Consider the following 57,413-nt stretch of genomic DNA (forward strand, 5'->3'; position numbering starts at 1 on the left):
GCGGCGGCCATGCGGGCGTTGTTCTGCGCGTCGAACGGGTTGAGCATGCCGACCACGACCGTGCCGCGCGGGATCTGCGCGATCTCCGCTACCGACGGCGCCCGCACCTTGAGCACCAGTTCGGCGCCCAGGGCGTCGGCCGCGCTGCCGCTCGACGCGCCCGCGGCAACATACGCCGCGTCGGGCACGCTCGCCGCCTCGCCCGCACCATGCTCGACGGTGACGCGATGCCCTGCGCTCACCAGCTTCTTCACCGTTTCCGGTGTGGCCGCGACGCGGGTTTCGCCGGCGACCGTCTCCTTTGGAATGCCAATATGCATAGTTATTGTCTCGGGGTCTGAGCCCCTGTGGTGTTGTAAAACTCAGGCCAGCGCGGCTCGCGGCGGCTGCATCGAACGGCCTTCATTGGCGGCTTCGAAACAGCGCACCTTCGTGCAGTGAATCAGATCGCACAGGAATTCCGGCTCGTAGGCGCGCAGCAGGTGCGGCTGATGACCGTCGAGGTAAGCGCCGATCAGCGTCAGCTCGGCCATGCGCAACGCCTGCGCCGAAGCGCCTTCGAGATACGCCAGCGGCAAATCCTGATTGCCCGTGAGGTGCAGCAAACGGGTGTACGTCGAGTGATCCCAATACCAGTCGAGACCCAGTTCGACAAATGCGTTGTTGAACGCATGCAGATGGGCGTTGGCAACCGGTGCCAGGGCGGCGGGTTTGATATGCGTTTCGATGACAGACATGATGGCGCTCTCCCAAAACAGTGATCATCTCCAGAACACGTTGCCCCGCGCTCGCTGGGTTTGGCCTTCGCCACCCCTTGCTGTCACATCACGTTCTCGCGGGCTGCCATTGCAGATTACGCAGCCCGATCCATAAAAGACAGTTAAAGTTAATTATGCAAATCATCTACGATTACTTATACTTTCCCAGGCACGCACCGCTGGCGGTCCGCGTTGCGCCGCACGCGCCTCGCAACTCTTGAACCCTTATCCCTCTCTGGTCCTCGTCGCATGAAACACGCCACGCTCCGCCAGTTGAAAGTTTTCGAATCGGTGGCGCGCCACCTGAGCTTCTCGCGCGCCGCCGAAGAACTGCACCTCACGCAACCGGCCGTCTCGACGCAGGTCAAGCAGCTCGAGACACACGCCGGACTTCCGCTCTTCGAGCAACTCGGCAAGAAGATCTTCCTTACGCCGGCGGGCACCGAAATGCTCCACTACAGCCGCGCGATCATTGCGCTCTTTCGCGAGACCGAAGAGGCGATGGACCACCTCAAGGGCATTACCGGCGGCAAGCTCAACGTGGCCGTGATCAGCGCGGGCGACTACTTCTTCCCGCGCCTGCTCGCGGCGTTCACCGCGCGGCATCCCGGCGTCACGCTCAACCTCACCGTGCACAACCGCGAGGAACTGCTGCATCAGCTCACCGAGAACCTCACCGACCTGGCCGTCATGGTGCGTCCGCCCCACGAAGTCGACACGATCAACGAGGCGTTCGCGCCGCACCCATACGTCATCGTCGCGCCCCCCGACCATCCGCTCGCCGGCGAGCGGCATATCCCGTTTTCGCGGCTCACGCAGGAGCCGTTCATCAGCCGGGAGCGCGGCTCCGACACCTGGAACTCGCTGCAGGACGCTTTCGGCCATCGCACCCAGCAACTGAAGATCGCGATGGAGATCTCGAGCACGGAGACCATCAAGCAAGCCGTGATCGCGGGCATGGGTATCAGCTTCCTGTCGGCGCACACGGTCGGCATGGAACTGCGCACGGGCGAACTGGCGGTGCTCGACGTGCAAGGCTTTCCAGCCTGGCAAAGCTGGTACGTCGTGCATCGGCGCAGCAAGCGCCTGCCGCCGGTCGCGCTCGCGTTCCGGGAGTTCCTGCTCGCCGAAGGCGCCGCGCTGATCGACGGCATGATGGCTTACAAGAGTCCCGTGCCGCCGCCGGCGCCGTGAACGACGTTGCCGGCCCGCCGGGCTCAGTCCCAAGGCAGACCGCGCCATACCGCGCAATACTGCGCAATACCACGCAATACCACGCACGTCGTGCGCCGCCTGCCGAATGAAAAAGGGCGATCGACTCAGGCCATTGCCACCCCGGCCGACCACCGTGAAATCGCTTGCGCTGTTGCCGCCCCCCATGCCCGGCGTGCCCGGCTGTCTCCGGCGGCGACCTCAGCCGCCCATGCGGTTGGCGAGCGTGCCCAGTCCGTCGATGCTCACCTCCACCAGCGCGCCTTCCTTCATCGAACCCACGCCGATGGACGTGCCCACGGCGATCACGTCGCCGGGCAACAGCGTCATGTCCTGCGAGATCCGGGCAACGAGTTGCCACGGGTTGAAGATCATGTCGGCGAGCGGGTAGCGCTGACGCTCGACGCCGTCCAGACGCGTGACGAGCTCGGCTTCGCGCCAGTCGAAGTCCTGCGCGATGACCGGCCCGAGGCAACCGAACGTGTCGAAGCCCTTGGCGCGCGTCCACTGTGCGAAGTTGCCGTCCTGCTCGATGATCTCAACGGCGCTCACGTCGTTGACCAGCGTGTACCCGAGGATGTAGTCGCGCGCGGCTTGCTCGCTGACGTTGCTCGCCTGCTTGCCGATGACCACGCCGAGTTCGCCCTCGAAGACGATCTTTCCCGCATACGACGCGGGACGGCGAATCACCGCGTCGGGCCCGGCGAGCGAGGTGGCGGGCTTGATGAGAAACAGCGGGTGCGAGGGCGCGGCCTTGCCGAGCTTCGCGCCGAGCGCGTGATAGTTGTTCCAGAGCGCCACGATTTTCGTGGGCTCGCACGGGCACAGGAGATCGACCGCGTCGCGTGCCACGGTCGCGCCCGTCGGCACCGGCTGATCGTAGAGATTGCCGCGGTGTTCGGCGATCTGATCGCCCTGCAGCAGGCCAAAGCCGATGCGCCCATGCGCGGTTTTGAAGCGAGTCCAGAGTTTCATGCGTTTGCCATTCCGGTGACGGCCCGGTGGCGCGGCAACGTCTGCCGTGCGCGCGCCGGGCGCGGTGTCTTGATTCCATTGGGCGCGGCTCAGACCGCGCCGACTTCGCGCAACGCGGCGATCTGCTGCGGGCTGTAGCCGAACTCCGCCAGCACGTCTTCCGTATGCTCGCCGAGCAGCGGTGAGCGCTCCACGTGCGTGGGGCTGTCGGACAGTTTGATCGGGTTGCCCACGGTGAGGTATTTGCCGCGCTGCGGGTGATCGACCTCGACGATGGTGCCGGTCTCGCGCAACGACATGTCCTCGGCGATCTCCTTCATCGACAGGATCGGACCGCACGGAATGTCGTACTGGTTGAGGATCGCCATGACTTCGAACTTGGTCTTCGTCATGGTCCATTGCTCGATCGTGTCGAAGATCTCGCGCAGGCGCGGCAAGCGCGCACGCGGCGTGGCGTAATCCGGATGCTCGACCCACTCGGGCTTGCCGATCACCTTGCAGATCGAGCCCCACACGGGCGCCTGCGTGATGAAGTAGATGTAGGCGTTGGGGTCGGTCTCCCAGCCGCGACACTTGAGGATCCAGCCGGGTTGTCCGCCGCCCGATGCATTGCCCGCTCGCGGCACCGCGTCGCCGAACGTGCCGTTCGGGTACTGCGGGTATTCTTCCATCACGCGAGTGCGCTCCAGACGCTGCTGATCGCGCAGCTTCACGCGGCACAGGTTCAGCACGCCGTCCTGCATGGCCGTCAGCACGCGCTGGCCCTTGCCGGTCATCGTTCGCTGATAGAGCGCCGTGACGATGCCCAGCGCCAGGTGCAGTCCCGTGCCGGAATCGCCGATCTGCGCGCCGGTCACCATGGGCGGGCCGTCGTCGAAGCCAGTTGTCGACGCCGCACCGCCCACGCACTGCGCCACGTTTTCGTAGACCTTGCAGTCCTGGTACGGGCCGGGGCCGAAGCCTTTGACCGACGCCACGATCATGCGCGGGTTGAGCGAGTGGATGTGCTCCCAGGTGAAGCCCATGCGGTCGAGCGCACCCGGCGCGAAGTTCTCCACCAGCACGTCGCAATCGCGAATCATTCGCTCGAGCACCGCCTTGCCTTCCGGGTGCTTCGTATCGAGCGTGATCGAACGCTTGTTACTGTTGAGCATCGTGAAGTACAGGCTGTCCGCATCGGGAATGTCGCGCAGCTGCTCGCGGGTGACGTCGCCGTGCCCCGCCCGCTCGATCTTGATCACGTCGGCGCCGAACCATGCCAGCAATTGCGTACACGTCGGGCCGGACTGGACGTGCGTGAAATCGAGAATGCGAACGCCTTCGAGTGCTTTACCCATGGTCGTCTCCGCTCAGCAAAGGGTTGCGGCCGCGGCGGCCGGCACACGGATCGAAACACGGATCGAAAGTCGGACGGGATGCGCGGCGCACGCACGCATGGCGTGCGGCTGATCCGCAGGGCTGGCTTCGCGCCGGATGCTGGCGACGATCATCATGGTTTGTCTCCTCCTGATGCGACGGCGTTTATGTAATGGGTATGCAAGACAAGCAAATGGGGTGATGCCGGTTCAGCGAGAGCCGTCGCCGCACTTCAGGCGCCGTCGCGATCGCTGACGCATTCTTGTGATATACGGTATTTCATACACGATATTTTATCAACGGCTTTTTATTGCCGGTGATCCCTGCCGTCGCGCGGCATGACGAGCCCGACATCCCGGGAAGCCTTTGTCCGACAAGGCGTTCGCAGTGCAACACGCGAATCCGACAGCGTTTTGACCTCGTTTCGCCTAGGGGTTAACAGGGGTTAACAGGGGGTGACAGGAAGCACGGGGAGTAGCGGGAAGTAGCGGGGATTAACAGCAGTTAAGAGGCATGTCCGGGAGCGGGAGAGCGCATGGTTCCTTTCCCAGGACGGTGGCAATTGTTTTTAAATATATTGAATACAAAATATTTAAAGACGCAGCCACGCCACGTCACAATAAAAAAGCACCGAAATGCAATGCGCTTCCCTGCGGGAAGACGCGGCATTTCGGTGCTTGGCCGTGGCTGTGTCGTCGCGGGCCCGCGGCTCTCGCGCCGGGCGAACGTCAGGTGCGCCGCACGAGCGTGATGGGCGACACCGTGCGCTCAGCCGGCCGTGGCGGCGAGCTTCGCTTCGAGCTCGTTCAGGCGCTTGCGCAATTGCCGGTCTTCCTGGAAGCGCGCGGTCTCGTCGCGAATCACGGCCACGATGCCGGTCACTTCGCCGGCCGCGCCGTGCAGCAACGCTACGGTAAACGCGATCGACATGGCGCGGCCGTCCTTGTGCGTGGCCGGCACCTTGAGCAGATCGCTGCCGTACTTCGTCTGCCCCGTGGCCATGGTCTTCGCATAACCCTCGTTGTGACGCGCGCGCAGTCGCTCGGGAATGATGATGTCCAACGGCTGACCGAGCGCCTCTTCGCTCGAGAAACCGAACATCTTCTCGGCGCCCGAATTCCACAGCGTGATGATGTTGTTCGGGTCGGCAACGACGATGGCGTCGCCCACGACCTGCACCAACTGATTGACGTCGACGGATGCGCTCATGATGTCTCCAGGACAATGGTGGGGAATGCGATTGGCATGCCGGCCCATTATCGTTCACTCGGACCGGCAAATATGCCAATAAAGTACATCAATTAACGGGCAACGCGGCCCCGAAAACAAAAACGGGCGCGTACTCCACATGGAGCCCGCACCCGCGAACACCGGACGTGCCGCACCCGCATCGCCGCCCCGGCAGGGTGACGATGCGTCGGGTGCGTACCCGCCCTTGCTGCTCAGACCGGACTCAGACTGCGCGCGATGCGTGCAGGCTGGCGATCTGCTCCTTGTTGTAGCCCAGCTCGGACAGGATCTCGTCGGTGTGCTCGCCCAGCAGCGGCGAGCCCGTGATTTCCGGCTTGAGGTTCGAGAACTTGATCGGGCTGCCCACCGTCAGGTACGAGCCGCGCTGCTTGTGCGGCACTTCCACGATCGTGCCCGACGCGCGCAGCGACGGGTCGTTCGCGATTTCCTTCATGGACAGCACCGGCGCGCACGGGATGTCGTACTTGCGCAGGATGTCGACCGCCTCGAACTTCGTCTTGTCGGCCAGCCACTCTTCGATGGTCGCGAAGATATCGAAGATGTGCGGTTGGCGGGCTTGCGGCGTGGCGTAGTTGGGATCGTCGATCCACTCCGGCTTACCCAGCGCGCGGCAGATCGGCTCCCAGGCGTGGCCCTGGATCGTGAAGTAGATGTAAGCGTTCGGGTCGGTTTCCCAGCCCTTGCACTTGAGCACCCAGCCCGGCTGACCGCCGCCGCCCGCGTTGCCGCCGCGCGGCACCACGTCGGTGAACTCGCCATGCGGGTACTGCGGATACTCTTCCAGGTAGCCGACGCGCTCCAGACGCTGCTGGTCGCGCAGCTTCACGCGGCACAGGTTGATGACCGAGTCCTGCATCGAGACGGCCACCTTCTGACCACGGCCCGTCTGGCCGCGGCCGATGAGCGCCGTCAGAATGCCGATCGCCAGGTGCATGCCGGTGTTGCTGTCGCCCAGTGCAGCGGCCGACACCGTCGGAGGACCGTCCCAGAAGCCGGTCGTCGACGCGGCGCCGCCGGCGCACTGCGCCACGTTCTCGTACACCTTGAGGTCATCGTAGTGGTGACCGTCCGAGAAGCCCTTGACCGAGGCCACGATCAGCTTCGGATTGAGCTCGCTCAGGCGCTCCCAAGTAAAGCCCATGCGATCCAGCGCGCCCGGGGCGAAGTTCTCGACGAGCACGTCCGATTCCTTCACCAGCTTCTCGAGCACTTCCTTGCCTTCCGGCGTTTTCGTATCGAGCGTCAGTGAGCGCTTGTTGCTGTTGAGCATCGTGAAGTACAAGGCATCGGCGTCGGGAATGTCGCGCAGCTGGTTGCGCGTGACGTCGCCCGAACCCGGGCGTTCCACCTTGATCACGTCCGCACCGAACCATGCCAGCAGCTGAGTACAGGCGGGGCCCGCTTGCACGTGCGTGAAGTCGATGATCTTGATGCCTTCCAAAGGTTTGCTCATGTCGTGTCTCCTTGATTGACTCGAATTACTTTTTCATCGCCGCGCTTTGCGGATTCAGATTCGTCAGACGACCGCTTTCGGTACCCGCCGATTCGTCGATGACCGCGTTGATCAGGGCCGGCCTGCCGGCTGCGATGGATTCCTCCAGCGCCTTGGTGAGCTCGGCCGGCGTGGTGACGTTGTATCCAATGCCGCCGAACGCCTCGATCATCTTGTCGTAGCGCGCGCCCTTCACGAACACGGTCGGCGCCACGTCCTTGCCGCCCGTCGGGTTCACGTCGGTGCCGCGATACACGCCGTTGTTGTTGAAGATCACGGTGGTGACCGGCAGCTCGTAGCGGCAGATGGTTTCGAGTTCCATGCCGCTGAAGCCGAACGCGCTGTCGCCTTCGATGGCCACCACCGGCTTGCCGCTCGTCACGGCCGCGCCGATGGCGAAGCCCATGCCGATACCCATCACGCCCCACGTACCCGAGTCGAAGCGCTTGCGCGGCTGGTACTGGTCGATGATGCTGCGCGCATAGTCGAGCGTGTTCGCGCCTTCGTTCACCAGGTTGATGTCGGGATACTTCTTGAGCACGTCGCGAATGGCGCCGAGTGCGCTGTGGAAGTTCATCGGCGACGGATTCTGCGCGAGCGTGGCGGCCATCTTCGCCAGATTCTTGCTCTTGCGCTCGGCGATCGCGCCGGTCCACTCCGCCGAGGGCTTGACCCACTTGGCGTCGACGCCGGCGAGCAGCGCCGAGACGCACGAACCGATGTCACCGATCACCGGTGCGGCGATCGGCACGTTGCTGTCGATTTCCGTCGGCGAGATGTCGATCTGCACGAACTTCTTCGGCGCCGAGCCCCAGGTCTTGCCCTTGCCGTGCGCGAGCAGCCAGTTCAGGCGTGCGCCGATGAGCACGACCACGTCGGCTTCCTGCAGCACGAACGAGCGCGCGGCAGCGGCCGATTGCTCATGCGTGTCGGGCAGCAGGCCCTTGGCCATCGACATGGGCAGATACGGAATGCCGGTCTTCTCGATGAATGCGCGGATGTCGGCGTCGGCCTGCGCGTATGCCGCGCCCTTGCCGAGCAGCACGAGCGGACGCTTCGCACCCTTGATGACTTCGAGCGCGCGCTGCACGGCGTCCGGCGCCGGGATCTGGCGCGGTGCGGCGTCGATCACACGGATGAGCGAGTCCTTGCCCTTCTTCGCGTCGATGGTCTGGGCCAGCAGCTTGGCCGGCAGGTCCAGATAGACGCCGCCCGGACGGCCCGACACGGCTGCGCGAATGGCGCGGGCCACGCCCACGCCGATATCCTCGGCGTGCAGCACGCGATAGGCGGCCTTGCAATACGGCTTGGCCGCATTGAGCTGGTCCATTTCTTCGTAGTCGCCCTGCTGCAGGTCGACGATTTCGCGCTCGCTCGAACCGCTGATGAGGATCATCGGGAAGCAGTTGGTCGTGGCGTTGGCGAGTGCGGTCAAGCCATTGAGAAAGCCCGGTGCGGACACGGTCAGGCAGATGCCGGGCTTCTGGGTCATGTAGCCGGCAATCGCTGCGGCGTTGCCGGCGTGTTGTTCGTGGCGAAAGCCGATGAAACGCATGCCTTCGGCTTGCGCGAGACGGGCCAGGTCCGTGATGGGGATCCCCACCAGACCGAAGATGGTGTCGATGTCGTTCGCTTTCAGGGCATCGATGACCAGATGAAATCCATCCGTCGTTTCTGCCTCGGACACGATGTTCGCGTGTCGGCTGCTGTCTTTGAGCGTATCGCCCGCGGTGTCGTTTTCCGCCTTGCCGACTGGCACGGTCATCGCAATGGACATAATTCTCTCCTCCAATTTTTCCGGTTTCAGTGTTGCGTCGTCTTGTCTGACGATTAGTGGGTTGGTCCCGTACTGCTTCTCTACTTGCTCACCCGGGCGTGCAACCGGCCCCGCGGGGCGCGGATTGCACGCCGGTCAAACATTTCTAATCAAGCCAGCCAGTCTGCTCTTGCATGTTGCGAAGTTCGCCTTACGTGGTGCTGCGGGTCAGGTCCGCAGGCTTCACGATCGGCTCGGATTCCGCCTTGTAGTCGCTCGCGTAACGCTGCGCCAGGCGGGCACGCATCGGCTTGAGGACGAACAGGGCAAGGAAGGCGGCGAAAGCGTTCATGGCGCAAGCGATCATGAACACGGCTTGCCAGCTACCCGTCGACGAGGTGATCACGCTCGAGAAAGGCACCAGCAGCGCGGCCGTCCCCTTCGCGGTGTAGAGCATCCCCGCGTTGGTCGCGGCGTACTTCGAGCCGTAGGTGTCGGCGCAGGTCGCCGGGAACAGGCTGTAGATCTCGCCCCAGGCGAAGAACACCAGGCCGGTCAGGATCACGAAGGCCACCGGGTGCTGACCGAACTTGGCCAGCGCGTAGATTCCCGCGGCTTCCATCGCAAAAGCGATGAACATCGTGTTCTCCCGCCCGATCTTGTCCGAGATCCAACCGAACACCGGACGCGTCACCCCGTTGAGCACGCGGTCGATGGCCAGTGCGAAGGTGAGCGCGGGCAGCGTCAAGCCGAGGATCGAGACCGGCGCCTGATCGAGGCCATAGTCCTTGGCGATCGGGCCGAGTTGGGCTGTCGCCATCAGACCGCCGGCGGCCATGAGCACGAACATCAGGTACATCAGCCAGAACACCGGGGAGCGCATGACTTCCGTCGGCTTGGCGTTGTAGCGCATCGCGCCCGGGGCCAGCTTCTTGAGCGCCTCGATCGAGGCCGGCGGGTTGGCCAGCGCCAGACCCAGCACCAGCACGATGATCCCCTGGCCCAGACCGAAGGTCAGGAAGGTGTTCTCGTAGCCGCTCGACTTGATCATGTTGGCGATGGGCACCACGGTCAGCGCCGACCCGGCGCCGAAACCGGCGGCGGTGAGGCCCGCGGCAAGACCGCGGCGATCCGGGAACCACTTCAGCGCGTTGCCCACGCAGGTGCCATACACGGCGCCGGCGCCGATACCGCCCACGGCCGCTGCGAAATACAGCATCGGCAGCGACGAGGCAAAGGAGTTGAGCACCCATGCCACACCGCACAGCAGCCCGCCGCCGACCACCACCGGGCGCGGGCCGAACTTGTCGACCAGATACCCTTCGATCGGCACCAGCCAGGTCTCGGTCACGACGAAAATCGTGAACGCGACCTGAATTGCGGTACGGCCCCAGTGATACTTCTCATCGATCGGGTTGACGAACAGCGTCCACCCGTACTGCAGGTTGGCGATCATCGCCATGCAAATCACGCCGAACACGAGCTGAACCCAAGGGCTCGCGAACACGGATTGCTTACCGTGTTGATTAGTCGTCTCCACTATGTACCTCCTCCATCGGTTCTCAGTTGTTTGGCAGCTTCACAACAACAACACCTTCCGGATGGGGTCTACGCCCCCTGGGTATGCTTTACGAGGTCATTGCCTCGTCGACTTGTTCTCTGATGCTCACGGGATACGTTGCCTCCCGTAAATATACCGAACGAAATATACGATATATCAGATATAAGTCAACACTAATTTATTGCTTTCCTCGTTTCTCACCTCGCGTGCCACAGTCGTTTTCGTCCATTGCAGCGAAAGCGACCACGGCACGCGAGGCACTGTCCTAAGTGGCGGCTAGATACAGTAACGCCACTGTAGGCCTGAGCGGCGCAACAACGCAATGCGAAAACACTAAGGAGTTAACCTGATCCGCAAAGCTTGCCGGATAAGGCGCGCAGGCCTTTTAGATAGGGCTCCTTGGAATTTTTTGAAACGGGCACAAGACGATATTTGTGTGAATTTCACTCACAAAAAGCCCGATTCCCCCACCCGCTTTCGTGGCTGTAACACACCGTAATAATTCACTCGCGGGCGTGCGTTACGGGGTTTTCACCACGGCTTGTCATGGCGGTCGGGCTCACACATCCGTGGCCCGCTTCATCCCCGCTGTGCGGGGAAACCATGACGGCATCCGGTCCTGGAATGCTTGGCGTGGGATAGGTTGTGATATACGATATACAACATTTGGTATTAGAAGAATAAATAACGATCCGGGTTTCGATTGACCATTGGAGGGAGAGACTTCATGAAGATTTGCATCTATGGCGCTGGGGCCATCGGTGGCTATCTCGGCGTGCAGCTTGCGCGCGCCGGGGCCGATGTCAGTCTGGTGGCGCGCGGCCCGCACCTTGCCGCCATGCGCGAGAACGGACTCAAGCTGCTCATCGACGGCGAGGAACGCGTGGCGCAACTGCGCTGCACGGACGACCCGCGCGAGCTCGGCCCGCAAGACTACGTGATCATTGCGCTCAAGGCGCACTCGGTGCCATCGGTGCTCGACGCGATGCAGCCGCTGCTCGGCCCGGACACCGCGGTCGTCACTGCCGTGAACGGCATCCCCTACTGGTACTTCTACAAGCACGGCGGCGCACTCGAAGGCAGCACGCTCGAGAGCATCGATCCGAATGGCCGCCAGTGGCGCGAACTCGGTCCCGAGCGCGCCATCGGCTGCGTGGTCTACCCGGCCACCGAGGTCGTGGCGCCTGGCGTGATCCAACACGTCTACGGCAACAAGTTCCCGCTCGGCGAAGCCAGCGGCGAGCGCACGGAGCGCGTGGAAAAACTCTCGAAGCTCATGATCGAAGGCGGGCTCGACGCGCCGATTCGCGAGAATATCCGCGACGAGATCTGGCTCAAGCTCTGGGGCAACCTCTGCTTCAACCCGATCTCGGCGCTCACGCACGGCACGCTCGACATCATCGCGAGCGATCCGGGCACGCGGGCCGTCGCGCGCGCCATGATGCTCGAGGCCAAGGCGATCGGCGACAAGTTCGGGGTGCACTTCCGCGTGGATGTCGAGCGTCGCATCAACGGCGCTGGCGCCGTGGGCGCCCACAAGACGTCGATGCTGCAGGATCTCGAGCGCGGCCGCGCCATGGAAATCGACCCGCTCGTCACGGTCGTGCAGGAAATGGGGCGTCTTGCCAACGTGCCGACCCCCACGCTCGATGTCGTTCTCGCGCTCGTCAAGCAGCGCGAATTCATGACGCAGCCCGAAGCCGTCGCCGCCGCCCAGGCACGGCTCGCGAAAGCGGCATAACGACATCAGCGCGGCGCGACGGGCGTCCAACGCCCCGAGCATCACCAGCGTCGCGAGCATCGCAGGCGTCACCGGCATCACGAAGCGCCATCACGAGGCGCCATCATGAGGCGCCATCACGATGGCAAGCCGTGCGCGCCAGGCGCCGTGGCGGGGGCGCCGCAAGGACTCCCCGCCACGGCGCACTATATATATAGGCAGCGTGCGAAGGCGCGGCGCGAACAGGCGGCAGATCGTCGCAGCGCCGTCGTTTTCGCTGTCCGGCCCGTCAGTTCGCCGATCTCGCGACGCTGCCGGACACCGCCGGTTTCTTGTCGGCGAACCGCGTCGACGCCGCGGCCTTTGGCGCCGTCGGCTGTGGTTTCGCGGCAACGCAATAACCCGCTTTTGCCGTACCCCGTAGGCATCGCCGAACGTGCCGCAAATCGCATGCGCGACCGGCGTCCCGAAATCTGCATCAATGCAAGCTGGACGGACATTCGAGGAGGTTCATCGCCATCATTGATCGACGCAGCACTATCGGAAAAAGAGACAAATCCGGGCAGCCGACCGGCATGGGGGCGTAAAAAACGTCCCGAAAAATGATGAATTTTGATATGCGGTATGTGGTATATCTTGAGACTTGCTGCGGCGCGACATACAATGCAAAGCAAGTTCTCCCCCACATTTCAATCTGTCAACGTTTATCAGGAGTGTCATCATGCTCGTCGCTGCGCTTACTTTGATCGCCCTTGCTTCTGCCCTTGCCGCCGGGGTCGCGATGGTTCACCTCTTCGTCGCCCTGCCCGCTTCGGTGCTCGAAAAGGCCGAGAAGAACGGCCGTTACGCGTATCTGGCGGAAACCACGCAGGCAAACGAATCGGGTAAACTCGTCACCAAGCCGGCAACCATCGTGGGGCAGCAAGCATTGCGCCTCTGACGGGGCCGTAATACCTAGGAGACTATTGCATGTCCCTGATCACCCCAACTCCGGCGCGCGTGACTCCGCTCGCGCTGGAGCCGATCGACACCACCACGAGTTTTCGCAATCAGGCGTATGCGCTGCTGAAAAAAGCCATCGCCGACGCCGACATCTATAACCAGAAGGAAGAGATTCGCCTGGACGAGCGTCAGCTCATCCAGGTGCTTGGCGTTTCGCGCACGCCGATTCGCGAAGCCATGACCCTGCTGGAACAGGAAGGCTTTTTGCGCACGGTGCCGCGCCGGGGCATCTTCATCATCCGCAAGACGAAGCGTGAGATCGTCGAGATGATTCAGATGTGGGCCGCCCTCGAAGGGATGTCCGCACGACTGGCCACGTTGCATGCGAGCGATGAAGAGATCGCCAAGCTGCGTCATCTGTTCGACGAGTTCGTCAACGCACCGCCGACCGATCACATCGAAGAGTATTCCGATGCGAATATCGACTTCCATCAGGCGCTGATCAATCTCGGCGGGTCGCAGGCGATCGCCAACACGATCAAGAATCTGTTCATTCATGTGCGCGCCATCCGCAAGGTGACGATCGCCCAGAACGACCGGGCCGCCCGCTCGATCGTCGATCACCTGAAGATCATCACCGCGCTGGAAAAGCGCGACACGGAGCTTGCCGAAAAGCTGGCGCGCGATCACACGCTGGGCCTGGCTGCCTTCGTCGAAGAGCACTGCGACTTCCTCGAATAATCGGACGCGTGCGCGGCGTATCCGGCATACCCGGGGTATCCGTTCGCGCGTAGCATCGGAAAGAAGGGGCCGGTGACATCGGGATGTCACCGGCCTTTGTTTTGTCCCGGCTCCTACCGGCTCCTACCGCCCCTTTCTCCCCCTCCGCCCTCGCCTCTACGTCCCACGTCCCAGCGCCCGCTCCTCACCGCGGGATTTGCGCCCACCTTCCGTGCGAGCCGCCATTTCTCTCCCAATGCGGGTAAACGAGGCTGCCAAACCACGTTCGGCGCTATTGCACGTATACCGTATATGATATATCGTGTTTCACATACGGAGTCCTGTAGATCACGGCGGCTCGCCACCCGGCCACCGAACTGAAGGACGCACCGGGCGCCCCGTCCGTCACCCAAAGGGCGTGTGGGTCGCAGCAGGATTCGAGCCGGGCTTTTCCGGTTCGCTGGTTGAGGAAGTAAGCAAACGGGGCGGGAAACCGAGCCCGTGCGGCATATGGTGGGGGCTATGTGCCGCACGCTCGTCCGGCGCCGCGCTGATCGCTAGACCCGAGCAGCGTCGCCGGATGTGACAAATGGGTTTCCCGCCCCTGGGGCAGGACAACAACATAACCACACCCTCAGGCGCGCAGTCCCCACGGTGCGCCGCACAGGAGACATCAGCCATGCGCGAGGCTTTTTCCGTCGCGACGGTGCAGGCGATTCTGGACGCTCATTCGGCTCAGGAAGGTCCCCTGCTGCCGATCCTCCACGACGTTCAGGACGCCTTCGGCTACGTACCCCCGGAAGCCGTTCCCGTCATCGCCAACGCCCTCAACCTTTCTCGCGCCGAAGTCCATGGCGTGATCACGTTCTATCACCACTTCCGCACCAGCCCGCCGCCGCGTCACGTCGTGCAGATCTGTCGCGCCGAGGCGTGCCAGAGCATGGGCGCCGACGCACTGCTCGCGCATGCGCAACGCGTGCTCGGCTGCGCGATGCACGCGCACGGCGGTGACGTCGCCCTCGAACCGGTGTACTGCCTCGGCCAGTGCGCCACCTCGCCTGCCATTACCATCGACGACAAGCTGCACGCGCGCGTCACCCCCGAGAAATTCGACCGCCTGGTCGCCCGCGCCAAGGAAGCCGTATGAGCCAAACCGCCCACTCCGCCAAAACGCCGGGCACGGTGCGACTGTACCTGCCGCGCGACTCGGCCGCCCTCGCGCTGGGCGCCGATGATGTTGCCGCCGCCATCGTCGCGCAAGCGGCACGGCGCGGCATCGACATCGAACTCGTGCGCAACGGCACGCGCGGCATGCTGTGGCTCGAGCCACTGCTCGAAGTCGCTACGCCTGCCGGCCGCGTGGCCTACGGCCCTGTCGACGTCGACGACGTCCCCGGCCTGTTCGACGCGAACTTCACCGCCGGCGGCGACCACCCGCTCGCGCTCGGCCTGACCGAAGAGATTCCGTATTTCAAGAAGCAGGAGCGACTGACGTTTGCCCGCGTGGGTGTGACCGACCCCGTCTCGGTCGATGACTACGTCGCGCACGCGGGCTATCGCGGCCTGCGCAACGCGCTCGGCATGGACGGCGCGGCCATCGTCGCGCAAGTGACCGAATCGGGCCTGCGCGGGCGCGGCGGTGCGGCGTTTCCGACGGGCATCAAATGGAAGACGGTGCTGAATACGCCGGCGGCGCAAAAGTACATCGTGTGCAACGCCGACGAAGGCGATTCGGGCACGTTTGCCGACCGCATGCTGATGGAGGGCGACCCGCTCGTCCTCGTCGAGGGCATGACGATCGCGGGCATCGCCGTAGGCGCCACGCGCGGCTACATCTACGTGCGCAGCGAATACCCGCACTCCATCGACGTGCTCAACGAAGCGATCGCGAACGCCATCCGGGCCGGCTATCTCGGCGAGAACATTCTCGGCTCGGGCAAGACGTTTCATCTCGAAGTGCGCAAGGCCGCGGGCGCATACGTCTGCGGCGAAGAAACGGCGCTGCTCGAGAGCCTCGAAGGCAAGCGCGGCGTGGTGCGCGCCAAGCCGCCGCTGCCTGCCATCGAGGGGCTGTTCGGAAAGCCGACGGTCATCAACAACGTGATCTCGCTCGCCTCGGTGCCGATCATCATGGATCGCGGTGCCGAGTTCTACAAGAACTTCGGCATGGGCCGCTCGCGCGGCACGCTGCCGATTCAGCTCGCGGGCAACATCAAGTACGGCGGCCTGATCGAGAAGGCCTTCGGCGTGACGCTGCGCGAAATCCTGTACGACTACGGCGGCGGCGCCATGACGGGCCGCCCGCTGCGCGCCGTGCAAGTCGGCGGCCCGCTCGGCTCGTACCTGCCCGAATCACAATGGGATACGCCGCTCGATTACGAGGCCTTCGCGGCGCTGTGGGCGGTGCTCGGCCACGGCGGCATCGTGGCGCACGACGACACCGTCGATCTGGCGAAGCTCGCGCGCTATGCAATGGAGTTCTGCACCATCGAATCGTGCGGCAAGTGCACGCCTTGCCGCATTGGCTCGACGCGCGGCGTCGAAGTGATGGACAAGATCATCGACGGGCGCGACCGTCCCAAGCAAATCAAGCTGCTGCGCGACCTGTGCGACACCATGCTCGCCGGTTCGTTGTGCGCGATGGGCGGCATGACGCCCTACCCCGTGCTCTCGGCGCTCAACCATTTCCCCGAAGACTTCGGCGCGGCCGAACCGTCGAACCTGCCGACCAAGGCCGCCTAGGAGACCGCCCATCATGATGGACCCGATGTTTGAGAAGGACTACGGCACGCCGCGCCGCGAATCGGCGCAGGAAGTCACGCTGGAGATCGACGGCGAGCAGATCACCGTGCCCGCGGGCACGTCGATCATGCGCGCCGCGGCCGAAAGCGGCGTGAACGTGCCCAAGCTGTGCGCCACCGATTCGCTCGAGCCGTTCGGTTCGTGCCGCCTTTGCCTGGTCGAGATCGAAGGTCGCCGCGGCTTCCCCGCGTCGTGCACCACGCCGGTCGAGCCCGGCATGAAGGTACGCACGCAAACGCCGAAGTTGCAGGAGTTGCGCAAGGGCGTGATGGAGCTCTACATCTCCGATCACCCGCTCGACTGTCTGACGTGCGCGGCCAACGGCGACTGCGAACTGCAGGACATGGCCGGCGTGACGGGCCTGCGCGAGGTGCGCTACGGCTTCGACGGCGCGAATCACTTCGACAGCGAAAAGGACGAGTCGAACCCGTACTTCACCTACGACGCCTCGAAGTGCATCGTCTGCAACCGGTGCGTGCGCGCCTGCGAGGAAACGCAGGGCACGTTCGCGCTCACGATCTCGGGGCGCGGCTTCGAAGCGCGCGTCTCGGCCGGTCAGGACCAGCCGTTCATGGACTCGGAGTGCGTCTCGTGCGGCGCGTGCGTGGCCGCGTGCCCCACGGCAACGCTGCAGGAAAAGTCGGTCATCCATCTCGGCCAAGCCGAGCACGCCAAGATCACCACCTGCGCCTACTGCGGCGTGGGCTGCTCGTTCAAGGCCGAGATGAAGGGCAACGAGGTCGTGCGCATGGTGCCGCACAAGGACGGTCAGGCCAACGAAGGCCACGCCTGCGTGAAGGGCCGCTTCGCGTGGGGTTACGCCACGCACAAGGACCGCATTCTCACGCCGAAGATCCGCAAGAAGATCACCGACCCATGGCAGGAAGTGTCGTGGGACGAGGCGCTGGACTACGCGGCGTCGGAATTCAAGCGCATTCAGGCCAAGTACGGTCGCGACTCGATCGGCGCTCTCGTGTCCTCGCGTTGCACGAACGAGGAAGACTATCTGGTGCAGAAGCTCGTGCGCGCGGCGTTCGGCAACAACAACGTGGATACCTGCGCGCGCGTTTGCCATTCGCCGACCGGCTACGGGCTCAAGCAGACGCTCGGTGAATCGGCCGGCACGCAGACGTTCAAGTCGATCGAGAAGTCGGACGTGATCCTCGTGATGGGCGCCAACCCGACCGACGGCCATCCGGTGTTTGGCTCGCGCATGAAAAAGCGCCTGCGCCAGGGCGCGAAGCTGATCGTGATCGATCCGCGCCGCATCGATCTGGTGAAGAGTCCGCACATCCACGCCGACTATCACCTGCAACTGCGCCCGGGCACCAACGTGGCGATGATCAATGCGCTCGCGCACGTGATCGTCACCGAAGGGCTGATGGCCAGCGAGTTCATCGCCGAGCGCTGCGAAGACCGGGCGTTCCGGGAATGGCGCGATTTCATCGCCCGCGCCGAGAACTCCCCGGAAGCCACCGAAGCGCACACCGGCGTGCCGGCGCACCTCGTGCGCAGCGCGGCGCGGCTGTACGCCACCGGCGGCAACGCTGCGATCTATTACGGCCTCGGCGTGACCGAGCATGCGCAGGGCTCGACCACCGTGATCGGCATCGCCAACCTGGCCATGCTCACCGGCAACATCGGTCGCGAAGGCGTGGGCGTGAACCCGCTGCGCGGCCAGAACAATGTGCAGGGTTCGTGCGACATGGGCGCGTTCCCGCACGAACTGCCGGGCTATCGCCATGTGTCGGACTCGACCGCGCGCGCGCTGTTCGAAGCCGAATGGGGCGTGACGCTGCAGCCCGAACCCGGCCTGCGCATCCCGAACATGTTCGACGCGGCGCTCGCGGGCACCTTCATGGGCCTGTACTGCCAGGGCGAAGACATCGTGCAGTCGGACCCGAACACGCAACATGTGACGCATGCGCTCGAGCAGATGGAGTGCATCGTGGTGCAGGACATCTTCCTCAACGAGACCGCGAAGTACGCGCACGTACTGCTGCCGGGCTCGTCGTTCCTCGAAAAGGACGGCACGTTCACCAACGCCGAGCGCCGCATCTCGCGCGTGCGTCAGGTCATGCCGCCGCGCGCCGGCTACGCCGACTGGGAAGTGACGATCCAGCTCGCCAGGCGTCTGGGCTACGAGATGAACTACTCGCACCCGTCGGAGATCATGGACGAGATCGCGCGTCTCACGCCGACGTTCGCCGGCGTGAGCTACGAGAAACTCGATCGCCTGGGCAGCGTGCAGTGGCCGTGCAACGAAGCGGCGCCCGAAGGCACGCCGGTCATGCACATCGACGAATTCGTGCGCGGCAAGGGCAAGTTCCTGATCACGCAATATGTGCCGACGGACGAGAAGGTCACGCGCCGCTTCCCGCTCATCCTCACGACCGGACGGATTCTGTCGCAGTACAACGTCGGCGCCCAGACGCGCCGCACGGACAACGTCTACTGGCACAGCGAGGACCGGCTCGAGATCCATCCGCATGATGCCGACGAACGCGGCATCAAGGACGGCGATTGGGTCGGCATCGAGAGCCGCGCCGGCGAGACGGTGCTGCGCGCCATCGTGAGCGAGCGCGTGCAGCCGGGCGTGGTGTACACCACGTTCCACTTCCCGGAGTCCGGCGCGAACGTGATCACCACCGACAACTCGGACTGGGCAACGAACTGCCCCGAGTACAAGGTGACGGCCGTGCAGGTCACGCCTGTCGCGCAGCCGTCGGAGTGGCAGCGGCAGTACTCGGACTTCAATCGTCAGCAAGAAGCGCTGCTCGCCCACGCGCACAACACGGCCGAGGTCGGCACGACGTGATCGCGCCGCTGCCGCGGCAGCGGCGGCAGTAAAGGAGGAACGCGCGCCGCCCTGCGCAACATTGCGGGGTGGCGCGGGGCGACGGACAATCCGCGTCCGGCGCCGGACAGCCCGGCGGGCTTCACCGTCGATTGCCAGCAGACGGTGCGGCGGACGCGAGATTGGCCACGCGAAGCATCGAAGCACACCGACAAAGCACTACGACAGGGGACAGGAAAGATCATGGACACCGACAATCTGGTCAAGATGGCCAATCAGATCGGGGACTTCTTCGAGACGATGCCCGACCGCAAGGAAGCGCTCGAGAGCATTGCCGGACATCTGCGCCGCTTCTGGGCGCCGCGCATGCGCATGACGATTCTCGAACACCTCGAAGCGACCGACGGGCACGGCATGCGCGAAATCGTCGTCGCCGCGATCACGGCGCATCGCGCCGAGCTCTGGCCGCGCGGCTGACGCCCGCCGGCAAGTCCACGCGACGGGCAAGGCGGCGCGCGTCCCGGCGGCGCGCTTCGCCGGCCCCGCTCGCCTTGCACGGCGCTTCCTCGGTCTTCCAGCCTCCCCGCCTGGGTGGCGCGTGCGCGCTGCCCAGTCACGGTTCGGGCGCCTCTCAGGCGCCGAGCTTGATCAGCACCGCGCCGCCCACCACGAGAGCGCATGCCGCCAGCCGCCGGGCGTTGAGCTTTTCCCCCAGGAACAGCCACCCCAGCAGCACGGCGAAAATGGCGCTCGACTCGCGCAGAGCCGAGACCACCCCCATTGGCAGGAATTGCAGCGCGAAGACGACCATGCCGTAGGCGCATTGCGCGACGACGCCGGCGCCCAGCGCCTGTGTGACGCGACGCCGCCCGGCGAGAAACATGCCGCGCGAGCCGCCACGCAGGGCCCAGACCGCGCCCACCAGCGGCACGCTCGCAAACAGATAGGCCCAGGCGATATAGCCGAAACCGTTGCCGTTCGACAGACGCACGCCGAAGCCGTCGACGATCGTGTAAGCGGCGATGAATACGCCGGTGAGCAACGCCGCCGGCACACTGTCGCCAGACAGGCGTCGGCCGCGCAGCGCGAGCGTGAGAATGCCAGCGCAGATGCCGACGATGCCGATCGTCGCGGTCCATGTGGGCCACTCGCCGGCGAGCAGCAGGGCCGCCCCCGAGATCAGCAGCGGCGAAATGCCCCGGGCGATGGGATAGATCTGGCCGAACTCCCCGACCCGATACGCGCGGATGAGCGCCGCCGTGTAGGCCACCTGCGCACACGCCGAGAGCAGCACGAGCGGCCAGACCTGCACGGGCGGCAGGGGCAAGAGCACGATGCCCGCGAGCGCCGCGAACAACTGCGGCACGGCCATCATGCCGACTTGCCACACCCGGTCGGGACTGGCGTGAAGAAAAGCGTTCCAGGTAGCGTGCATCAGTGCCGAAAGCAGCACCAGCAGCACGATGGGCGTGGTGGTCATGAAAGCGATGCGCCAAGCGCGGGCAAAGCCCTCATTGTGGCAGCGCACGTCGCGTTGCCATAGGGCCAACGCCCGCGATTCCCACAGGGCCAGACGATTCCGGTGCTTCTGACGAAACGGACGTGCGCTATGTCGGGCAACGAAATACGCGCCGGTACCCTATTCTGCAGCCCGTCGCCGCGCCGGCCGCGAAAGTTGTCCACACCCTTTGTGGATAACCCACTGGATAACCTGTCACCGCCTGCTCGAACGCCCCGTAGACCGGGGATGTCAAGAGCATTGCCCAAAAAACGATCAGCCCAGGAACAAATATTCGGCTTGACGGTCTGCGCCCGCCCTGCTCAAGCGCCGCCTTCCTCGTTCGCCGACGCATCGGGCTCCTGCTCGACGGATGCGGAGGGCGAAGCCGCCGACTGCGGCACGTCGCGCAGCACGGCCAATACACGGCTTTGGCCGAGCACGATGTCCGGCGCCTGCTGCAACGCCAGCCGGTAGCGTTCGCCGAATTCGGCGTCGGTATGGCGAAAGAGTGTTGCGGCCATGTCGGCCAGCGCGATGCCGCCCGCCTCGGTCGGCGGCGTCTGCTCGAACCACTCGTCGATTGCGACGATCAGCCGCGAGAGCGGGTCGAGCCAGCGGAACCATGGGTCTTCGGTGAGCAGCTGGACGAAGCGGCCGGTCGGCACGGGACCGAACACTGCTTCGTATTGCTGACGGTCGTTGGCGATCAGCACCTTGTGCTGCGCCAGCAACGCGGCGCGCAACGCCTGCATGGCGGCGATCTGGGCGGCGCCGGCGGGTGTGGTCTCGGTGGGTTCGGTGGGTTCGGTCATCGGAAGGCCCCTGCGCGTAGGAAAGGTTGCGAGACGGAATTGGAAAGCGTCTTACACGCACTTTAGGACTTGACCCATAGCCAACAGACGTCCGCATCACGATACTACACGGGTCTCGCAAACACCTCGCGAGATCAGGCTTTCACTTCCCCGTGGGAGGCCTGCTTCCTCACCCGCCGACCCGGCGGGTTTTTTTTGCGCCCGATGCGCCGACGCGATTCGCGTCAATTTCGGATATCATCGGCAGCGCTCACCATCTACCGGCCATCATGCCCCAATCCTCCCCTCCCGCGCGTATCAAGACCGTTGGCGTCATGGGCTCCGGCAAGCAGCCATGGACCGAACTCGCCGTGCCGCTCGGTCGCGCGCTCGCCCTGGGCGGCTTTCACTTGCTCACCGGTGGCGGCGGCGGCGTGATGACGAGCGTGAGCGAAGCTTTCTGCGCGGTGCCCGGGCGCGCCGGGCGCAGCATCGGTATCGTGCCGACCGAGGCCGTGACGATCGATGGCGGCAATGGCGGTACAAGCGAGACATACCACCCGCTGCCCGGTTATCCGAATCCCTTCGTCGAGGTGCCCATCGTCAGCCCGCTCTCGCGCCATCTGCCCGATGCACCGCCGGGCACCCTCTCGCGCAATCACATCAACGTGCTGTCGAGCGATGTCATCGTGGCGCTGCCCGGCAACCACGGCACCCGTGACGAAGTCGGGCTCGCCGTGCGTTACGGCAAGCCCGTCATTCTCTTCGGGGAGAACGAGCACTTCGCGCTGATGCCCGTCGCGCTCGTGAGAACGGTGTCTCTCGACACCGTGATGGCGTTCGTCAGAACGGCACGGTGAGCTTCGCGTCGATCGACTGGAAGCGGTAGGACCAGCCCGGCGGGCCGCTCGACGCCGGCATCCACGGCGCGTTGAGCCGCTGCATCACGGACAGATCGAGCTTCGACGTGCCCAGATAGTGCGTATGGCTCAGGCCCACTTCGGCGTAGCTGTCGTAGGTGTGAATCGCGTTCGGATCCTCGGTGCGGCTGCGGTTGTAGCGCAACTCGATCCCGGTCGACCCGTTCGGCGTGAAGTCGAAGGCGCGCCGCACGCGCCACTGCAGCGTTTGCGTCTGCGTGGTCGCCGAAGCGAGCTGGTCCGTCGCCGCGTTCGTCTTGCCCGTGATGCCGACAGTCCACTCGGCGTCGATCGGCACCGAATAGCTCGCGATCAGGTCACGGTTGGTTGCATCGTGTCGGGCGTTCTGCAGATCCTGACTCAGCGTGGTATTGAACCTGCCGGACATGCCAAGCGGGTTGTTCATCAGCAGGTTCGCCGTGCCCTGCATCTTGCCGGTGGTCGTCATCCCGCTGTTGTTGACCCCGACGTTGAACTGATACGGCCGCTCGTTGAGCACCTGAAGCCCGACCGCCCCCTCGCCCGGCGTGCGACTGCGCGTGACGACGAACGGTAGTTGCTCGTCGCGCATCACGAGGCCGCGGCGCATGAGCATGCGGATGTTGCGATCGGCCAGACTCTCGTGGCGCGGCAGGCCGCGCAGGCATGAGGCGCGCGCGAGGAAGGCGTTCGGCGGCGCGACGTCCGGGGCGGGCGCCTGGGCAGCCGTGTCCGGCGCCGCCACGGGTGCGTCGATGTCGACTGCCGAAATCGCGGTTCCGTCCGCGCTCAGCTCGGGCGAGACGGCGAAGTCCGCAGCGGCAAGCGAGGGTGAAGGAAGCGGAGGGAGCGGCGCGGCGCCATCTGCCACCCCGGCGGTAGCGCCAGAGGCTGCAGCCGCGCGCTGCGCGGCCTCGCGATCCACCGCTTGGGCGCCCGCATTCGGGTCGGCGCCCGCGAAGAGCGCGATGGGATCCGCCGCCGCGTCAGGGTCCTGGGCCGCGGCAGGGGCAGCAGGCGTGGCAGGCTCGGGCGGCGGTGGCGGCGGCGCGAAATATTGCGGCGCAAGCCCACGATCCCACAAACCGTAGGACACCGCGTTCTGTTCGGTGAAACATGGCGGATTGGGATCCGAGAACAGTGACTGCGCATGCGCGCCCGGCGGGACTCCCACGACAAGGCACACCGCCAGCAGAAGGCCGCTGCGCGCGACCGGCTTTACCAACATTCGACACCCGAGATTGCCACCCCGCGCGATTGCCTTGCCGCGGCCTCTTGAGCCGCCTGCTGCGTCCGCTGCGCCTCGTGCGCCGCTTCCGGCACGACAGGGTGTTGTAGCGACAAGTGAATATTTTACGTCCATCGAACTGCGCACTGCCAGTCACGAAACCGAGGGAACTCTTTCGACCGATTGCCGATCCTAATGCGTGACTTCCCCTGTAGTGATTTTCGCCCGCCTCGCGCGGGCATTTTTATTTGCCCGCGGCCCGGCGCGCGCGCTCCAGATAGTCGACAGACACGCCAGGGGTGCGGAAGATCCGGCAGGATCCGGGCATTTCACATGACAAAATCACAAAAAAAAAGCCCGGGAGACGCAGTCCCGGGCAACGTTCGATCGCCATGGAGAGCGATCGACGGGGGGCCAGCCGATGCCGCCGCGCTCGCGGCATCGTATCGTCGGGCGACGCGACTCCCCGCGCCGCCTCACTTCCGTCTCATTTCTTCTTGCCGCCCTTGCTGCCGCCGGCAAGGTAGCGCTCGTTGTACTCGTCCATGAGCCTGCGCACGGTGGCGCCGATCTGGATGTAATCGGGCTCGTTGAGGTTGGCGAGCGACACGCGCCCCGACGGATGCAACGTGCCGAAGCCTCGGCCGGGCAGCAGCACCACGCCGCTTTCCTTGGCCAGACGGAACAGCACTTCCGAGGGATCGACGTTCTTCATGAACCAGTCCACGAAACCCTTGCCGTAGATCTGCGTGCCCAGCACCTCGAGATCCAGAATGTTGTAGTAGTCGACCGTATTCGGCCCGGACGCCTCCGTGATTCCCGCCGCGCGATACATCGCGGCCTTGCGGCGCCGGACGATGCGCTTGACGGCGTGCTTGTAGGCGTCCGGCTCGTCCATCAGGCAGAACAGCGAAAAAAGCGCCATCTGGACTTGCTGCGGCGTGGACAGCCCCGCCGTATGGTTGAGCGCCACGGCTCGGCTGTCGGCAACGAGGCGATCGATGAACTTGAGCTTGTCCGGCTCGGTCGTGATCGAGGCATAGCGGGCGTTGAGCCCCTCGCGCTGCGCTTTGGGCAACTTCGCGATCTTGTCGTCGAACACGTTCTTCTCGTGCGTGGCGATGACCCCGAGACGCCAGCCGGTTGCGCCGAAGTACTTGGAGTACGAGTACACAAGGATGGTGTTGTACGGCGCGATCGCAAACAGCGAGCGGAAGTCGTCGGCGAACGTGCCGTACACGTCGTCGGTGAGGAGAATGAGATCGGGCCGCTTCCGGACGATGTCCGCCAGATGATCGAGCGACGCGTCATCGAGCTTGACCGAAGGCGGATTGCTCGGATTGACGAGGAAAAACGCCTTGATCTTCGGGTCGAGCAGCTTGTCGAGCTCCTTCTTCGAGTATTGCCAGCCGAGCGCCGGATCGGCGTTCAGATTCACCTCGTGGAGCTGATAATCGGCCAGTTCCGGAATCTCGATGTAGGGCGTAAAGATCGGCATGCCGAGCGCGATGGCGTCGCCGGCCTGCAGCAGATGGTTGGTCTTGAGCGTGTTGAAGAGATAGGTCATGGCCGCCGTGCCCCCCTCGACCGCGAACAGGTCGAAGTTGCCCGTAAATGGATGGCGGCCGACCATCTCGCGCCGCAGATACTTCGCCGCGATCTTCTCGGTGTTGCGCAGCATGCGATCGGGCACCGGGTAGTTGCAACCGAGAATGCCCTGAACCATCTCGGTGAGGAAGTCCTCGACGTTGAGCCCCATCTGGTCGCGAACGTAGGAGATCGCCATCTCCAGGAACTTCACGCCGCGCGCCTGTTGGTTCTCGCGCGCGAAGTCCTGCCAGCGCGCCTCCACGCCCTTGCCCGGCGGGATGCCGCCCACGCCCTCGGGCATGTACGTGAACTGGCGCGATGCCTCCGACAGCGCGAAGAGTCCGAGCTGAAAGAAGCCGTGGCGCGGCTCGAGCGCGAGGAAGTTCGGGTTGCCGCGCCCGGCGTTGAGCATCGAGTGCTGCGCGCCATTTTCCTGCGCGAGTTCGATCAGCGTGTCCTTGAATTCGAACGGGCTGAGTTTGGCCAGTGCATCGAGTTCCTTCGATTTCATAGCGATTTCTCCATGAGCAACCAATGACGCCCCCGTCTGCGGGAAAAGCAACGACGGGCGATCGGACGAATACCGGAAAGCGCCGCGCGGCGCGAAGACGGGCGCAGCGCGACGAACTAGGTGAGCAAAACGACGAGCGGGCCGAGCAACGTGAGCAGCACGTTGGCGATGGCATAGGTGATCGCGAACGGCACCGTCGGCACGTTGCTCTCGGCCTTGTCGAGGACTTCGCCGAAAGCCGGGTTGGCGCTGCGCGAACCGGACAGCGCCCCGGCCAGAATGGCCACGTTGTCGTAGCGCAGCACGTAGCGGCCGAACGCATACGTGAGCAGCAACGGCACGATCGTGACGATCACTCCGGCGACGAAGATCGAGACCCCGCTTTGCTGCAGCGTCTGCCATGCCTGCGCGCCCGCCGAGAGCCCGACGCACGTCACGAACGTGGCAAGCCCGAGTTCCTTGAGCAACGAGCTGGCGGCAAGCGGCATGGCGCCGAAGGTCGGATGTTTGCCGCGCAGCCATCCGAAGACCAGGCCGGCGAGCAGCGCACCGCCGCCGCTGCCGAGCGTGAGCGGAATGCCGCCGACCTTGACCACGAGATAGCCGACGAGCAGCCCGACGACGATGCCGATGCCCATGTAGACGTAGTCGGTCTTGACCGAGTACGCGACCGGATAGCCGGCCTCCTTGGCGGCGCGCTGCACGTCGCTGTCGGCGCCGTACAGCGTGACGACGTCGCCGTGATACACCACGGTGTCGTCGAGCACGGGCACCGGCTGCCCCATGCGGGTGATCTTCGCGATGTACACGCCGTGCTTCACCTCGCGCTCGACGCCGGCCTTGAGTTCGCCGAGCGTCTTCCCGTTGCCGCCCTTGCGCGCGAACACGACGTCCTGCATGCGCAGCGCAATGTCGAGATCGCTCGACGGGCGCTGCTCGTCGCCGAGCAGCCGCCAGGCGTCGGTCGCAGCCTCGCGCCGGCCGATCAGCATGACGTCGTCGCCCGCCTCGAGCACCAGATCGTCGGTGGCGATGATGATCTTGCCCTTGCGGCGCAATCGCTCGATGGTCACACCGTCGGTCAGTTGCTTCTCGATGTCCACCACGCGTTGGCCGGCGCCCGTCGTGACGCGATAGACGCGGCCCACCAGCGCGGGCAGCGAGTCGACCTGGTCGGCGGCAAGCACGGCGCGCCCGCCGGCCATCGCGAGTTCGGCCCGCTTGGCGTCGTCCTTGAGGGAGCGGCCCATGAACTTCGGTACGAGCGAGGCGCACACGATGATCGCGCCGAGGCTGCCGAAGATGTAAGTCACGGCGTAGCCGATGGCCACTTCCGACTGCAGGCGCTTGACTTCGTCGGCGGGCAGGCCGAGGCGAGCGATGGCGTCGCCGGCCGTGCCGATGATGGCCGACTGTGTGAGGCCGCCCCCGGCAACGCCGGCCGCGAGCCCCTGGTCAAAGCCGAAGATCTTCGCGCAGACGAGCACGGTAACGAGCGCCGAGGCGGCAAGGAACACGGCCATCGCGATCTCGCGCAGCGTCTTGCGCGAGAGCGAGCTGAAGAACTGCGGCCCGCTCTCGTAGCCCACGGCGTAGATGAAGAGCGCGAACATGATGCTCTTCACGCCGGCATCGACCGAAATGCCGATCTGCGAGATCACTACGGCAACGAGCAGCGAGCCGCCGACACCACCGAGCTGGAACGAGCCGAACTTGATCGCGCCGATCGCATAGCCGAGCGCCAGCGACAGAAAGATCGCGACCTCCGGGACGTGGTTGAGAATGTTATGCACGAGTTCCACGGCAGAACCTCCGTCTAAAAGGGGAACCGGCGGCCGCACTTGGCCGCACTTGGCCGTACCTGGCCACGCTCGGCTGCCTTCGGCCGGCATGGCCGATGCGCTCGCGCTCGCGCGCGACGACGACTAACGCGAGAACTGATGGGCGACGAACACCACCGCCGGCCCCATGAGCGGCAGCAGCACGTTGGACAGGGCGTAGGTCACCGTGTAACCCACGACCGGCAATGCACTGTCCGCCGTTTGCACCACGGCACTGATCGCGGGCGTACTCGCCTGCTGACCGGCAATCGCACCGATGAGAATCGGGCCCTCGATGCGCAGCAGCTTGTGGCCGACCCACAGCGACACCAGCGCCGGAATCAGCGACACGCAGATGCCCACGACCGGCAGGGCCAGCCCATGCTCGCGCAGCAACACGGCGGCCTGCGGCCCGGCCGACAGGCCGACGCACACCACGAACACGGCCAGCCCCAGGTCCTTGAGCAATTCATAGGCCGCGGGCGGGAACGTGCCCCACGCCGGCCGGTGCGACAGCAGCCACCCGCTCGCCAGCCCCGAGAGCAGCGCGCCGCCGCCGGAGCCGAGCGTCATCGGCACGCCGCCGATGCGCACGGACAGGTGACCGATGCACAGCCCGACGATGAGCGCGAGGCCGACGAACACGAGACTCGTCTTGTTGCCGTAAGCCACCGCCTTGCCGAGCACTTCGCCCGCGCGATCCACATCGCTTTGCAGCCCCTGCAGCGTGATCACGTCGCCGCGTTGCAGCGCAATTCTGTTGAGCGACGGCAACTGCATGCCCATGCGCCTGACCGACTTCACGAATACGCCATGCCGCAATTCGACGGGCGCCTCGCGACGCAGGTCGGCCACGGTTCGCCCTTCCGCCTGCTTGTTGGTCATCACGAAGTCGCGCTCGACGAGCACGATCTCGTTCGTCTCGGTGCCGGCGACTTCGGGGCCGACGAGCGCGTGCGCGTCGAGCATGGCGTCGCGACGCCCGACGAGCAGCACTTCATCCTTCGGCTCTAGCGTGAGGGACTGCGCAATCGCCACCGACGCCGACCGGCGCCGCACGCGCTCAACCGCCACACGGCCGTCGAACGCCGCTTCGAGCGCCGCGACCGTGAGTCCGGTATGCGCCACGCGATAGCTGCGCCCCACGAGATCCGGCGCAGCCGGTGCGCCGATCTCGGAACCGTTCTCGTCTTCCATCTCGCGTGCAAGGCGTGCGCTGTCCTGCCGGAGATCGATGCCCAGCAGGCGCGGCGCGAGCAGATTGGTAAAGAGCACGATGGTGATGAGGCCGAAGACGTATGTGAGCGTATAGGCCGTGACCACGTTGGCCTGCAGCGCCTTAAATTCGTGCGGCGCCAGTCCCAGCCGGTTGAGCGCCTCGATCGCCGTGCCCACCATGGCCGACTCCGTCGCCGCGCCCGCCGCGAGACCGCCGGCCGTGCCCGGATCGAGACCCAGCACGTTCACGGCAAGCATCACGATGCCGAACACGAACACCACTTCGATGATCGACAGCACGCCGAAGCGCAGGCCGCGCAGATTGAGGTTTTCCACGAACTGCGGCCCGGCGGAAAAGCCCATGGCGAAAATGAACAGCGCGAACGCGAAGTCCTTGAGAGAGCCCTCCACCATGCAGCCCGTCTGCCCGACGAGCAGCGCCACCAGCAGCGCACCGCACACGCCGCCGAGCTGGACGGGGCCGAGCCTGAGCCGTCCCAGCCATTGCCCCAGGACGACGCACACGAACACGGTGATCAACGGCACCGCATCGAACAATGGAACCGAACATTGCATATACGCTCCCGGTGCACGGCATGCGCGCTCGTCGACCGCCCTTACCGGCAATGCTCGCGGCGGCGGCCAATGGCCTGACAGGCAAGCGCGCCGGAACGTCGCGACGACGAACTCTGTTGCGTCGAAGAAACTTCAGATTCAGGGAGACACCAGACCGTGAACGCCGGTCTCAGGTCGTGGGTCGCGGCGCAGCGTCGCCGAACGGTGAATGCGATGAAAACGGTGAAAGCGATGAAATGCGGGCCGGCGAAGACGCGACAACCATGGCGCCATTCAGGCCGAAGGGTACGGTGATCATAGCGGCTCCCAAGACGTTGAGACAGCTCGACAGTCGATTTCGCCCCTCCTCCCGGGCAGCCACGGGCGATACCCATTGGTCGCTTCGAACGCAATCCGGCACATGCACCGCACACAAAACTTCGTGCAACTACACGTCACAAGTAATTTAAATTACGTTATCTGCAACCATTCCGCGCTCTTTCGACGCAGTGTGCGCATAGTGTTGTGCAACGCTCCCGAAGTGTCAATACGTGTCGCGCCATAACCCTTGTCCGCTCGCAACAGATTCGCCCGCGTCCTTTGCATGTATCGGTGTGCTTATCAATTTACGCGGAAGCTCGTCGGGCACGGTGGGCACGGGCGCACGCACTGATGCGGCGTCGTTTGCAAGGCGCATCCCGAGGCGGCATTTTTCATGTGGAGAATGAAAAACCAACGTGTGGGCGCGACGCCATGTCGCAGGCATGTCGTGCATGGCAACGAATGGCGCTGGATGTCGCGTCGGATGTCGCGTCGGCCGATCGTGGCGGCGCGGCTCGGGCGAGATTATTCCGGGGCGTGAATGTTGTGGATCGTGCCGGGCCCCCACTCGCTGCGCTCCCACGAACCGTCGCGCAGCGTCCATTCGTGATCGCCCGTCTGGTCCCAATGCGGCGGCGTGAAGCGCATGCCGGGGCGCTTCGGCTCCATGTGACCGTCGACCCACGCGTAGCGGCCGTCCCGCCACTCCCAGTAGCCCGGCACCCAGAACTGCCCCTTGGGCGCCGCGGGCGGGTTTTCGTAGCGCGGCGGCGGCGGCCCACGCTGCAGCGTGATCTCCGCCCACACCGGCAGGCTCGCCAGACACAGCACCGCGGCCAGCGCATGGCGGCGACGTGCGGCGGCGAGGACCGGAAGGCGTGGGCCTGGGCGGAAGAGAGAACGGAAGCGAGAGTTGGAGAGGGCGCTGGAGAGGGCACGGGAGAAGGATCGGGGCGGCGACGACATGCGAGGACGTTGGCAGGCGGCAGGACAGGCATGCATTGTAACGTTCGGACGCCACGCGCGCAGCGGGCAACGTCGCGGCGCGCGGCCCGCGGTGGCGCGGTGGCGCGGCGGTGCGGGCAGTGGCGACATCGGCGACGTATAATCGGCCCACCCACAACCTGCCGCCGCGCGCGGATACCGACGGCGCCGCCACGACCGGCTGCCGCACAGCTCACGTCCATGAACCCTGCCCCCGCGGCCGCCGGTCACCGGCAATTGCTTCGTCTGGCGGTGCCCATCGTGCTCGCCAACCTCACCCAGCCCCTGCTCTCGGCGGTCGACACCGCGGTCGCCGGCCATCTGCCGGGCCCCGCCTATCTCGGCGGCGTCGCCCTCGGAGCCTTGCTTCTCAATTTGCTGTTCTGGGGCTTTTCGTTCCTGCGCATGGGCACGACCGGGCTCGCGGCGCAGGCATACGGCGCGCGAGACGCGGTCCAGTTGCGCGACACCCTTGCCCGCGCGCTGGCATTGGCGTTCTCGATCGGCGCGGTATTGCTCGTCTTTCACGCGCCGCTGATTGCGCTGGGCGTGTCGTGGCTGGGCGGCAGCGAACAGGTGCAAGCGCTCGGGCGCGAATATGCGAGCATTCGCATCCTCGCCGCGCCGCTCGCGCTGGGCAACTACGTCGTGCTCGGCTACCTGCTAGCGTGTCAACGCGTGCGGCAGGGTCTCGCCGTGCAGGTATTCATCAATCTCGTCAACATCGCGGCGGTGCTCCTGTTCGTGCGCGGCTTCGATTGGGGCGTGGCCGGCATTGCGGCCGCCACCGCGCTGGCCGACGTGCTGGGCTTCGCGCTTGGCGCCTGGTTGCTGTGGGCCGCGCGCACCCCGCATTTGCCGCCGCTGCGCATCGCCGCGCTCGTCGAGCGCAGCGCGATCTGGCGTCTGCTGCGGCTCAACCTCGACATCTTCCTGCGCACGCTGTTTCTGCAACTCGCCTTTGCATGGTTCGCACGCGTGGGCGCGCGCCTTGGCGACACCACGCTCGCCGCCAACGCGCTGCTCCTGAATTTCCAGACGTTCATGGCCTACGGTCTGGACGGCTTCGCGCACGCCGCCGAAGCGCTCGTCGGCGCCTACGTGGGCGCGCGGCAACGCCATGCGCTGCTCCATGCGATTCGGCTGTCGCTGGGCTGGGCGCTGGGTTGCGCCGTGGCATTCGCGCTCGTATATGCCGTGGCGGGCGGCGCGATCATCGACACGCTCACCGACCAGGCGGTGCTGCGCGAGACGGCGCGCGAGTTCCTGCCTTGGGCCGTCCTCTCGCCGATCGTGGCCGTGTGGTGTTTCCAGCTCGACGGGGTATTCATCGGCGCGACGCGCACGCGCGAGCTGCTGGTGTCCTCGCTGATCGGATTGGTGGTGTTCGGCGCGGTGATGCCCTTCACGCTCGACGCGTGGGGCAATCACGGCCTGTGGGTGGCGCTCATGGCGTTTCTCGCCACGCGCGGCGTCGTGCTCGGTGCGTTGCTGCCACGGATCTGGCGCGCCATACCGCCTCGCACCGCTTGAGGCCTGCGCGGCGCTGCGGCGTCCGGCAGGCGTTGCCGCGCCGCTCGACGGCCTGCCGCCCCGCCCCTGGCGTTCGCTGATGTCGCGAATACTGCGGGTACGCCTCAGACCGTCCGGATGCACGCCAGCGCCGCCGCATGCAGCTCGGCGTTGGCCGCGGCCAGCACGCGCCCCTGCGACTCGAGCGTGAGCGGCTTGCCCTCCCAGTCGGTGATCACGCCGCCGGCCGCCTCGATCACCGGCGCCACGGCGAGATAGTCGTAAGTCTGCAGCCCCGCTTCCATCACCAGTTCGATGTGGCCGCTCGCCAGCAGGCCGTAGGCATAGCAATCGCCGCCGAAGCGGCGACGGTTCACCGCCTTCGTCAACTGCTCGAAACGCACGGCTTCGTCGGCATCGAAGATATCGGGCGAGGTGGCGTATACGGTCGCGTCCGCGAGCGCCGTGACCGGGCTGGTCGCGCACGGCGCGCCACCGAAGCGCGCCTCGCGCACGCCGCCGGCCACGTCGTTGATGCCGACCCAGCGCTCGCCGGTGGCCGGAATGTCGATCACGCCCACGACCGGCTGGCCGCGATGCAGCAAGGCGAGCAGCGTGCCCCACAGCGGGTGGCCGGTGATGAAGCTGCGCGTACCGTCGATCGGATCGACCGACCAGACGAACTCGGCGTCCACCCCCTGCTTGCCGAACTCCTCTCCCCAGATGCCATGCGACGGGTAGCGCCTGGCAATGGCCTCGCGCAGCGCCGTCTCGACCTCGCGGTCGGCGATCGTGACCGGGCTTTCGTCGGCCTTGTCGTCGACGGCCAGGCGGCGGCGAAACCAGCCGAGCGAGAGCGGGCGGACGGCGTCGGCCAGCGACGCGGCGAAGGCCGCATACTCCGTCACGGCGGCAACAGCGGGAACGGACGACATGCGCGAATCTCCTGCAAAGCGCCGCCCGAGGCGGCATGGAACGAAACAGCGGGCGCCCGGATCGGCGCATGACGATGATACGCGTGCGGCGCGAAATTCCGATGAAAATCGCCACAAATTGCCCCGCGTCGCCCGAATCTGGTGCAAATTTGCTATGCTCGCGGCCTGCCTCCAGGGGTGTGCACCCCGCTCACGGGCGTCACTCGCACAGGTTTCACTCATTTTCACGGGACATCCATGCTTTCCGGTCGCGGCGTCACGCTCTCCGTCTCGGCGTCGGTCATGTTTTCGATCATGCCCGCGCTCGTCGCGCACCTGACGCCCCTGTCCGGACTCGATGTGTTCGCCTGGCGCATTCTGCTTACCCTGCCCGGCACGCTCGTGATCGTCGCGGCGCTGCGGCGTTGGCACGTACTGGGCAGTACGTTCTCGCACGTGTTGCATCGGCCCGCCATGCTCGGCGCGGTGCTGCTGTGTTCGGCCATGCTCGCCGTTCAGCTCTGGCTCTTCATGTGGGCGCCGCTGCAGCAGCGCATGCTCGACGCCTCGCTTGGCTATTTCCTGCTGCCGCTCACGATGGTGCTGGCCGGGCGCACGGTGTACAAGGAGCGCCTCTCGCCGCTGCAGACGGCAGCGGTGATCGCCGCCGCGCTCGGCGTTGCCCACGAACTTTGGGCGACACGGGCACTGTCGTGGGTGACGGCGGTGATCATGTTCGGCTATCCGCCCTACTTCATGCTGCGCCGCCGGCTGCGCATCGATGCGCTGAGCGGCTTCATTCTCGAACTGATGGCGATGACGCCGGTCGCCGCCGTCGTGCTGTGGCAGGCCTGGCCTCAGAACGCCCTGGTCATGGGCGAGCCGCGCTTCTGGTTCTGGCTGCCCGCGCTGGGCCTGCTCAGCGCGGGCGCACTCGCCAGCACGCTCGCGGCCGCGCGCATTCTGCCGATCGGCGTCTACGGCATTCTGAGCTACGTGGAACCGGTACTGCTCTTTGCCGTGTCCGTCTTCCTGCTCGGCGAGCCTTTCACCGCGAGCGGATTGTGGACGTATGTCCCAATCTGGATCGGCGTGGCACTGATCGTGTTCGACAGCCTGCGAACCCTGCATCGCCAGCGGCTCGCCGGCGAGCTGCGTCCCCCGCCCGACGGCGCGGGGGACGTCTGAAGCGCTCGGCGTCGCGCACGCCCCGGGAAGATTCGAGGCGTCTGCCGACGGGCCGCGACCGGCCGGGCAGCCCCGCGTGCGCTGTCGCAACGCCGCGTTATACTCGCGTGAGCCTGTAAGACGACTACCATGAAAAATCTCGCCAAGATCGCCATTCTGCTTTCCTCGGGGCTTCTCACCGTCACGCTTTCGGCCTGTGGCTCGTCTGCCCCGCTGTTCACCTCCGACGGGCGGCCGACCCAGCAGATCCAGTGCTCGGCCGCCAGCGCCGGGGATTGCGAGCAACGCGCACGCACCCAGTGCGCGCAGAAGGACTACGACGTGCTCACGCGCGAGGCGAGCGGCGGCGTGGCCAATCTCGTCATCGCCTGCCACGCGAACTGACGCCGCGGCGGCCCTGCGGCACGCCACCCTGGCGTGCATCCGTCCCCGGTTGGCATTACGATGCATTATTGCGTGCGATCAATGTGCCGCCATGGCGCGGGGTGACTTACGCCGCACGCAGTGCGAGAATCGAATCGTCGCGACGAGTTGCCGCGCCGGGCGTGTCCGCCGCCACTCGCGCTCCGGGATCGCGCACGGGCGCTGTCGGGCACCGTGCACGTGCGCGGATCCGGGCCATTTGCTCACGCCACCCGCGCCATTCACGTCATTACGCCATTCACGCACCACCAGCCCAAAGAGGACGCCATCATGTACGAACGCATTCTGGTTTCAATCGACGGCAGTACACCCTCGAACCGCGCCATCGATGAAGCGGTCAAGCTCGTTGCGCTCAGCCACGGCAAGATCCGCCTGGTATCGGTCGTTCCCTCCCTCGCCAACGCCTACGCCGCGGGCGCCTACAGTGGCTTCGTTCCCCTCGAGAGCCAGGAATCGTTCGAGAAGGAAACGAGCGAGATTCTCGCCACTGCGCAGGCCGACCTGAAGAAGCGCGGCGTCGACGCCGAGACGAAGATGATCTCGCTCGAGGCCGGCACCGACGAAATCGCCGACGCCGTGCTGCGCGACGCCCAGGAGTGGAATGCCGACGTGATCGTGCTCGGCACGCACGGCCGGCGCGGTCTGAACCGTCTGCTGCTGGGCAGCGTCGCCGAAACGCTGCTGCGTATCACGACGCTGCCGATCCTGCTCGTGAAGGCGGCCGACAAATAACTGCGGCGCGAGCCTCGCCCCGGGCAGCCACGACGCACGGCGCACGCGCGAGACCGGCGGCGCCAGGCCGCCGAAGAACGCGGCCGGCCGGTCGGGCGCAAGGGGCTTTACGTCAGACGCTGAATCACGGCACGCCCTCGCGCGTGCCGTTTTCGCATTGGCGTGCGCGCTCGACGCAAGCTGCCGAGGCGCGGCGGCGAGACAGGGTTGGGAGACGGCGCGAGACGACGTGAGACGGCGCAAAACGGCGCTGCTTGGCGCGGCGCCGCCCGCCGTGCCGTCAGCGAATCCCGGCGCGCATGAACGACTGCACGAACTGGCGCTGAAACAGCAGGAACGCGATGAACAGCGGCGCAGCGCTCATGAGCGTGGCCGCGGTGATGAGCGACCAGTCGATGCCCTGATCGGTCGACGAAAACACTTGCAGGCCGACGGTGAGCGGGCGCGTCTCGACCGAGTTCGTCACGATGAGCGGCCACAGGAAGTTGTTCCAGTGATGGCTGATCGACACCAGCGCATATGCCACGTACACCGGACGCGCCAAGGGCACGTACACGCGCCACAACACCTGCCACGCGTTGGCGCCCTCCACGCGCGCGGCGTCGTCGAGCTCCTTTGGCACCGTCTTGAACGCCTGACGCAACAAAAAGATGCCGAAGGCCGACGCGAAGTACGGCAGCGCGATGCCCACGATCGTGTCGCGCAACCCCAGCCACGCGATCGTGCGGTAGTTCTCCACGATGAGCACGTCGGGCATGACCATCAACTGCAGCAGCACGATCATGAACGCGATATCGCTGCCGCGAAACGTGAAGCGCGCGAAAGCATAGGCCGCGAGCGTGGCCAGCGCGATCTGCGCCGCGAGGATCACCGTCACGAGCACGAAGGTATTGACGAGGTAGCGCCCAAACGGCGCGGCCCGCCACGCGTGCGCGAAGTTCTCGAGTGTGAGCGGTGCGCTCAGCGAAAAGCGCGTGGCGTAGGCCGCCGGATGGAACGCGCTCCACACGGCATAGAGCAGCGGCAGCAGCCACAGCAGACCGAGCAGCCAGGCGCCGGCCACGTCGAGCCCGCCCGAGCGCCCGGCGGCGCAGAACACGGCACGCCGGGCACGTTTGTCGACGGACGTCCGCGCGTCCGGGATCGAAGGCAAAGAGGGGGTCATTGATAATGCGTGCGTGAGTCGAGCAGTCGGAATTTCACGAAGGCCACGACGGCCAGCAGCGTGAGCAGCACCACGGTCAGCGCCGCCGCATACGCGGTGTCCCAGAAGCTGAACGCCACCTGGTAGATGTAGTACAGCAGCAGTTGAGTCGCGTTATCGGGCCCGCCTCGCGTCATCACCACGACATGGTCGACGAGACGGAACGCATTGATGAGCGCGTTGATGACGACGAACACGGTCGTCGGCATGAGCAGCGGCCACTGCACGCGCCGGAAGCACTGCCAGCGCGACGCGCCTTCGAGTGCGGCCGCCTCGGCGAGCGTGGGCGGGATCTGCTGCAGCGCCGCCAGGTAGAAGATCATGAAGAATCCCGCTTCCTTCCACACGGTTACGACCATCAGCGCGGGCAGCGCCGTGCCCGGCTGCCCCAGCCAGTTGCGCTCACCCCAGCCGAACGCCTGCGCGACCTGCGCGATCAGGCCGTACTGCGGCGTGTAGAAGAACAGCCAGATGTTGGCCACGGCGATCATCGGCAGGATCGCGGGCGTAAAGTACGCCAGACGCAGCAATGCGCGGCCCGGCATCTGGCGATGTACCCACAGCGCCATGACGACGGCCAGCACGATCGCGGCCGGCACGGTGATCAGTGCGAACAGCACATTGTTGCGCAGCGCCTGCCAGAAGACCGGGTCATCGGCGAGCAGCCGATAGTTCTCGGCGCCGACGTACACGGACGGCGCCCCGGCGCGCGCGGTCGAGAACACGCTGTGCCAGAGCGTGGCGATGGCGGGATAGTGAGTGAATGCGATGAGCAGCACCAGTGCCGGCAGCAGCAGCAACCAGGGCGCCCACGCGTGAGCATGACGGTTCATCCGACGGTCCATCGATTCGAAGCCTCCAGGGCGAAAGCGCGCCACACGGTGGTGCAGGCGCGCCGGCGCCGCCGTTCGGCCAGACAGCCGGCGACGGGCCGATCCGGTGCGATCGGCGCCATCGCCACCAGCAGCAAGTCTGGCCGGCGTTGAGGCTTGTTAACTCGCGGTCTAACGCGCAGCTTGACTGGCACCTTAACTGGCACCTTAACTGGCAGCTTAACTGGCAACTTAACGCGCGTATGGCCGCAGAATGCGGTCAGCTTCGCGTTGCGCGTCGTCGAGCGCCTGCTTCGGCGACTTCGTGCCCGTCAGCGCCGCCTGCAGTGCGTCGTTGAGCGCCTTGGTCACACGCTGGTTGTCGTGCGTGGAGAACTCGGCCACGCTGCTGCCGAGCTGATCGCGCGCGACGGCCGCGGCGGGCACCTTCTGCACGTACTGCTTCATCGCCGGCGTTTCCCAGGCGGCCGGCGTCACCGCCACGTAGCCCGTGTCGATGCCGAACTGCGCCGCGCGCTCGGGCGTGGTCGCCCACTTGATGAACGTCATGGCCGCCTGCTTCTCCTCCGGCGAGCTCTTCTTGAACACATAGAAGTTGCCCCCGCCGGTCGGGCTGCCGCCGCGCACCTTGGCCGGCATCTTGCCCACGCCGAACGCGAACGTGGCATTCGTGCGGATATTGGTAAGGTTGCCCGTCGTCGTGTAGATAATGGCGGCCTTCTTCTCGAGGAAGTCCTTCGGCGTGGTGCCCCATTCGATCGAGCCCGTCGGCATGGCCTTGTACTTCGTGGCGAGGTCGACCCAGAACTGCAGCGACTCCACCGCCTGCGGGGCGTTCAGGAACGTCCTGGTGCCCGCGGGGTTCATGAGCTCGATGCCGGCGGGCGTCGTAAACGCCTGGAACAGCCAGTAGCCGAAGCCCGTCGACGGCACCTTGATGCCCCACTGCGTCACGTTGCCCGCGGCGTCGCGCCGGGTGAGCTTCTGCGCGTAACTGGCCAGTTCCTCCCAGGTCGCGGGCGCGCGGTCCGGGTCGAGACCGGCCTCGCGGAACAGGTCCTTGTTCCAGTACATCACGATGGTCGAACGCTGGAACGGCACGCCCCACGTGTGGCCGTTGATGCGCGAATTCATCATCAGCGCCGGGTAGAAGCCGTCAAGCCACTGCTTGTCGGCCGGCGTGCTGGCAATGCTGTCGATGGGCACCACGGCGTCCTCGTCGATCAGCGTGAAGACGTCGGCGGCGGCCAACACGGCTACCTGTGGCGGCGTGCCGGCCTTGACGGCGGTCAGCGCCTTGACGACGGAATCCTGATAGGTGCCGGCGTACACCGGTTTCACCTTGATGGAAGGATGCGCCTTCTCGAAGTCCGCCACCAGATCGTTGATGATCTTCGTCACCGGACCGCCCACGGCCACCGGATAGTAGAACGTGAGCTCGACCGGCTTTTGCTGGGCCATCGCCGGGCCCGCCAGCCCCGTCAGACCGTTCAGTGCCAGCGCGGCCGCGCCGGCCGCAAACGTTTTCATCATCGTGCGTCGCATGTCGCTAGGTTCCCCATGTCAGCGTGGTGATAGATGTGTGCTAGGCCGCCATCGGGTCGGCGGCAGCCGGCTCGGCCGGCAAGCGCGCGCCCGAGGCGGCATCGAACAGGTGCTGGTCGGCGCGGTCCCATTGCAGGCCGATGGGCTCGCCCCGCGCGAACGGCCGATGCCCCGGCACGCGCGTGGCGATTTCGCCCGCGTCGCCGAGCGTGCAGGCCACGAGCGTGTCCGCCCCCAGATACTCGACGGCGCCGACCGTCGCGAGCACCGCGCCGGCCGAGCCCGGCGGCACCGCACGCACATGCTCCGGACGCAGGCCGAGCAGCGCGGCGTCGCGCGCGCCTGCTACGGCGAGCGCGGGGCCGGTCTGGCCGGCGGGCACGAGCGCGTCGCCGTGCCGCACGAGACGCAGCAATTGCATGGGCGGCGTGCCGATGAAGCTCGCGGCGAACGGCGTGGCAGGCGCGGCGTAAAGCGTATGGGGCGCGCCCCACTGTTCGATGCGACCATTGCGCAGGAGCACGACCTGATCGGCCATGCTCATCGCCTCGGTCTGATCATGCGTGACGTACACGAGCGTCATGCCGAGCTGCCGTTGCAGCGCGCGGATTTCGCGACGCATCTCCTGGCGCAGTTGCGCGTCGAGGTTCGAGAGCGGTTCGTCCATCAGGCAGACCGACGTCTCGGCGATCACGGCGCGACCAAGCGCCACGCGCTGCTGCTGGCCGCCGGAGAGCTGCGACGGCTTGCGCCCCAGATACGGCTCGAGTCCGAGCAGCGACGCCACGCGCGCCAGACGCCGCGGGTAGTCGCGCGCGGGCTCGCCGCGCACGCGAAGGCCGAACAGCAGGTTCTCGCGCACCGACAGATGTGGGAACAGCGCGTATGACTGGAACACCATGGAGAGCCTGCGGCGCGCGGGCGGCAGCTCGGTCACGTCGACGCCGCCGAGCACGATGCGACCGCTCGTCGGCGTCTCGAGCCCGGCGATCATGCGCAGCAACGTGGACTTGCCGCAGCCTGACGGACCGAGCAGCACGACGAGGGAGCCGGCGTCGGCGGAAAAACTCACGTCGGCCAGCGCGAGCGTATTGCCCCACTGCTTGCTGACGGAATCGATGACGAGCGATGACATGGCCGGAGATGCGCAGCGCCGCCCCGCCTTGCGTGCGAGCGGCTGGATCGGAAAACCCCGACCATAACCGGCCAGCGATGGCAGTTTGATGACATCTCGCGAGGTTCACACTGGCGCCGCCCGCCCGGGCAGGCCGCTCGCCGGATCTCAGGCGGCTGCCTGGCGGCGTCTGGCGCGCAGCAGCGCCTTGGAAATGATGCGTGTCTCGGAGCTCGCCGCGCCGGTGCGGCGCGCCACGGCGTCGCGAAAGAAACGCCGCGTCTCGTCGGCGACGGTCTCGCGCTCGTTGTCCATCGTGAGGATGTGATAGCTCTCGCCGAGCAGGCATTTCTGCTTCACTGCGGACGACACGCCGTTGTAGACCAGGCGCGCGTTATGCGGGCTCGACGTATCGTCGTCGACCGCGTGAATGATGAGGCAATCGGCCGTCACCCGCCCGAGGCGCTCGCGCACGTGAGCCGCCAGACGCCGCGCATTGTAGAGATGGGCGAGCGGCAGCGAGGCGGCGCCGACCTCGGAGGCGTCGTGCTCGGACATCGACTTGGCCACGCGCGCGCGCAGCGCTTCGTTCTTCAGGCCGAACGGCGCCTTCTCCTGATAGCGATAGCGATTGCGCAGCGGCGTGTGATAGACGAGATCGATGAGCGGGTAATACCAGGGAATGGTCCAGCCGTCATACACCAGCGTGACCGCGAGCAGCGAGAGCGCCGTCACGTCCGGCTCCTCCTGGGCGACGGCGAGACTCAGCGTCGCGCCCATGCTCAGCCCGCACACCGACACGGTGACGTGCGTGTCGCGAAGCTCGCGATACTTCGTGCGCGCGGCGGCGATCCACGCGCGCCAGTTCGTGCATGGCGTACCGAGCCCATAGCCCTCGATGTGCGGCACGCACACGGTGTATCCGTCGCGATGCAGCGCCTTGGCGACCGGGCGCATTTCGAGCGGCGTACTCGACAGTCCCGGCAGCAACAGCACGGCATGCGAGCCGCCCTTGTAGAAAATCGATTCCTGAAACATGCTCAAACTCCGCCCGAGACGATCGGCGCCTCGCTGACTTCTCCCGCGTTCGCCGCCGGCGCGAGCGTATGCAACGGCGTGACCGGACGCACCGTCGGCCCGGCATGCAGACGCAAGATGACATAGGTGCCGACGTGCGCGCGGAAATACTGCAACTCGCAATGAAACACCTCATAGCCGCCTTCGCGCGTGCGGATGCGCAGGTTGTGCGCGCCGTGCTGCGGACGCTCGCCGTCCGCGCTGAAGAGTCCCGCCAGGCGCGCCGCGTCCTCGGGATGCAGCAGCGCGCGCAGTCCGTCGCGCTTGACGACCTCGGGCGTGACGCCGGTCGCGCGGCGGAAATGCTCGTCGACGAACTCGTAATGCGTGGCCGGGTTGGCCAGATAGAAGATGGTGTCGAGGTGCTTCGTCAGATAGGTCATCAGCGCGTTGCCGAGCTGGACCGAATCGGACAGCACCATGCGTTCGTTCTCCGCGCGCAGCAACATGTCGTAGCGCGTCTGCGCGACTTCGGCAATCAGCTCGGCGCGATACTGCGCACGGCGCAGGCGCTCGATGAGCACGACCGCGAGCGGGGTGATCGTCAGGAATCCGGTCACGATCATGACGTCGCGCCGGTCAAGCATGGCGATGTCGCGAAACGGCGGCACGAAGAAGAAATCGAAGATCGGGATGCTGATGAGCATTGCCATGATGGCCGGCCCCAGCCCCCAGGTGAACTCGACGATGATGACCGCGCAGGCGAAGAACACGCCCGGCATGGCATGATCGAGCACCGGGTGCATCAGGCTGCGCAGAAGAAACGCAGCAAATACCACCATTAACGCGCCGACGTAGCGTTTGGCGCCGGGCTCCGCCCAACGTCGGGCGTTTCTGATTTCCATGATTCCCCGCCGGGAGCTGCCCGGCGCTCAATAATCCGAGGATGCCGTCGGGACGACGGTGTGGCTGTTACAAAATATTACGGATTATCGCACGCCGCTTGCGGGCCGCCTGATCCGGCAAACCCTGACGCAGTGGCTTCCCGGCAACATGGCGAGGACGGCGCGCGAAGGGAGCGCGAAGGGAGCACGAACGGAGCGCGAACGGCGCCGGTGCCCGGCCCGCGGCATGGTGCTCGGCAGGCGTACTGCGGCCCGAATGTCGGCTCGCAGGCGGGCGAAAACCCTGAAAACCCATGGAATACAAGGACTTGCCGCGAGCACCGGTGGGTTTCGCGGGGTGCTCAGCGCAGCATGAAGGACATGGCGGACAGACAGTTCAGGACGCGCACGGCCGCCTCGACGCTCGCCGCCTCGTACTGCAACGTCACGCCATCCACGCGCTCGAGCGTCGGCCACTGGCAGAACAGGTCGGCGAGCGCCGTGGTCTGCGCCTGCAAGCGCACCTCCACGGGGGTCGGCACCACATACGGATGCCACTTGCGCGGGTCCGACAGCGACTCCTTCGCCGCCTCGCGGATCAGATCGCACGACTGACTCGGGGTGAGCGTCATGCCGCTGCCCTGCCCCCAGGCCGCCTTCGTCTGCACGAAGCGGGCATGCGGGAAAACCAGTTGCGTCTCCTCACAGAAGACGTCGTCGCCGCTGGCCATGACCACCGGCACGCCGCGCTCGCCGGCAAGCGCGCCGTAGAGCATGGCCTCGCTCGCCTCCGCGCCGCCCAGCCACACGCGGGCAAAGGCAAAGCTGTTGATGGTGTGCGCGAGGATTCCCGCGCTTTGCGCCTTGCCGTGATAGCCGATCATGAAAACCGCATCGCAGCCTGCCTCCACGCCCGAGACCATGCCGAGATAGCGCGGCTTGCCCAGCACGATGCGCGCCCGCGGATCGAGTTCGTCGGGCAACAGATTGCGAAAGCCGCCATGCGAGTCGTTGACCATGACTTCGGTGGCCCCGCCCGCGAAGGCGCCCTCGACGGCCGCGTTGGCTTCGCGCGTCATCCAGCGGCGGGCGCGTTCGTATTCGCCGTTGCCGGCGCGGGTCTGTTCGGCGTGAAAGACGCCCGCGACGCCTTCGATATCGGCGGAGATCAGGATTCGCATGATGTCGACATGTCCGGTGACAGGCTTACAGCGCGGCCCAGTCGGGCAGCACGTCCGCGAGTGCGCGGCGCACATGGCCGTCGCGCCCCAGCACGGATTCGGCCGCAAAGAGCGCGTGCAGGATCGCCTGCTCGGTGGCGTCCGCCGTAGCCTGGAAAATGGGGTCGAGCAGGGCATCGGGAACGAGCGCCGCCGGCGCCACGCGGCCCTGCGCGTCGTAAGGCACCGTATATCCGGTCGTGAACGCCAGCGCGACGTCGCCGCTGCCGTGACCGTACACGGAGCCGGTGCGTGCCAGTCCCGCGCCGGTGCGCGCGGCAACGCGGCGCAACTGACGCGCATCGAGGGGCGCGTCGGTGGCAACCAGCATGATGATCGAGCCGCGCTCGGGTGCGGCGCTCTGCTCGGGTTGCGCGAGCCGCGCGTCGAGCACCGGCCCGACATGGCGCCCCGCAATGACCAGCTGCGACGGCCGGCCGAAGTTCGACAGCACCAGTACGCCAACGGTAAAGGTCGCCCCGGCCGTCTCGACGATGCGCGAGGCCGAACCGATGCCACCCTTGAGCCCGAAGCTCGACATGCCGCGGCCTGCGCCGACCGCGCCCTGCGCGAAATCCGGCGAGGCTTGCGCGAGCGCCTGCGCGTAGTGCGCCTCGCTCACGCCGAATGCCTGCATGTCGTTCAGGTAGCCGTCGTTGCATTCGAACACGGCGGGATTGAGCGACGCGCCTGCGCGCCCGATGTCCGGATTCGCCGCGATGGCCGCGCGCAGTTGCGCGAGCACCACATGGCTCACGGAGAACGTGTTGGTGAGCGCAATAGGGGTCTCGACGACGCCCAGCTCGTCGATCTGCATCAGGCCGACGCTCTTGCCGAAGCCGTTGATCACCGCCGCGGCCGCGGGCACCTTGGCGCGAAACGGGTCCCAGTGCGCGGCCGGTCCGGTGGCCGCGGCCGTGGCGCTTGCCGCCGGGCTCGGGCATACCACGCTCACCCCCGTTTGCAGGGGGCCGTCCGCGAGCGTCGCATGGCCCACGTAGACGCCGGGCACGTCCGAGATCGCGTGACGCGGCCCGGCGGGCAGCAGCCCCACGTAGGGGGCGCCGAACAGAGCTTCGCGAGGGTCCGACGTAGGCGTCATGGCTTGCATCCGCCGCAGGGCGCGGCAGTTCCGTCAATGCCGGTCGAGTTTCGGATCGAGCGCGTCGCGCAGGCCGTCGCCCAGCAGGTTGAAGGCGAGCACGGTCAGGAAAATGGCCAGGCTCGGGAAGATGGCGATATGCGGGGCGTTGACCATGTCGGCGCGCGCTTCGTTGAGCATGGCGCCCCACTCGGGCGTGGGCGGCTGCGCGCCCAGACCGAGGAACGACAGGCTGGCGGCCGTGATGATCGACGTCCCGATACGCATGGAGAAGTACACCACAATCGACGAGACCGTGCCCGGCAGGATGTGACGCATGATGATCGTCCAGTCCGACGCCCCGATCGAGCGCGCCGCCTCGATATACGTCATGTGCTTGAGCACGAGCGTGTTGCCGCGCACCAGGCGCGCGAAAGCCGGTATCGAGAAGATGGCCACGGCCACGATCACGTTGATCATGCCGTTGCCCAGCACGGCCACCACGCCGATGGCGAGCAGGATGCCCGGGAAAGCGAACAGCACGTCGGAGATGCGCATGACGATGCGATCCCACCAGCCTTCGTAATAGCCCGCGAGCAGCCCGAGCACGGTGCCGACCACGGCCCCGAGTGCGACCGAGCCGAAGCCGGCGGCAAGCGAGATGCGCGTGCCGGCGAGCACGCGGCTGAAAATGTCGCGCCCGAGCGAATCGACGCCGAACCAGTGCTTCGCGGACGGCCCCGCGTTCAGGGCGTCGTAGTCGAAGAAGTTCTCCGGATCGAACGGCACGAGGTGGGGCGCGAGGATCGCGATGACGACCAGCGCCAGCACGAACACGCCGGCCACGAGGGCGATGTGCTGCTTCTTGAACTTGCGCCAGAACTCGCGCCACGGCGTGCGCACGCGATGGTTGCCGACGGAAGTCGCCGCAGGGGCGGCCGTGGTAGGTTGACCCGCGTTCATCGTGCGTGCCTCACTTGTAGCGAATGGTCGGGTTGATGACGGCATAAAGCACGTCGACCACGAGGTTGATCAGAATGAACTCGAGCGAGAACAACAGCACCAGCGCCTGAATCACCGGGTAGTCGCGCATCTCGACCGAATCGACCAGCAGGCGTCCGAGCCCCGGCCAGTTGAACACCACCTCAACGACGATCGAGCCGCCGAGCAGAAAACCGAACTGCAGCCCCATCATGGTGACGACGGGGATCATGGCGTTGCGAAGCGCGTGCTTGAACACCACGCGCATTTCGTTGAGGCCCTTCGCACGCGCCGTGCGCACGAAGTCCTCGTGCAGCACCTCGACGAAGGCCGAGCGCGTGAAGCGCGCCATGACGGCCGCGACGGCCGCGCCCAGGGTGATCGACGGCAGGATGTAGCTCTTCCAGGAATCGGCGCCCATCGTGGGCAGCCAGCCGAGCTGCACCGAGAAGATCTGCATGAGCAGCATGCCCATGGCGAATGCCGGGAACGAGATGCCCGAGACCGCCAGCGTCATGCCGAGCCGGTCGGGCCATTGATTGCGCCACACGGCGGATGCCACGCCGAGCGCCATGCCGATGATCACCGACCAGACCATGCTCACCACCGTGAGCCACAGTGTGGGCATGAAGCGGCTGCCGATCTCCGCCGAGACCGGTTGCTTGCTGCGCATCGACAGCCCGAAATCGCCGCGCACCGCATGCGTGATGAAGTGCGTGAACTGCGAGAGCAGCGGCTTGTCCAGCCCGAGATCCTGGCGCACCAGCGCCACGGTTGCCTCGTCCGCCTGCGGACCCGCGGCCAGACGCGCCGGGTCGCCCGGCAACATATGCACGAAGCCGAACACCAGCACTGCCACGATCAGCAGCGTGGGGATCAGGCCGAGCAGGCGTTTGAGAGAGTAAGTGAGCATCGCAATCTTGCCGAACGTCTTGCCAAACCAGGTCTTGCGGCGCGGCCCTCGGGCCGCGCCGGAATCCGCGCCCCCGCCGTGAAGGCGGCGGCGCGGGCCCCGCACACCGCGCGGCGGTGCTTACTTCATCGAGATGTCGGTGAAGTTGAACGAGCCGTCAGGCATCGTGTACACGCCCGACAGGTTCTTGTTGCGCGCATACAGCAGCTTTTCCGTCACGAGGAACGCCCACGGCGCATCGTTCCAGATCTTCTGCTGCGCGTCCGTGTAGAGCTTGGTCTTCTCGGCGCGATCGGTGGTGAGCAGCGCCTTGCTGAAGTCCGCGTCCACGGCATCGTTCTTGTAATACGCGGTGTTGAAAAGCTTCGGCGGGAACGACTCCGAGGACAGCAGCGGACGCAGCGCCCAGTCGGCCTCGCCCGTCGACGACGACCAGCCCACGTAGTACATACGCACGGGCGCCTTGTCGGGATCGGGCGCCGACTCGACCAGCTCGACGCGTTGGCCGGCTTCGAGCGCACGCACCTGCGCCTTGATGCCGACTTGCGCGAGCTGCTGCTGCACGAACTGGATCACCTTCTGTGCCGTGGTGTACGTATAGGCCGACCACAGCGTGGTCTCGAACCCGTTCGGGTAGCCGGCCTCCTTGAGCAGTTCCTTGGCCTTGGCCGGGTTGTACGGCCAAGGGCCGGTCTTGGTCGCGTAGTCCACGCCCTTGGGCACGACGCCATCGGCCGGCGTGGCGTAGCCCGAGAACGCCACCTTCACGAGCGCTTCCTTGTTGATGGCGTAGTTGATCGCCTGGCGCACGCGCACGTCGTCGAACGGCTTTTGCTTCGTGTTGAAGCTGATGTAGCGCTGGATGATCGACGGGCCGGCGATCACGTCCACCTTGCCGCTGGCCTTGAGGCCTTCGGCCTGCTCATAAGGCACCGGGAAGGCGAAACCTGCTTCGCCCGTCTGCATGACGGCCGCGCGTGTGTTGTTGTCGACCACCGGCTTGAACGTGATGGTGTCGACCTTCGGATAGCCCTTCTTCCAGTAGCCGTCGAACTTTTTCACCTTGACGTGATCGGTGCGGTTCCACTCGACGAATTCGAACGGGCCCGTGCCCACCGGGTGCGCGGCGATGTCCTTGCCGTACTTCTTGAGCGCCTCGGGCGAGATGATGACGGCCGAGGGGTGCGCCAGCGTGTTGATGAACGGCGAGAACGGCTCCTTGAGCGTGAACTTTACCGTGTGCGGATCGACCACTTCCGTCTTGGCGATTTCCTTGTACAGGTTGTAGCGCTTGAGCTTGTTCTCCGGGTTCGTCACGCGGTCGAAGTTCGCCTTGACGGCGGCGGCATCGAAGTTCGTGCCGTCCTGGAACTTCACGCCGGACTTGAGCTTGATCGTGTACACGAGCCCGTCGGGCGAGACCGTGTAGCTCTCGGCCAGCACGTTGATGAGCTTCATGTCCTTGTCGAAACCGAACATGCCCTCATAGAACGACTTGGCCACGGCTTGCGACAGCGTGTCGTTCGCATCGTATGGGTCCATCGTCGTGAAGGTCGATTGCACGGCCATCACGACATCCTTGGCGGCAAACGCCGGGGCGGCGCCGAGCACGGCGCAGGCCACGGCGGCGGACGCGAACGCGGTTTTCCAGCGAGCGGCCAACAAAGCGTTTTTCGACATCTGTCTTTCTCCTTCTGGTCTGACGGGGTCGCCGCGGGCGAGTCAGTGACTGCGTCCCTTGGCGGGCAATTTTGACGACGACTGCAACTGCGGGGTACTGCCTTGGCTGCCGGATGTGCCGGGGCCCGGCCCCGGCAAATTCAATATGTGCCGGCCACGCGGTGACGCGCCACGAAGTGTCCGGCGCCGACTTCCACCAGCGGCTGCACTTGCGGTTCGTCGCCGATCGCGCGAATGGGGCTCGGAATTTCCTCCGTGAGCAACTCGCGCTTGGCGTGGCGGCGCGCCGGATCGGCGATCGGCACCGCCGACATGAGTTTCTTCGTGTACGGATGCTGCGGATTCTCGAAGATCGCTCGGCGCGGCCCGATTTCGACGATCTGGCCGAGATACATCACCGCCACGCGGTGGCTGATACGCTCCACCACGGCCATGTCGTGCGAGATGAACAGGAATGCAATGCCGAACTCCTTCTGCAGGTCGAGCATCAAGTTGATGATCTGCGCCTGCACGGAGACGTCGAGGGCCGAGACGGATTCATCCGCGATCACGACCTTCGGCTTGAGCGCCAGTGCGCGCGCGATCGCGATACGCTGGCGCTGGCCGCCGGAGAATTCATGCGGATAACGCTGCGCGTAATCGGCCGGCAGGCCCACGCGCTCGAGCAACTCGGCCACGCGCTTTTCGGCCTCGGCGCCACTCGCCACGCCGTGCACCAGCAGCGGCTCCATGATCGAGAAGCCTACCGTCAGGCGCGGATCGAGCGAGGCGAACGGATCCTGGAAGATGAACTGGATGTCGCGGCGCAGCGTTTGCAGCGCGCGGCCCGCAAGGTCGTGAATCGGCCGGCCGGCGAATTCGATCGAGCCGCCCTGGCTCGCCACGAGCCGCAGCAGCGCGCGTCCGGTCGTGGACTTGCCGCAGCCCGACTCGCCCACCAGGCCGAGCGTTTCCCCCGGATACAGTTCGAAACTCACGCGCTCGACGGCGTGTACGCGCTGCTTTACGCGCCCGAAGAAGCCCGACGGCACGTCAAAGCGCGCCACGAGATCCTTCACGCGCAGGATGGGGCCGGCGTCGGTCCTGACCGTCGGCTGCGGGGTTTCGGGGGCCGGCATGGCATCGGCCGGGGCGTCGTAGCGCAGCAGCGGAAAGCGGGCGGGCAAGTCGGTGCCCTGCATCGAGCCCAGGCGCGGCACGGCCGAGAGCAGCGCCTGCGTGTAGCGCTCGCGCGGCGCGTCGAAAATCGCCTGCGACGGGCCTTCCTCGATCTGATCGCCCCGGTGCATCACGAGCACGCGGTCGGCCACCTCCGCGACCACGCCCATGTCGTGCGTGATGAACACCACGCCCATTTTCATTTCATCCTGCAGCGCGCGGATCAGTTGCAGGATCTGCGCCTGAATCGTCACGTCCAGCGCGGTGGTCGGCTCGTCTGCGATCAGGAGGCCAGGCTTGCACGAGAGCGCCATGGCGATCATCACGCGCTGGCGCATGCCGCCCGAGAGCTGGTGGGGGAAACGGCCGAGCACGCGCCGCGCCTCGGGAATGCGGACCAGCTCGAGCATGCGCAGCGCTTCGGCGCGTGCCGCGGTGGCGTCCTTGCCCTGATGCAGGCGAATCGACTCGGCGATCTGCTCGCCCACCGGGAACACCGGGTTGAGCGAGGTCATCGGCTCCTGGAAGATCATCGCCATGTCCGCGCCGCGGATGCCGCGCATGGTGCCGGCGCTCGCGCGGGTGAGATCCACCAGCGTGCCGTTGCGCCGGCGCAGCACCATCGAGCCCTGCGTGATGCGCCCGCCGCCGTTCTCGACCAGACGCATGGCGGCCAGCGAGGTCACCGACTTGCCCGAGCCGGATTCGCCCACGATAGCCAGCGTCTCGCCACGGTCGACGTGGAAGCTCAGGTCGCGCACGGCCGTGACCACGCGCTCGGACGTCGCGAACTGCACGGTAAGGCCGCTCACGGCGAGCACGCGCTCGTCGGGCAACGAAATCGTCGGGGTTGTCTTACGCTCTGCCACGCCTGTCCTCACTCGTCTTCTCTTGCTGAACCCGGTCCCGATGCGCGCGCGGCCGGTTGGTGTCCCGGGCGCCGCGTTCATTCGTGGATGGCCGTCACGGGCGTCTCGCCCACGCGCGCCACGCCGCGATACATCCCTTCGGTATTGAACGGCAACGCCACGTTGCCCTGCGCGTCCACGGCGATGAGACCGCCCCGGCCCTGCACGCGCGGCAGACGCTCGCGGATCACGCGCTCGGCGGCGTCGGCCAGCGACAGGCCGGCGTAGGCCATGAGGGCGCCCACTTCGTAGCAGGCGACCGTGCGGATGAACGCTTCGCCGGTGCCGGTGGCCGACACGGCGGCCGTGGCGTCGTTGGCGTAGCAGCCCGCGCCGATGAGGGGCGAGTCGCCAACGCGCCCCACGGCCTTGTTCGTCATCCCGCCGGTGGACGTGGCCGCTGCGACGTGACCGCCGACGTCGCACGCCACGGCACCGACCGTGCCGAACTTCGTGTCCGGATCGATCGGCGCCTTCTTGAGCGGAAAGTCATGATCGAGCGCGACGGCCGCCTCGGACAGCGCTCGCTGCCACTGGGCGTACCGGGCTTGCGTGTAGAAGTAAGCCGGATCGACCAGCGCCGCGCCATGGGCCGCGGCGAACGCCTCGGCGCCCTCGCCCACGAGCAGCACGTGCGGGCTGCGCTCGAGCACGGCGCGTGCGGCCAGAATCGGATTGCGCACGCGGTGCACGCAGGCAATGGCGCCGGCGTCGAGCGTGGCGCCGTCCATGATGGCGGCGTCCAGCTCGTGCGTGCCTTCGTGAGTGAAAACGGCGCCGCGGCCGGCGTTAAAGCGCGGGCAATCCTCGAGATGGCGCACGGCTTCGGTCACGGCGTCCAAGGCCGAGCCACCCGCCGCGAGCACCGCCTGGCCGGCGCGCAGCACGTCCGCCAGCGCTTCGTGATAGGCCTTGACCTCCTCGGGCGACGTGTCGCGGCTGATGGTGCCGGCACCACCGTGAATGGCGATGACCGCGCGTTGTGCATGACTCATGAGGCTTTGTCCTTTCTGTCCTGATTGCCGGGCGCGACGCGCGAGGCGGCGGCCGGGTTCGGTGCGACCTGCGCCACGGCGCTCGCCGAGCCCACGGGTGCGAGGGACGCGGAGTCGAGCCACGGCAACAGGAAATCGGTCAGCTCGGTTGCCCGGTCGACGGCGTGTTTGGCGCGTTGCGCGACGGCGTCGCACAGTGCGTCGATCATGGCGAGCACACTCGCTTCGGAGTTGCTCGACAGGCGCGGCTTGCTGCGAACGAAGATCACGATGTCGCCCAGCGGCGCCAACGGCGAGGTCGGGCTGTCGGTGAGCACCAGCACCGGCACGCCGCGACCGCGCAAGCGGCGGCACAGCGTAATGGTGTCGGAGACGTAGCGCGGGAAGGCGAGCGCAATGACGAGATCGCCTTCGCGCAGCTTGAAGAGCTGGCGCGCCGCATGCGTGGAACCGCCCGCCCCGACCACGGCCTGCACGTTTTCGCAATACGGATCGAGGCCGTGATGGAGCAGCCCGGCGAGATAGCCGCTGGCGCCGAGCCCGACCACGTAGATGCGGTGCGCGTGCAGGATCGCGTCGACGGCGCGCTCGCAGGTGCCGGCGTCGAGCGAGCGACGCGTCCAGTCGAGGTTCTCCATCGCCTGGGCCAGCGATGCGGCCATCACGTCGGCACTGGCGCTCGCCTGCGCCTTGCTCGTGCGCAGACTCTCGATGGGAGCGAGCGTCGCCTCGAAGCCGCGCACCATTGCGGCACGGCACTGCGGATAACCGTCAAAGCCCAGCGCACGGGCGAAGCGATTGACCGTGGCGAGCGACACGCCGACTGCATTCGCGAACTCGTCGATACGCATGGTCGCCGCGCGGAACGTGTTCTCGAGCACGAACGCCGCCATGCGCTGCTGCGCTGGCGTGAGATCGGGCATGGCACGCACGATGCGCTCGGTGAGCGGCAAGTCGGCGGGCAACGATTCGGCGTGGATCATGAATGCAGGCAATCCTTCGGAGTGGAGGAAAGTATATTTTCATCGCCACCCCGTCAAAAGAAAAAAAATAGTTCAAATGGCGCCAGAGCGCGTGCGACAGCCTCGCACCCTCCTTGCAAACCCTGTCAAAACAAGGGGGAAGGGCCGCCTTGATACGTAAAATACGGGCATACTAGGGGAAACCCGAATGCACGAACTTGCCGGGCGCTAGGCAATCCGATGTCTGGAGTGCGGCAAAGACAACGCAGCGCCCGTATTGACCTTGTCGGCTTTGTCTTTCCCGCCCCGCCGCGTGCGTGGTGGGGCCGCAAATCTCACGCAACAGATTCACAGGACAGTCGTGTGACCGCCTGGGGAGGCTTGGTCGGAGGCGAGTCGTAACGTGCAGTCAACATGGCGTAGTGGTGGGCGAACATGTGCCCGCTACGCTGACGTGAAGCATTCGCCTCGAGGAGCAAGACCATGCTGAGCCCGCATGAAATCGCCACGCTGCTGTTGGCGGCCGCATCCCTGGGACCCATCGACGCCGACGCGCTCGAACGGCCCGATCTCGCCGCGCTGGAACAGGCGCGCCTCGTCCACGTAGCGGTCAACGAAGGCCAAGCCAGAGTGACAGTGACCGAGGACGGTCATCGCGTGCTGCGCCGCTTGGGGCTCGCGCCTTCGACATGAGGACGCAAAGGTGTGCCGCGGTCGACGCCGGTGGCCGCGCAGCGCGCGGTGACGAACGAGACAATTGCGGTGGGCCAGCGTCCCGGTGCAAAGGAAGTCGCCGCGGATGGCAGCGAGGATCGCGAGAAACGCAGCGATCGCGATGCTCTCGTCGCCCGCTATCGCGGCGATGGTCATGTCGGCCATGCCGGCCACGCCGGCCATGGGGCTCGCGATCTCGGTGCTGCCGCTGCCGCCGGGCACGGTGACGAGGCCGTGGCACGGCAGGCAGCGTCGCGGCCTGCCGGCTCGGGCGATCGGATGGATCGGACGGATCGGCTGAGCCGATCAGAGCATCGCGAAGAAGAGGCTTAAGCGAGCCAGCACAATCAACAGAATCTGCATCAGAACAAACAGTGCCAGCGGCGAGAGGTCGAAGCCGCCGAGCATTGGGATCACGCGGCGCAGCGGACGCAGCAGCGGGTCGAGCAGATGTTGGAGAATCGGCATCGCCGTGGCACGCGGGTTCACCCAGGACAGCACCGCCATGAGCAGCGTGAGCCACATGACCAGGTTGGCCCCCCATTTCGCGACCAGCACGAGCGCGACGAGCAAGCCACGCGGGAATACCGTGACCGGCGACACCCCGACCACCGCCGTGATCAGCACCAGATAAACGACGGCGCACAGCCAGGCGCCGACCACGCACGCCCAGTCGATGCCGCCGACGCCCGGCAGGACGCGCCGCAACGGCAGCACGATCCAGTTGGTGAACTGGAAAATCCCTTGTGAGAGCGGATTACGCGGCGGCAGGCGTGTCATCTGCATCCACACGCGAAGTAACAGCAAGGCGCCGAATAGCGAGAAAACGAGGTCTAGCAGCAGACGGGCAATTTCGACGAGCATCTGGACTCCAACGGATTGTGCGGTCCCCCGCAAAACCGGCATTGTCGCATGCGTTTGCCCGAGTTCAATCGTCTCCCAACGCTTTGAGTGGATGCGCGTCGTCCGGCCACGGCGAGACGAAGAAGGCATCGACCTGCGCTGCCGGCACGTCGTCGAGCGTGGCATAACGCCAGCGCGGCTGTTTGTCCTTGTCGATCAGCAGCGCGCGCACGCCCTCGACAAAGTCTCCCGATGCGAATACGTGGTGGCCGAGCCCCAGTTCCATCCGAAAGGCATCGGCCAGATCGAGGCGTCGCCCCTTCTGCAGTTGCCGGTCGGTCACCCACAGGCTGAGCGGCGAGCGCTGCCGCAGCAGCGCGAGCGTGTCGGCCGCCCAAGGCGTATGCACGTCCTCGGCGAGCGACGCCACGATGGCCGACACGTCGAGGGCGCTGAAGTGCCTGTCGAGCGTCGCGCGGACCTGGGCAAGCGGAGCGTCGTCCGCCCAAGTGCGGCCCAATGGCAGAATGGCCGCGCGCAGGGCGCCAAGAAGATGCGTCGGGTCCGCGGCCCCGCCTAGCGCCCTCCGCGCGCCCGACCGGGCCGGCCCTCCCTCCCGGTCTTTGCCTGCCACGGCCGCCGACCAGTCGTATTCGCGCAGCATGCGCCTGAATCGCTCGGGGGCGTCGCCCTCGAGCCAGACGTCGGCCAGGCCGCAGTACAGCGCATCGGCGGCGGTGAGGGTAGCGCCGGACAACCCGAGGTAGCGGGCCAGCGTGGGCGCCAGATGGCCCAGGAACCAGCTTGCGCCGACATCCGGAAACAGCCCGATGCCCGTTTCCGGCATTGCCAGACGCGTGCGATCCGTCACGATCCGCAGGCCTGCGCCCTGTGCTACGCCCATGCCGCCACCCATCACGATGCCGTCAAGCAGCGCGATGTATGGCTTCGGATAGCGGTGGATCAGGTAGTCCAGGCGGTATTCTTCGACGAAGAACGCCTGATGCGCGGTCGCGTTGTTCACGCGGCTGTCGTACAGTGCGCGCACGTCCCCGCCCGCGCAGAACGCCTTTTCGCCCGCGCCTTCGATGAGCACGGCATGCACGGCGGGATCGACGGCCCAGGCGTTGAGCTGCGTCCACATTGCACGCACCATGCCGTGCGTGATCGCGTTGAGTGCGCGCGGCCGGTTCAGCGTGATCACGCCGAAGCCGTTGACCACCTCGAACAACACTTCGTCCTGGGCCCGAACCGCGCCATCTTGCAGATTCCCTTCCTCCTCCACTTCAGCCCCCACTTCGGTCACTACTTCGGTCCCCACTTCGGTCACTACTTCGGCCCCCCATTGCGGCCCGCACTTCGGCCCCCACGTCGGCCCGCACTTCGGCCACCACTTCGCACTCCGCCAGCCGGCCGTGCCGGTTCCCGTCTCACGGGCCGGTGCGCCCAGCCGGTGCGCCCTGCCGGCGCGCAACGCCGCGGCGGCGCCTCACTCCAGTGCGCGGGCGATCACCTGACGCTGAATCTCGCTGGTGCCCTCGTAGATTTGCGTGATGCGGGCGTCCCGATAATGCCGCTCGACCGGATAGTCCTGCAGATAGCCGTATCCGCCGTGGATCTGGATCGCGTGCGAGCACACCCACTCGGCCAGCTCGGATGCGAAGAGTTTCGCCTGCGACGCCTCCGACAGGCACGGCAAGCCCTGCGTGCGCAACGCCGCCGCGTGCAGGATCAGGAAGCGCGCCGCGTTGATGCGCGTGCTCATGTCCGCCAGCATGTTCGCAATGCTCTGATGCTCGCGAATCGGCTTGCCGAACTGCTGGCGCTCGCTCGAATAGCGCAGTGCGGCTTCGAACGCCGCGCGCGCGACCCCGAGGGCGAGCGCCGCGATGCCGATGCGCCCGCCTTCCAGATTGGACAGCGCGATCTTGAGCCCCTGCCCTGGTTCGCCGAGCAGCGCGTCGTCGCCGACCTCGCAGTCGACCAACGTGATCGGGCATGTGTCGGACGCCCGAATGCCCAGCTTGTGCTCGGGGGGACCGACTTCAAATCCTTTGGTGTTCGTCGGGACGATGAATGCCGAGATGCCGCGCTTGCCCGCCGAGGGGTCGGTCACCGCGAACACGATCGCGAGTGCCGCGCGCTTGCCGTTCGTCACGAACTGCTTGCTGCCGTTGAGCACCCATTTATCGCCGCGGCGCTCCGCACGCGTGCGCAGGTTGTGTGCTTCGGAACCGGCCTGCGGCTCGGTCAGACAGAAGGCGCCGATCTTGCGACCAGCAGCCAGGTCCGGCAGCCAGCGCTCACGCTGCGCCTGCGTGCCGAATTTCAGAATCGGCGCGCAGCCGACGGAGTTGTGAACGGACATCATCGTGGCCGTGGAGGCGCAGCCCGCCGCGATTTCCTCCATGGCGAGCGCGTAGGCCGTGTAGTCCGTGTACGAGCCGCCGAACTCTTCCGGCACCATCATGCCGAGCAGACCCAATTCGCCCATCTGGGCGACCATGGCGTCGGGCAAGGCGCAATCCCGATCCCATTGTGCGGCGTTCGGAGCAAGCTGTTCGGTGGCGAACGCACGCGCCATGTCGCGGATCATGCGCTGGTCTTCGGTATAGAAATCCATGGTCTGTCTCCTGCGCCCTCACGGGATCCGAACGGCCCGCTGGCGCCTGTCGTGTCGATGGGTCCAGTTTAGGGATCGCCGCGCTTTGGCACCATAGCCAAAAACAGCAAACTGGATGAGCGGAATTGCCATCGGAGACGTCCGATCGCCGCCTCGGACAACCCCGAATTTCCGCTTGCCGCGGCCGGTGCCCCGCCAGCCGGTGCGCGCCGGCGGACGCGGCGTCGGCCGGCCCGGGTGGATAAATCCATCACCCACTCTGACCCGTTTGGACATTGCCCGGCGCCGACAGGGCGCATTAGGATGAATTTCGCCATCGTCCCCGAGAGCGACGCGCCTGCCCAAGACGGCGCCCGGGGAAGCCGCAGCCGCCCGCCGAAGCCCCTTGCTCGTCGGCGTACCCTGCCGGCCCGCATTCGACTAAAGGAGACGACCCATGACTGTGGACTACGCCGACGCCTACCGGGCGTTCGATCTCGACGCAACCGTGCGTGCCACGCTTGCCGGCAATCTCGACGCAATGAACGCGTGCATCGAGTGTTGCGACCGCCACGCCCTTCCCGGCCGCATCGCGCTGTTCTGGGAAGGCAAGGAGGGGGCGAGCCAGACCTGGACGTATCGCCAGTTGCAAGAACTTTCCGCACGCTTTGCCAACTTTCTGCGGGAACAGGGCGTGCAACCCGGCGACCGCGTGAGCGGCCTGCTGCCGCGCACGCCCGAGTTGCTCGTGACGATTCTCGGCACATGGCGGGCGGGCGCTGTCTATCAACCGCTCTTCACCGCGTTCGGCCCGAAGGCAATCGAGCATCGCCTGCACAGCGCGCAGAGCAAGCTCGTGGTGACCGACGGCGCGAATCGCGCCAAGCTCGACGAAGTCGCCCATTGCCCGCCGGTGGCCACGGTCGGCGGTGCGCGCGGACAGGGCGTGCGGCGCGGCGACTTCAGCTTCTGGCATGAAGTCGAGGCCCACGGCGAGACGTTCGCGCCGGTGCTGCGACGCGGTGACGATCCGTTCCTCATGATGTTTACGTCGGGCACTACCGGGGCGGCAAAGCCGGTCATGGTGCCGCTGCGCGCGATCATGGCATTCGTTGGCTACATGCGCGACGCGGTCGACCTGCGTCCGAGCGACGCGTTCTGGAATATCGCGGATCCGGGCTGGGCCTATGGTCTCTACTATGCCGTGACGGGGCCGCTCGCGCTGGGCGT

The 57,413-nt window shown here is 66.0% G+C and carries 49 protein-coding genes and 1 pseudogene (1 of these 50 running past the window's edge); 16 read left to right on the forward strand and 34 right to left on the reverse strand.

Annotation, left to right across the window (positions count from 1 at the left end; all coding sequences use genetic code 11):
- Positions 1-320: pseudogene (locus tag PNO31109_RS20415) on the reverse strand (NAD(P)(+) transhydrogenase (Re/Si-specific) subunit alpha); the annotation flags it as partial.
- Between the two features lie 42 nt (positions 321-362).
- On the reverse strand, positions 363-737 hold the full coding sequence (locus PNO31109_RS20420; RefSeq protein ID WP_150557275.1) for an HAD family hydrolase: 375 nt from the start codon (positions 735-737) through the stop codon (positions 363-365).
- Between the two features lie 270 nt (positions 738-1,007).
- On the opposite strand from PNO31109_RS20420, the gene PNO31109_RS20425 reads away from it, so the two are divergent.
- The gene (locus tag PNO31109_RS20425) at positions 1,008-1,952 is read left to right on the forward strand and encodes a LysR family transcriptional regulator (RefSeq protein WP_150557276.1); all 945 of its coding nucleotides are present in this window, start codon (positions 1,008-1,010) and stop codon (positions 1,950-1,952) included.
- A 219-nt stretch (positions 1,953-2,171) separates the two neighbouring features.
- On the opposite strand, the gene PNO31109_RS20430 is transcribed toward PNO31109_RS20425, so the two are convergent.
- The 7 genes from PNO31109_RS20430 to oxlT all read right to left on the reverse strand — a co-directional run bounded on the left by PNO31109_RS20430 (position 2,172) and on the right by oxlT (position 10,340).
- Positions 2,172-2,945, reverse strand: coding sequence for a fumarylacetoacetate hydrolase family protein (locus PNO31109_RS20430; RefSeq protein ID WP_150557277.1), 774 nt, complete (start codon positions 2,943-2,945; stop codon positions 2,172-2,174).
- Between the two features lie 89 nt (positions 2,946-3,034).
- Positions 3,035-4,282, reverse strand: a complete 1,248-nt coding sequence (frc, locus tag PNO31109_RS20435) for a formyl-CoA transferase (RefSeq protein WP_150557278.1) — start codon at positions 4,280-4,282, stop codon at positions 3,035-3,037.
- Positions 4,283-4,294: 12 nt separating this feature from the next.
- Positions 4,295-4,438, reverse strand: a complete 144-nt coding sequence (locus tag PNO31109_RS22020) for a hypothetical protein (protein WP_174966487.1) — start codon at positions 4,436-4,438, stop codon at positions 4,295-4,297.
- Positions 4,439-5,069: 631 nt separating this feature from the next.
- Positions 5,070-5,510 (reverse strand): PAS domain-containing protein, encoded by a 441-nt coding sequence (locus PNO31109_RS20440; protein ID WP_150557279.1) that lies wholly within the window; start codon positions 5,508-5,510, stop codon positions 5,070-5,072.
- 244 nt (positions 5,511-5,754) lie between these two features.
- A complete protein-coding gene (gene frc / locus PNO31109_RS20445; RefSeq protein ID WP_150557280.1) occupies positions 5,755-7,005 on the reverse strand; it encodes a formyl-CoA transferase in 1,251 nt (416 codons plus the stop codon).
- 25 nt (positions 7,006-7,030) lie between these two features.
- Entirely contained in the window at positions 7,031-8,821 is a 1,791-nt protein-coding gene (oxc, locus tag PNO31109_RS20450) for an oxalyl-CoA decarboxylase (RefSeq protein ID WP_217433192.1), read from the reverse strand.
- A gap of 190 nt (positions 8,822-9,011) precedes the next feature.
- The gene (oxlT, locus tag PNO31109_RS20455; RefSeq protein ID WP_150557281.1) at positions 9,012-10,340 is read right to left on the reverse strand and encodes an oxalate/formate MFS antiporter; all 1,329 of its coding nucleotides are present in this window, start codon (positions 10,338-10,340) and stop codon (positions 9,012-9,014) included.
- 748 nt (positions 10,341-11,088) lie between these two features.
- On the opposite strand from oxlT, the gene PNO31109_RS20460 reads away from it, so the two are divergent.
- From PNO31109_RS20460 to PNO31109_RS20490, 7 genes are all read left to right on the forward strand, one after another.
- On the forward strand, positions 11,089-12,102 hold the full coding sequence (locus PNO31109_RS20460; protein WP_150557282.1) for a 2-dehydropantoate 2-reductase: 1,014 nt from the start codon (positions 11,089-11,091) through the stop codon (positions 12,100-12,102).
- A 700-nt stretch (positions 12,103-12,802) separates the two neighbouring features.
- Positions 12,803-13,021 carry a hypothetical protein gene (locus PNO31109_RS20465; protein WP_150557283.1) on the forward strand — a complete coding sequence of 73 codons (219 nt, stop codon included), beginning with the start codon at positions 12,803-12,805 and terminating at the stop codon, positions 13,019-13,021.
- 29 nt (positions 13,022-13,050) lie between these two features.
- Positions 13,051-13,764, forward strand: coding sequence for a GntR family transcriptional regulator (locus PNO31109_RS20470; protein WP_039409675.1), 714 nt, complete (start codon positions 13,051-13,053; stop codon positions 13,762-13,764).
- Between the two features lie 658 nt (positions 13,765-14,422).
- Positions 14,423-14,890: a formate dehydrogenase subunit gamma gene (locus PNO31109_RS20475; protein WP_150557284.1), complete on the forward strand. Its 468-nt coding sequence runs from the start codon at positions 14,423-14,425 to the stop codon at positions 14,888-14,890.
- On the forward strand, positions 14,887-16,485 hold the full coding sequence (locus PNO31109_RS20480; RefSeq protein WP_150557285.1) for a formate dehydrogenase beta subunit: 1,599 nt from the start codon (positions 14,887-14,889) through the stop codon (positions 16,483-16,485). The genes PNO31109_RS20475 and PNO31109_RS20480 overlap by 4 nt, the downstream gene beginning before the upstream one ends.
- Positions 16,486-16,498: 13 nt before the next feature.
- Complete coding sequence (fdhF, locus tag PNO31109_RS20485) at positions 16,499-19,363, forward strand: formate dehydrogenase subunit alpha (RefSeq protein ID WP_150557286.1); 2,865 nt, start codon at positions 16,499-16,501, stop codon at positions 19,361-19,363.
- Positions 19,364-19,585: 222 nt separating this feature from the next.
- A complete protein-coding gene (locus PNO31109_RS20490; RefSeq protein WP_150557287.1) occupies positions 19,586-19,819 on the forward strand; it encodes a formate dehydrogenase subunit delta in 234 nt (77 codons plus the stop codon).
- 154 nt (positions 19,820-19,973) lie between these two features.
- Here the strand turns inward: PNO31109_RS20490 and PNO31109_RS20495 are convergent, their stop codons facing one another.
- A complete protein-coding gene (locus PNO31109_RS20495; RefSeq protein ID WP_150557288.1) occupies positions 19,974-20,822 on the reverse strand; it encodes an EamA family transporter in 849 nt (282 codons plus the stop codon).
- 341 nt (positions 20,823-21,163) lie between these two features.
- Entirely contained in the window at positions 21,164-21,655 is a 492-nt protein-coding gene (locus PNO31109_RS20500; protein WP_150557289.1) for a hypothetical protein, read from the reverse strand.
- Between the two features lie 269 nt (positions 21,656-21,924).
- Here PNO31109_RS20500 and PNO31109_RS20505 point away from each other — a divergent pair, with 269 nt between their 5' ends.
- Positions 21,925-22,494, forward strand: coding sequence for an SLOG cluster 4 domain-containing protein (locus PNO31109_RS20505; RefSeq protein ID WP_241013804.1), 570 nt, complete (start codon positions 21,925-21,927; stop codon positions 22,492-22,494).
- Here PNO31109_RS20505 and PNO31109_RS20510 read toward each other — a convergent pair.
- The 5 genes from PNO31109_RS20510 to PNO31109_RS20530 form a co-directional block, all read right to left on the reverse strand.
- Positions 22,478-23,761: a ShlB/FhaC/HecB family hemolysin secretion/activation protein gene (locus PNO31109_RS20510; protein WP_150557290.1), complete on the reverse strand. Its 1,284-nt coding sequence runs from the start codon at positions 23,759-23,761 to the stop codon at positions 22,478-22,480. The two genes, PNO31109_RS20505 and PNO31109_RS20510, sit on opposite strands and share 17 nt — an antisense overlap.
- Before the next feature lie 487 nt (positions 23,762-24,248).
- Positions 24,249-25,862, reverse strand: a complete 1,614-nt coding sequence (locus PNO31109_RS20515; protein ID WP_150557291.1) for a bifunctional aspartate transaminase/aspartate 4-decarboxylase — start codon at positions 25,860-25,862, stop codon at positions 24,249-24,251.
- A gap of 116 nt (positions 25,863-25,978) precedes the next feature.
- Positions 25,979-27,664, reverse strand: a complete 1,686-nt coding sequence (gene aspT / locus PNO31109_RS20520) for an aspartate-alanine antiporter (protein WP_150557292.1) — start codon at positions 27,662-27,664, stop codon at positions 25,979-25,981.
- 123 nt (positions 27,665-27,787) lie between these two features.
- On the reverse strand, positions 27,788-29,476 hold the full coding sequence (gene aspT / locus PNO31109_RS20525; RefSeq protein WP_150557293.1) for an aspartate-alanine antiporter: 1,689 nt from the start codon (positions 29,474-29,476) through the stop codon (positions 27,788-27,790).
- 825 nt (positions 29,477-30,301) lie between these two features.
- On the reverse strand, positions 30,302-30,607 hold the full coding sequence (locus PNO31109_RS20530; protein WP_244958219.1) for a hypothetical protein: 306 nt from the start codon (positions 30,605-30,607) through the stop codon (positions 30,302-30,304).
- 354 nt (positions 30,608-30,961) lie between these two features.
- Between PNO31109_RS20530 and PNO31109_RS20535 the strand changes: the two genes are divergently transcribed.
- Positions 30,962-32,293: an MATE family efflux transporter gene (locus PNO31109_RS20535; RefSeq protein ID WP_150557294.1), complete on the forward strand. Its 1,332-nt coding sequence runs from the start codon at positions 30,962-30,964 to the stop codon at positions 32,291-32,293.
- Between the two features lie 104 nt (positions 32,294-32,397).
- On the opposite strand, the gene hisN is transcribed toward PNO31109_RS20535, so the two are convergent.
- Positions 32,398-33,207, reverse strand: a complete 810-nt coding sequence (gene hisN / locus PNO31109_RS20540; protein WP_150557295.1) for a histidinol-phosphatase — start codon at positions 33,205-33,207, stop codon at positions 32,398-32,400.
- A 237-nt stretch (positions 33,208-33,444) separates the two neighbouring features.
- On the opposite strand from hisN, the gene rarD reads away from it, so the two are divergent.
- From rarD to PNO31109_RS20555, 3 genes are all read left to right on the forward strand, one after another.
- Complete coding sequence (rarD, locus tag PNO31109_RS20545; protein WP_150557296.1) at positions 33,445-34,374, forward strand: EamA family transporter RarD; 930 nt, start codon at positions 33,445-33,447, stop codon at positions 34,372-34,374.
- Between the two features lie 129 nt (positions 34,375-34,503).
- Complete coding sequence (locus PNO31109_RS20550) at positions 34,504-34,758, forward strand: hypothetical protein (protein WP_150557297.1); 255 nt, start codon at positions 34,504-34,506, stop codon at positions 34,756-34,758.
- A 309-nt stretch (positions 34,759-35,067) separates the two neighbouring features.
- Positions 35,068-35,529 (forward strand): universal stress protein, encoded by a 462-nt coding sequence (locus PNO31109_RS20555; protein ID WP_150557298.1) that lies wholly within the window; start codon positions 35,068-35,070, stop codon positions 35,527-35,529.
- Between the two features lie 280 nt (positions 35,530-35,809).
- Here PNO31109_RS20555 and PNO31109_RS20560 read toward each other — a convergent pair whose 3' ends face one another.
- The 14 genes from PNO31109_RS20560 to PNO31109_RS20625 form a co-directional block, all read right to left on the reverse strand.
- Positions 35,810-36,694: a carbohydrate ABC transporter permease gene (locus PNO31109_RS20560; RefSeq protein WP_150557299.1), complete on the reverse strand. Its 885-nt coding sequence runs from the start codon at positions 36,692-36,694 to the stop codon at positions 35,810-35,812.
- On the reverse strand, positions 36,691-37,566 hold the full coding sequence (locus PNO31109_RS20565) for a carbohydrate ABC transporter permease (RefSeq protein ID WP_150557300.1): 876 nt from the start codon (positions 37,564-37,566) through the stop codon (positions 36,691-36,693). Before PNO31109_RS20565 ends, PNO31109_RS20560 begins: the two co-directional genes overlap by 4 nt.
- A 231-nt stretch (positions 37,567-37,797) precedes the next feature.
- Positions 37,798-39,111, reverse strand: coding sequence for an ABC transporter substrate-binding protein (locus tag PNO31109_RS20570; protein WP_150557301.1), 1,314 nt, complete (start codon positions 39,109-39,111; stop codon positions 37,798-37,800).
- A 40-nt stretch (positions 39,112-39,151) separates the two neighbouring features.
- Positions 39,152-40,246: an ABC transporter ATP-binding protein gene (locus PNO31109_RS20575; RefSeq protein WP_150557302.1), complete on the reverse strand. Its 1,095-nt coding sequence runs from the start codon at positions 40,244-40,246 to the stop codon at positions 39,152-39,154.
- Between the two features lie 147 nt (positions 40,247-40,393).
- Positions 40,394-41,263, reverse strand: coding sequence for an alpha/beta hydrolase (locus PNO31109_RS20580; RefSeq protein ID WP_150557303.1), 870 nt, complete (start codon positions 41,261-41,263; stop codon positions 40,394-40,396).
- A 2-nt stretch (positions 41,264-41,265) separates the two neighbouring features.
- Positions 41,266-42,147 carry a DUF4118 domain-containing protein gene (locus tag PNO31109_RS20585; RefSeq protein WP_150557304.1) on the reverse strand — a complete coding sequence of 294 codons (882 nt, stop codon included), beginning with the start codon at positions 42,145-42,147 and terminating at the stop codon, positions 41,266-41,268.
- Between the two features lie 341 nt (positions 42,148-42,488).
- The gene (locus PNO31109_RS20590; protein WP_150557305.1) at positions 42,489-43,307 is read right to left on the reverse strand and encodes a M55 family metallopeptidase; all 819 of its coding nucleotides are present in this window, start codon (positions 43,305-43,307) and stop codon (positions 42,489-42,491) included.
- Positions 43,308-43,332: 25 nt separating this feature from the next.
- Positions 43,333-44,448 (reverse strand): DmpA family aminopeptidase, encoded by a 1,116-nt coding sequence (locus PNO31109_RS20595; protein ID WP_370750492.1) that lies wholly within the window; start codon positions 44,446-44,448, stop codon positions 43,333-43,335.
- A 33-nt stretch (positions 44,449-44,481) separates the two neighbouring features.
- Positions 44,482-45,390, reverse strand: coding sequence for a glutathione ABC transporter permease GsiD (gene gsiD, locus PNO31109_RS20600; protein WP_150557306.1), 909 nt, complete (start codon positions 45,388-45,390; stop codon positions 44,482-44,484).
- 10 nt (positions 45,391-45,400) lie between these two features.
- Positions 45,401-46,321, reverse strand: coding sequence for a glutathione ABC transporter permease GsiC (gsiC, locus tag PNO31109_RS20605; protein ID WP_150557307.1), 921 nt, complete (start codon positions 46,319-46,321; stop codon positions 45,401-45,403).
- A gap of 120 nt (positions 46,322-46,441) precedes the next feature.
- Entirely contained in the window at positions 46,442-48,001 is a 1,560-nt protein-coding gene (gene gsiB / locus PNO31109_RS20610; protein WP_150557308.1) for a glutathione ABC transporter substrate-binding protein GsiB, read from the reverse strand.
- Positions 48,002-48,141: 140 nt separating this feature from the next.
- Positions 48,142-49,995: a dipeptide ABC transporter ATP-binding protein gene (locus PNO31109_RS20615; protein WP_241013823.1), complete on the reverse strand. Its 1,854-nt coding sequence runs from the start codon at positions 49,993-49,995 to the stop codon at positions 48,142-48,144.
- 110 nt (positions 49,996-50,105) lie between these two features.
- Positions 50,106-51,062, reverse strand: a complete 957-nt coding sequence (locus PNO31109_RS20620; protein WP_150557310.1) for an isoaspartyl peptidase/L-asparaginase family protein — start codon at positions 51,060-51,062, stop codon at positions 50,106-50,108.
- Positions 51,059-52,045, reverse strand: coding sequence for a MurR/RpiR family transcriptional regulator (locus tag PNO31109_RS20625; RefSeq protein ID WP_150557311.1), 987 nt, complete (start codon positions 52,043-52,045; stop codon positions 51,059-51,061). Before PNO31109_RS20625 ends, PNO31109_RS20620 begins: the two co-directional genes overlap by 4 nt.
- A gap of 462 nt (positions 52,046-52,507) precedes the next feature.
- On the opposite strand from PNO31109_RS20625, the gene PNO31109_RS20630 reads away from it, so the two are divergent.
- Together PNO31109_RS20630 and PNO31109_RS20635 are read left to right on the forward strand one after the other, a co-directional pair.
- Complete coding sequence (locus PNO31109_RS20630) at positions 52,508-52,717, forward strand: hypothetical protein (protein ID WP_241013803.1); 210 nt, start codon at positions 52,508-52,510, stop codon at positions 52,715-52,717.
- 106 nt (positions 52,718-52,823) lie between these two features.
- Entirely contained in the window at positions 52,824-53,039 is a 216-nt protein-coding gene (locus tag PNO31109_RS20635; protein ID WP_150557312.1) for a hypothetical protein, read from the forward strand.
- 5 nt (positions 53,040-53,044) lie between these two features.
- Here PNO31109_RS20635 and PNO31109_RS20640 read toward each other — a convergent pair whose 3' ends face one another.
- The 3 genes from PNO31109_RS20640 to PNO31109_RS20650 all read right to left on the reverse strand — a co-directional run bounded on the left by PNO31109_RS20640 (position 53,045) and on the right by PNO31109_RS20650 (position 56,204).
- Complete coding sequence (locus tag PNO31109_RS20640; protein WP_150557313.1) at positions 53,045-53,602, reverse strand: YggT family protein; 558 nt, start codon at positions 53,600-53,602, stop codon at positions 53,045-53,047.
- A gap of 64 nt (positions 53,603-53,666) precedes the next feature.
- Complete coding sequence (locus tag PNO31109_RS20645) at positions 53,667-54,902, reverse strand: enoyl-CoA hydratase/isomerase family protein (RefSeq protein ID WP_244958220.1); 1,236 nt, start codon at positions 54,900-54,902, stop codon at positions 53,667-53,669.
- Positions 54,903-55,070: 168 nt separating this feature from the next.
- Positions 55,071-56,204: an acyl-CoA dehydrogenase family protein gene (locus PNO31109_RS20650; RefSeq protein ID WP_150557314.1), complete on the reverse strand. Its 1,134-nt coding sequence runs from the start codon at positions 56,202-56,204 to the stop codon at positions 55,071-55,073.
- Positions 56,205-56,640: 436 nt separating this feature from the next.
- Here PNO31109_RS20650 and PNO31109_RS20655 point away from each other — a divergent pair, with 436 nt between their 5' ends.
- Positions 56,641-57,413 carry the start of an acyl-CoA synthetase gene (locus PNO31109_RS20655; protein ID WP_150557315.1) on the forward strand. 907 nt of this gene lie beyond the right edge of the window, so only the first 773 of its 1,680 coding nucleotides appear in the window; it begins with the start codon at positions 56,641-56,643; its stop codon lies beyond the right edge, outside the window.

Origin of the sequence: Pandoraea nosoerga, assembly GCF_902459585.1 — a bacterium.
Lineage (GTDB): Bacteria > Pseudomonadota > Gammaproteobacteria > Burkholderiales > Burkholderiaceae > Pandoraea > Pandoraea nosoerga.

What these genes read in the sequence shown, in the direction of transcription:
- PNO31109_RS20550 (WP_150557297.1), top strand. Translation starts at nt 34,504, where the DNA reads ATGAAAAATCTCGCCAAGATCGCCATTCTGCTTTCCTCGGGGCTTCTC.
- PNO31109_RS20570 (WP_150557301.1), bottom strand. Translation starts at nt 39,111, where the DNA reads ATGCGACGCACGATGATGAAAACGTTTGCGGCCGGCGCGGCCGCGCTG.
- PNO31109_RS20625 (WP_150557311.1), bottom strand. Translation starts at nt 52,045, where the DNA reads ATGATCCACGCCGAATCGTTGCCCGCCGACTTGCCGCTCACCGAGCGC.
- PNO31109_RS20585 (WP_150557304.1), bottom strand. Translation starts at nt 42,147, where the DNA reads ATGGAAATCAGAAACGCCCGACGTTGGGCGGAGCCCGGCGCCAAACGC.
- PNO31109_RS20620 (WP_150557310.1), bottom strand. Translation starts at nt 51,062, where the DNA reads ATGAGTCATGCACAACGCGCGGTCATCGCCATTCACGGTGGTGCCGGC.
- rarD (WP_150557296.1), top strand. Translation starts at nt 33,445, where the DNA reads ATGCTTTCCGGTCGCGGCGTCACGCTCTCCGTCTCGGCGTCGGTCATG.
- PNO31109_RS20470 (WP_039409675.1), top strand. Translation starts at nt 13,051, where the DNA reads ATGTCCCTGATCACCCCAACTCCGGCGCGCGTGACTCCGCTCGCGCTG.
- gsiD (WP_150557306.1), bottom strand. Translation starts at nt 45,390, where the DNA reads ATGAACGCGGGTCAACCTACCACGGCCGCCCCTGCGGCGACTTCCGTC.
- PNO31109_RS20510 (WP_150557290.1), bottom strand. Translation starts at nt 23,761, where the DNA reads ATGTTGGTAAAGCCGGTCGCGCGCAGCGGCCTTCTGCTGGCGGTGTGC.
- PNO31109_RS20535 (WP_150557294.1), top strand. Translation starts at nt 30,962, where the DNA reads ATGAACCCTGCCCCCGCGGCCGCCGGTCACCGGCAATTGCTTCGTCTG.
- PNO31109_RS20555 (WP_150557298.1), top strand. Translation starts at nt 35,068, where the DNA reads ATGTACGAACGCATTCTGGTTTCAATCGACGGCAGTACACCCTCGAAC.
- PNO31109_RS20495 (WP_150557288.1), bottom strand. Translation starts at nt 20,822, where the DNA reads ATGACCACCACGCCCATCGTGCTGCTGGTGCTGCTTTCGGCACTGATG.
- fdhF (WP_150557286.1), top strand. Translation starts at nt 16,499, where the DNA reads ATGATGGACCCGATGTTTGAGAAGGACTACGGCACGCCGCGCCGCGAA.
- frc (WP_150557280.1), bottom strand. Translation starts at nt 7,005, where the DNA reads ATGAGCAAACCTTTGGAAGGCATCAAGATCATCGACTTCACGCACGTG.
- PNO31109_RS20440 (WP_150557279.1), bottom strand. Translation starts at nt 5,510, where the DNA reads ATGAGCGCATCCGTCGACGTCAATCAGTTGGTGCAGGTCGTGGGCGAC.
- PNO31109_RS20640 (WP_150557313.1), bottom strand. Translation starts at nt 53,602, where the DNA reads ATGCTCGTCGAAATTGCCCGTCTGCTGCTAGACCTCGTTTTCTCGCTA.
- PNO31109_RS20630 (WP_241013803.1), top strand. Translation starts at nt 52,508, where the DNA reads ATGCTGAGCCCGCATGAAATCGCCACGCTGCTGTTGGCGGCCGCATCC.
- PNO31109_RS20580 (WP_150557303.1), bottom strand. Translation starts at nt 41,263, where the DNA reads ATGTTTCAGGAATCGATTTTCTACAAGGGCGGCTCGCATGCCGTGCTG.
- PNO31109_RS20475 (WP_150557284.1), top strand. Translation starts at nt 14,423, where the DNA reads ATGCGCGAGGCTTTTTCCGTCGCGACGGTGCAGGCGATTCTGGACGCT.
- PNO31109_RS22020 (WP_174966487.1), bottom strand. Translation starts at nt 4,438, where the DNA reads ATGATGATCGTCGCCAGCATCCGGCGCGAAGCCAGCCCTGCGGATCAG.
- hisN (WP_150557295.1), bottom strand. Translation starts at nt 33,207, where the DNA reads ATGTCGTCCGTTCCCGCTGTTGCCGCCGTGACGGAGTATGCGGCCTTC.
- PNO31109_RS20575 (WP_150557302.1), bottom strand. Translation starts at nt 40,246, where the DNA reads ATGTCATCGCTCGTCATCGATTCCGTCAGCAAGCAGTGGGGCAATACG.
- PNO31109_RS20500 (WP_150557289.1), bottom strand. Translation starts at nt 21,655, where the DNA reads ATGACCGAACCCACCGAACCCACCGAGACCACACCCGCCGGCGCCGCC.
- gsiB (WP_150557308.1), bottom strand. Translation starts at nt 48,001, where the DNA reads ATGTCGAAAAACGCTTTGTTGGCCGCTCGCTGGAAAACCGCGTTCGCG.
- PNO31109_RS20425 (WP_150557276.1), top strand. Translation starts at nt 1,008, where the DNA reads ATGAAACACGCCACGCTCCGCCAGTTGAAAGTTTTCGAATCGGTGGCG.
- PNO31109_RS20590 (WP_150557305.1), bottom strand. Translation starts at nt 43,307, where the DNA reads ATGCGAATCCTGATCTCCGCCGATATCGAAGGCGTCGCGGGCGTCTTT.
- oxc (WP_217433192.1), bottom strand. Translation starts at nt 8,821, where the DNA reads ATGTCCATTGCGATGACCGTGCCAGTCGGCAAGGCGGAAAACGACACC.
- PNO31109_RS20505 (WP_241013804.1), top strand. Translation starts at nt 21,925, where the DNA reads ATGCCCCAATCCTCCCCTCCCGCGCGTATCAAGACCGTTGGCGTCATG.
- gsiC (WP_150557307.1), bottom strand. Translation starts at nt 46,321, where the DNA reads ATGCTCACTTACTCTCTCAAACGCCTGCTCGGCCTGATCCCCACGCTG.
- PNO31109_RS20430 (WP_150557277.1), bottom strand. Translation starts at nt 2,945, where the DNA reads ATGAAACTCTGGACTCGCTTCAAAACCGCGCATGGGCGCATCGGCTTT.
- aspT (WP_150557293.1), bottom strand. Translation starts at nt 29,476, where the DNA reads ATGCAATGTTCGGTTCCATTGTTCGATGCGGTGCCGTTGATCACCGTG.
- PNO31109_RS20565 (WP_150557300.1), bottom strand. Translation starts at nt 37,566, where the DNA reads ATGAACCGTCATGCTCACGCGTGGGCGCCCTGGTTGCTGCTGCTGCCG.
- PNO31109_RS20480 (WP_150557285.1), top strand. Translation starts at nt 14,887, where the DNA reads ATGAGCCAAACCGCCCACTCCGCCAAAACGCCGGGCACGGTGCGACTG.
- PNO31109_RS20515 (WP_150557291.1), bottom strand. Translation starts at nt 25,862, where the DNA reads ATGAAATCGAAGGAACTCGATGCACTGGCCAAACTCAGCCCGTTCGAA.
- PNO31109_RS20635 (WP_150557312.1), top strand. Translation starts at nt 52,824, where the DNA reads ATGGCAGCGAGGATCGCGAGAAACGCAGCGATCGCGATGCTCTCGTCG.
- PNO31109_RS20460 (WP_150557282.1), top strand. Translation starts at nt 11,089, where the DNA reads ATGAAGATTTGCATCTATGGCGCTGGGGCCATCGGTGGCTATCTCGGC.
- frc (WP_150557278.1), bottom strand. Translation starts at nt 4,282, where the DNA reads ATGGGTAAAGCACTCGAAGGCGTTCGCATTCTCGATTTCACGCACGTC.
- PNO31109_RS20560 (WP_150557299.1), bottom strand. Translation starts at nt 36,694, where the DNA reads ATGACCCCCTCTTTGCCTTCGATCCCGGACGCGCGGACGTCCGTCGAC.
- PNO31109_RS20420 (WP_150557275.1), bottom strand. Translation starts at nt 737, where the DNA reads ATGTCTGTCATCGAAACGCATATCAAACCCGCCGCCCTGGCACCGGTT.
- PNO31109_RS20650 (WP_150557314.1), bottom strand. Translation starts at nt 56,204, where the DNA reads ATGGATTTCTATACCGAAGACCAGCGCATGATCCGCGACATGGCGCGT.
- PNO31109_RS20465 (WP_150557283.1), top strand. Translation starts at nt 12,803, where the DNA reads ATGCTCGTCGCTGCGCTTACTTTGATCGCCCTTGCTTCTGCCCTTGCC.
- PNO31109_RS20490 (WP_150557287.1), top strand. Translation starts at nt 19,586, where the DNA reads ATGGACACCGACAATCTGGTCAAGATGGCCAATCAGATCGGGGACTTC.
- PNO31109_RS20595 (WP_370750492.1), bottom strand. Translation starts at nt 44,448, where the DNA reads ATGACGCCTACGTCGGACCCTCGCGAAGCTCTGTTCGGCGCCCCCTAC.